The sequence below is a fragment of the Polyangium jinanense genome (genome assembly GCF_028435265.1).
Lineage (GTDB): Bacteria > Myxococcota_A > Polyangia > Polyangiales > Polyangiaceae > Polyangium > Polyangium jinanense.
In genome coordinates this window covers 1-57,671 of record NZ_JAGTJK010000024.1, presented here as the reverse complement: position 1 = coordinate 57,671, position 57,671 = coordinate 1, and the positions used below count along the sequence as shown (strand labels likewise).

The 57,671-nt window shown below is 68.6% G+C and carries 43 protein-coding genes (1 of these 43 running past the window's edge); 24 read left to right on the top strand and 19 right to left on the bottom strand.

Annotated features, from left to right (window positions below):
• The 5 genes from cphA to KEG38_RS32985 all read left to right on the top strand — a co-directional run.
• Nucleotides 1-950, top strand: partial view of a cyanophycin synthetase gene (cphA, locus tag KEG38_RS33005; RefSeq protein WP_272424057.1) — the final stretch only. 1,720 nt of this gene lie to the left of the window's left edge; the window shows 950 of its 2,670 coding nt (coding positions 1,721-2,670); its start codon lies off the left edge, out of view; its stop codon occupies nt 948-950.
• Between the two features lie 2 nt (nt 951-952).
• A complete protein-coding gene (locus KEG38_RS33000; protein ID WP_272424056.1) occupies nt 953-1,846 on the top strand; it encodes an isoaspartyl peptidase/L-asparaginase in 894 nt (297 codons plus the stop codon).
• A gap of 3 nt (nt 1,847-1,849) precedes the next feature.
• Nucleotides 1,850-2,737 (top strand): hypothetical protein, encoded by an 888-nt coding sequence (locus KEG38_RS32995; RefSeq protein ID WP_272424055.1) that lies wholly within the window; start codon nt 1,850-1,852, stop codon nt 2,735-2,737.
• A 63-nt stretch (nt 2,738-2,800) separates the two neighbouring features.
• A complete protein-coding gene (locus tag KEG38_RS32990; RefSeq protein WP_272424054.1) occupies nt 2,801-3,535 on the top strand; it encodes a hypothetical protein in 735 nt (244 codons plus the stop codon).
• A 303-nt stretch (nt 3,536-3,838) separates the two neighbouring features.
• A complete protein-coding gene (locus tag KEG38_RS32985) occupies nt 3,839-4,258 on the top strand; it encodes a hypothetical protein (protein ID WP_272424053.1) in 420 nt (139 codons plus the stop codon).
• A 241-nt stretch (nt 4,259-4,499) separates the two neighbouring features.
• Here the strand turns inward: KEG38_RS32985 and KEG38_RS32980 are convergent, their stop codons facing one another.
• Together KEG38_RS32980 and KEG38_RS32975 are read right to left on the bottom strand one after the other, a co-directional pair.
• The gene (locus KEG38_RS32980) at nt 4,500-5,681 is read right to left on the bottom strand and encodes a ferritin-like domain-containing protein (RefSeq protein ID WP_272424052.1); all 1,182 of its coding nucleotides are present in this window, start codon (nt 5,679-5,681) and stop codon (nt 4,500-4,502) included.
• A gap of 127 nt (nt 5,682-5,808) precedes the next feature.
• Nucleotides 5,809-7,101 (bottom strand): hypothetical protein, encoded by a 1,293-nt coding sequence (locus KEG38_RS32975; protein WP_272424051.1) that lies wholly within the window; start codon nt 7,099-7,101, stop codon nt 5,809-5,811.
• A gap of 163 nt (nt 7,102-7,264) precedes the next feature.
• Between KEG38_RS32975 and KEG38_RS32970 the strand changes: the two genes are divergently transcribed.
• Entirely contained in the window at nt 7,265-8,743 is a 1,479-nt protein-coding gene (locus tag KEG38_RS32970; protein WP_272424050.1) for a vWA domain-containing protein, read from the top strand.
• The gene (locus KEG38_RS32965; protein ID WP_272424049.1) at nt 8,740-9,003 is read left to right on the top strand and encodes a hypothetical protein; all 264 of its coding nucleotides are present in this window, start codon (nt 8,740-8,742) and stop codon (nt 9,001-9,003) included. The genes KEG38_RS32970 and KEG38_RS32965 overlap by 4 nt, the downstream gene beginning before the upstream one ends.
• A 1-nt stretch (nt 9,004) precedes the next feature.
• Here the strand turns inward: KEG38_RS32965 and KEG38_RS32960 are convergent, their stop codons facing one another.
• A complete protein-coding gene (locus tag KEG38_RS32960) occupies nt 9,005-10,321 on the bottom strand; it encodes an MFS transporter (RefSeq protein WP_272424048.1) in 1,317 nt (438 codons plus the stop codon).
• Nucleotides 10,322-10,414: 93 nt separating this feature from the next.
• Here KEG38_RS32960 and KEG38_RS32955 point away from each other — a divergent pair, with 93 nt between their 5' ends.
• Entirely contained in the window at nt 10,415-11,923 is a 1,509-nt protein-coding gene (locus KEG38_RS32955; protein ID WP_272424046.1) for a phytoene desaturase family protein, read from the top strand.
• A gap of 332 nt (nt 11,924-12,255) precedes the next feature.
• Here KEG38_RS32955 and KEG38_RS32950 read toward each other — a convergent pair whose 3' ends face one another.
• The 4 genes from KEG38_RS32950 to KEG38_RS32935 all read right to left on the bottom strand — a co-directional run bounded on the left by KEG38_RS32950 (nt 12,256) and on the right by KEG38_RS32935 (nt 19,636).
• Nucleotides 12,256-13,296 carry a hypothetical protein gene (locus KEG38_RS32950; protein WP_272424044.1) on the bottom strand — a complete coding sequence of 347 codons (1,041 nt, stop codon included), beginning with the start codon at nt 13,294-13,296 and terminating at the stop codon, nt 12,256-12,258.
• The gene (locus KEG38_RS32945; protein WP_272424041.1) at nt 13,265-14,518 is read right to left on the bottom strand and encodes a protein phosphatase 2C domain-containing protein; all 1,254 of its coding nucleotides are present in this window, start codon (nt 14,516-14,518) and stop codon (nt 13,265-13,267) included. Before KEG38_RS32945 ends, KEG38_RS32950 begins: the two co-directional genes overlap by 32 nt.
• A 109-nt stretch (nt 14,519-14,627) precedes the next feature.
• A complete protein-coding gene (locus KEG38_RS32940) occupies nt 14,628-18,704 on the bottom strand; it encodes a serine/threonine-protein kinase (RefSeq protein ID WP_272424039.1) in 4,077 nt (1,358 codons plus the stop codon).
• 89 nt (nt 18,705-18,793) lie between these two features.
• The gene (locus KEG38_RS32935; RefSeq protein ID WP_272424038.1) at nt 18,794-19,636 is read right to left on the bottom strand and encodes a hypothetical protein; all 843 of its coding nucleotides are present in this window, start codon (nt 19,634-19,636) and stop codon (nt 18,794-18,796) included.
• A gap of 317 nt (nt 19,637-19,953) precedes the next feature.
• On the opposite strand from KEG38_RS32935, the gene KEG38_RS32930 reads away from it, so the two are divergent.
• Both KEG38_RS32930 and KEG38_RS32925 read left to right on the top strand, forming a co-directional pair.
• Nucleotides 19,954-21,387 carry a serine/threonine protein kinase gene (locus tag KEG38_RS32930; RefSeq protein ID WP_272424036.1) on the top strand — a complete coding sequence of 478 codons (1,434 nt, stop codon included), beginning with the start codon at nt 19,954-19,956 and terminating at the stop codon, nt 21,385-21,387.
• 690 nt (nt 21,388-22,077) lie between these two features.
• Nucleotides 22,078-27,042 carry a metallophosphoesterase gene (locus tag KEG38_RS32925; RefSeq protein ID WP_272424035.1) on the top strand — a complete coding sequence of 1,655 codons (4,965 nt, stop codon included), beginning with the start codon at nt 22,078-22,080 and terminating at the stop codon, nt 27,040-27,042.
• On the opposite strand, the gene KEG38_RS32920 is transcribed toward KEG38_RS32925, so the two are convergent.
• Nucleotides 27,043-28,644: a right-handed parallel beta-helix repeat-containing protein gene (locus tag KEG38_RS32920; protein WP_272424034.1), complete on the bottom strand. Its 1,602-nt coding sequence runs from the start codon at nt 28,642-28,644 to the stop codon at nt 27,043-27,045.
• Nucleotides 28,645-28,795: 151 nt separating this feature from the next.
• On the opposite strand from KEG38_RS32920, the gene KEG38_RS32915 reads away from it, so the two are divergent.
• A complete protein-coding gene (locus KEG38_RS32915) occupies nt 28,796-30,052 on the top strand; it encodes a cytochrome P450 (RefSeq protein WP_272424033.1) in 1,257 nt (418 codons plus the stop codon).
• Between the two features lie 375 nt (nt 30,053-30,427).
• Here KEG38_RS32915 and KEG38_RS32910 read toward each other — a convergent pair whose 3' ends face one another.
• Entirely contained in the window at nt 30,428-31,327 is a 900-nt protein-coding gene (locus KEG38_RS32910) for a penicillin-binding transpeptidase domain-containing protein (RefSeq protein ID WP_272424032.1), read from the bottom strand.
• 105 nt (nt 31,328-31,432) lie between these two features.
• Between KEG38_RS32910 and KEG38_RS32905 the strand changes: the two genes are divergently transcribed.
• From KEG38_RS32905 to KEG38_RS32885, 5 genes are read left to right on the top strand one after another with little or no spacing between them, the layout of a single operon-like run.
• A complete protein-coding gene (locus KEG38_RS32905; protein ID WP_272424031.1) occupies nt 31,433-32,464 on the top strand; it encodes an FAD-dependent oxidoreductase in 1,032 nt (343 codons plus the stop codon).
• Nucleotides 32,442-32,639 carry a sulfur carrier protein ThiS gene (gene thiS, locus KEG38_RS32900; RefSeq protein WP_272424029.1) on the top strand — a complete coding sequence of 66 codons (198 nt, stop codon included), beginning with the start codon at nt 32,442-32,444 and terminating at the stop codon, nt 32,637-32,639. Before KEG38_RS32905 ends, thiS begins: the two co-directional genes overlap by 23 nt.
• Nucleotides 32,640-32,641: 2 nt before the next feature.
• The gene (locus tag KEG38_RS32895; protein ID WP_272424028.1) at nt 32,642-33,427 is read left to right on the top strand and encodes a thiazole synthase; all 786 of its coding nucleotides are present in this window, start codon (nt 32,642-32,644) and stop codon (nt 33,425-33,427) included.
• A 15-nt stretch (nt 33,428-33,442) separates the two neighbouring features.
• Entirely contained in the window at nt 33,443-34,060 is a 618-nt protein-coding gene (locus tag KEG38_RS32890) for a thiamine phosphate synthase (RefSeq protein WP_272424027.1), read from the top strand.
• 55 nt (nt 34,061-34,115) lie between these two features.
• A complete protein-coding gene (locus tag KEG38_RS32885; RefSeq protein ID WP_272424025.1) occupies nt 34,116-34,559 on the top strand; it encodes an AtaL-like protein in 444 nt (147 codons plus the stop codon).
• A gap of 3 nt (nt 34,560-34,562) precedes the next feature.
• Here KEG38_RS32885 and KEG38_RS32880 read toward each other — a convergent pair whose 3' ends face one another.
• Entirely contained in the window at nt 34,563-35,492 is a 930-nt protein-coding gene (locus tag KEG38_RS32880; RefSeq protein WP_272424024.1) for an MBL fold metallo-hydrolase, read from the bottom strand.
• A gap of 508 nt (nt 35,493-36,000) precedes the next feature.
• On the opposite strand from KEG38_RS32880, the gene KEG38_RS32875 reads away from it, so the two are divergent.
• Nucleotides 36,001-36,792 (top strand): VOC family protein, encoded by a 792-nt coding sequence (locus tag KEG38_RS32875; RefSeq protein WP_272424022.1) that lies wholly within the window; start codon nt 36,001-36,003, stop codon nt 36,790-36,792.
• 433 nt (nt 36,793-37,225) lie between these two features.
• Here the strand turns inward: KEG38_RS32875 and KEG38_RS32870 are convergent, their stop codons facing one another.
• The gene (locus KEG38_RS32870; RefSeq protein ID WP_272424021.1) at nt 37,226-38,428 is read right to left on the bottom strand and encodes a vWA domain-containing protein; all 1,203 of its coding nucleotides are present in this window, start codon (nt 38,426-38,428) and stop codon (nt 37,226-37,228) included.
• A gap of 59 nt (nt 38,429-38,487) precedes the next feature.
• Complete coding sequence (locus KEG38_RS32865) at nt 38,488-39,807, bottom strand: AAA family ATPase (RefSeq protein ID WP_272424019.1); 1,320 nt, start codon at nt 39,805-39,807, stop codon at nt 38,488-38,490.
• A gap of 161 nt (nt 39,808-39,968) precedes the next feature.
• On the opposite strand from KEG38_RS32865, the gene KEG38_RS32860 reads away from it, so the two are divergent.
• Nucleotides 39,969-41,399, top strand: a complete 1,431-nt coding sequence (locus KEG38_RS32860; RefSeq protein ID WP_272424017.1) for a carotenoid oxygenase family protein — start codon at nt 39,969-39,971, stop codon at nt 41,397-41,399.
• Nucleotides 41,400-41,766: 367 nt separating this feature from the next.
• Here KEG38_RS32860 and KEG38_RS32855 read toward each other — a convergent pair whose 3' ends face one another.
• From KEG38_RS32855 to KEG38_RS32845, 3 genes are read right to left on the bottom strand one after another with little or no spacing between them, the layout of a single operon-like run.
• The gene (locus tag KEG38_RS32855) at nt 41,767-42,831 is read right to left on the bottom strand and encodes a multiheme c-type cytochrome (RefSeq protein ID WP_272424015.1); all 1,065 of its coding nucleotides are present in this window, start codon (nt 42,829-42,831) and stop codon (nt 41,767-41,769) included.
• Nucleotides 42,828-44,657: a hypothetical protein gene (locus KEG38_RS32850; protein WP_272424013.1), complete on the bottom strand. Its 1,830-nt coding sequence runs from the start codon at nt 44,655-44,657 to the stop codon at nt 42,828-42,830. The genes KEG38_RS32855 and KEG38_RS32850 overlap by 4 nt, the downstream gene beginning before the upstream one ends.
• Nucleotides 44,658-44,687: 30 nt before the next feature.
• A complete protein-coding gene (locus tag KEG38_RS32845; RefSeq protein WP_272424012.1) occupies nt 44,688-46,424 on the bottom strand; it encodes a MopE-related protein in 1,737 nt (578 codons plus the stop codon).
• A gap of 205 nt (nt 46,425-46,629) precedes the next feature.
• Here KEG38_RS32845 and KEG38_RS32840 point away from each other — a divergent pair, with 205 nt between their 5' ends.
• The 3 genes from KEG38_RS32840 to KEG38_RS32830 all read left to right on the top strand — a co-directional run bounded on the left by KEG38_RS32840 (nt 46,630) and on the right by KEG38_RS32830 (nt 50,167).
• Nucleotides 46,630-48,114: a multicopper oxidase family protein gene (locus tag KEG38_RS32840; RefSeq protein ID WP_272424010.1), complete on the top strand. Its 1,485-nt coding sequence runs from the start codon at nt 46,630-46,632 to the stop codon at nt 48,112-48,114.
• Nucleotides 48,115-48,465: 351 nt separating this feature from the next.
• Nucleotides 48,466-49,059 carry a hypothetical protein gene (locus KEG38_RS32835; protein WP_272424008.1) on the top strand — a complete coding sequence of 198 codons (594 nt, stop codon included), beginning with the start codon at nt 48,466-48,468 and terminating at the stop codon, nt 49,057-49,059.
• A 121-nt stretch (nt 49,060-49,180) separates the two neighbouring features.
• A complete protein-coding gene (locus KEG38_RS32830; protein WP_272424006.1) occupies nt 49,181-50,167 on the top strand; it encodes a hypothetical protein in 987 nt (328 codons plus the stop codon).
• A gap of 25 nt (nt 50,168-50,192) precedes the next feature.
• On the opposite strand, the gene KEG38_RS32825 is transcribed toward KEG38_RS32830, so the two are convergent.
• The gene (locus tag KEG38_RS32825) at nt 50,193-51,134 is read right to left on the bottom strand and encodes a hypothetical protein (RefSeq protein WP_272424004.1); all 942 of its coding nucleotides are present in this window, start codon (nt 51,132-51,134) and stop codon (nt 50,193-50,195) included.
• Nucleotides 51,135-51,853: 719 nt separating this feature from the next.
• Here KEG38_RS32825 and KEG38_RS32820 point away from each other — a divergent pair.
• Nucleotides 51,854-52,369, top strand: coding sequence for a hypothetical protein (locus tag KEG38_RS32820; protein WP_272424002.1), 516 nt, complete (start codon nt 51,854-51,856; stop codon nt 52,367-52,369).
• 138 nt (nt 52,370-52,507) lie between these two features.
• Complete coding sequence (locus KEG38_RS32815; RefSeq protein ID WP_272424000.1) at nt 52,508-53,776, top strand: acetyl-CoA acetyltransferase; 1,269 nt, start codon at nt 52,508-52,510, stop codon at nt 53,774-53,776.
• Between the two features lie 4 nt (nt 53,777-53,780).
• Here the strand turns inward: KEG38_RS32815 and KEG38_RS32810 are convergent, their stop codons facing one another.
• Together KEG38_RS32810 and KEG38_RS32805 are read right to left on the bottom strand one after the other, a co-directional pair.
• Nucleotides 53,781-55,415 (bottom strand): hypothetical protein, encoded by a 1,635-nt coding sequence (locus KEG38_RS32810; protein WP_272423998.1) that lies wholly within the window; start codon nt 55,413-55,415, stop codon nt 53,781-53,783.
• Between the two features lie 63 nt (nt 55,416-55,478).
• The gene (locus tag KEG38_RS32805; protein ID WP_272423996.1) at nt 55,479-56,261 is read right to left on the bottom strand and encodes a peptidoglycan-binding protein; all 783 of its coding nucleotides are present in this window, start codon (nt 56,259-56,261) and stop codon (nt 55,479-55,481) included.
• 202 nt (nt 56,262-56,463) lie between these two features.
• Between KEG38_RS32805 and KEG38_RS32800 the strand changes: the two genes are divergently transcribed.
• The gene (locus KEG38_RS32800) at nt 56,464-57,015 is read left to right on the top strand and encodes a BP74-related protein (protein ID WP_272423994.1); all 552 of its coding nucleotides are present in this window, start codon (nt 56,464-56,466) and stop codon (nt 57,013-57,015) included.
• A gap of 10 nt (nt 57,016-57,025) precedes the next feature.
• Here the strand turns inward: KEG38_RS32800 and KEG38_RS32795 are convergent, their stop codons facing one another.
• The gene (locus tag KEG38_RS32795) at nt 57,026-57,505 is read right to left on the bottom strand and encodes a Mut7-C RNAse domain-containing protein (RefSeq protein WP_272423992.1); all 480 of its coding nucleotides are present in this window, start codon (nt 57,503-57,505) and stop codon (nt 57,026-57,028) included.
• Between the last annotated feature and the right edge of the window lie 166 nt (nt 57,506-57,671).

Genomic DNA, 57,671 nt, shown 5'->3' with positions numbered 1-57,671 from the left:
ACGTCGGCGCGGTGCTCAACGTCTCGGCGGATCACCTCGGCCTCGCGGGCATCGAGACCGTCGAGGATCTCGCGTTCGTGAAGCGGCTCGTGGTCGAGGTCGTGCGGGACGGCGGCACGAGCGTGCTCAACGCCGACGATGAGCTCGTGCGCGAGATGGCGGACAAGGCAGGCGGCCGCATCATGTGGTTCACGCGCTCGCCTTCGAACGAGACCGTCCGCAAGCACGTGCGCGCGGGCGGGCGCGCGGTCGTGCTCGAGCAGGGCGTCAACGGCGACATGATCACGATCTACGACGGCGACAGGCACGTCCCGGTCACGTGGACGCACCTCGTCCCGGCGACGTTCGAGGGCAAGGCGAAGTTCAACGTCGAGAACGCGCTCGCGGCCGCGGCGATCGCCTTCTCGATGGGCGTCTCGCTCGAGCACATCCGCCAGGGCCTGCGCACGTTCACGACCTCGTTCTTCCAGGCGCCCGGCCGCTGCAACGTCTTCGACGAGCACCCGTTCCGCGTGATCGTCGACTACGGCCACAACGCGGCGGCGATGGCGAAGATGGCCGAGCTCGTCCTGGGCCTCCGGCGCGAGCGCTCGATCGGCGTGCTCATGGCCGCGGGTGATCGGCGCGACGACGACATCCGCGCGGTCGGCCGCGAGGCGGCGCGCGCGTTCGACGTGGTCATCGCGAAGGAGGATGCGGCGCGCAGAGGCCGCAAGCCCGGCGAGATCGCGTCGCTCCTCGCGGAAGGCGCGCGGGAGGCGGGCAAGAGCGAGGAGCACATCCTGAAGAAGCTCGACGAGAAGGAGGCCGTGGAGACGGCGCTCTCGATGGCGCGGCCGGGCGATCTCGTGGTGGTGTTCGCGGACGACGTCACGGCCTGCTGGAAGCAGGTCATTTACTGGGGGAAGGAGCGCACGTCGCACCTGCCTTCCCTGCCGGACGAGGCCTGAACGTGAAATACGCCATTCTGACGCACGGGGGCGCGGCCTCGCCGCACGTCCATTCGGACGGCTGCGTGAAGGCCGCGGAGTCGGCGCGCTCGGTGCTGGAGCGCGGCGGTGACGCGCTCGAAGCGGCGCTCGCGGCGACGGTCATCCTGGAGGACGATCCGCGCTTCAATGCGGGGACGGGCTCGAACCTGCGTTTCGATGGGAACACCATTGAAATGGACGCGTCCGTGATGACGAGCGACGCGAGGTTTGGCGCGGTCGCCTGCATTCAGCGCGTGAAGAATCCGATCCTCGTCGCGGCGAAGGTGATGGAGACGCCGCATTTGCTGCTCGTGGGGGACGGTGCGACGCAGTTTGCCCGGGCGCATCGGTTCCCCGATTACGATCCGCTCACGGAGAAGGCGCAGGCCAAACATGCGCGGGCGATGGCGGAGCTCCGGGGCCAGGGCGACGGCGATTATGCGGCGGACGCGGCGCCGTGGCTTTCGATCGACTGGAAGTCGCTGTGGAACTTCGGCGCGGAGGCGCCTTTCCAGGACACCGTGGGCGCGGTCGTGCGGGACAGCCAGGGAAGGTTCGCGGCGACCGCGTCGACGGGCGGGACGGTGTACATGCTGAAGGGCCGCGTGGGCGATTCGCCCCTCATGGGCTGCGGCGTCTACGCGGGCCCGGCGGGCGCGGTGGCCGCGACGGGCGTGGGCGAGGAGATCGTGCGGCGGTTCCTGTCGAAGACGGTCTACGACTGGCTCGAAGAGGGCATTCCGGCCGCGCGCGCGGCCCAGCGGGGCATTGCGAAGTTCCCCGAGATCGTGGACGTGGGCTTGCTCGTGGCCTCGCGCGACGGGCAGGCGATTGCTTCCAATCGAAACATGGCGAGCGCTCTGCTCGTGGGATGAGCGATGCGCAATCAGCCTCCGTTCTCCTGTCCGCAATGCGGTGACACGGGCCTGGGCGGAGACAAGTGCCTCCGCTGCAAGCTCGAGCTCGTGGACAAGGCCGGCGTCCCGGCGCTCTCTCCGCCCGCGGTGTTCCTGGGGCACCCGACGTTCGCGGCATTCGTGGACCCGTGGGCGCGGTGGATCGCGATCATCGCGTTCGTGCTGACGTTCTTCACGTCGCACCAGTACGGGACCGGTAACGTCGAACTGGTCGTGCTCTTGATCGGCGTGCAGGTCGTGGTCTGGGGTGGGATTTACGCGGCGTATCGATCCTTCATCGGCGCGCGCATCAAGCGCCTTCGCGCGCGCCTCCGCGTCCTGCAAGCGCGCATTGCTTCTGCGCCCGCGGTGGCCCCGATCGGGTCGGCGAGCGGGGTGTGCCGGGTGCGGGGTCGGGTCCGGGTCCTCGAGCCCGTAAAGGGTCCGCTCGGCCAGCCGGTCGCGGCGTTCCTGGAGCGCCGTAAGCGGCAGACGGTTGGGCTCGTCTCGGCGAAGCGCGGGACGCAGGTCGAAGCGGTGACGGCCGTGACCGTGGAGGAACTGAGCGCGGCAGGCGTGTTCCTGGTCGAAGACGAGTCCGGCACGGCGCTCGTGGACGACGACGCATTCGTGGTCGCGCAGCTCGGCGGGACGGCGAAGGACTGGAACGAGCCGCTATCCATCGTGGTGAACGACGGCGACGAGATCGAGGTCTTCGGGCCAGCGGAGTGGAGGTCGGGGGCGGGGTTGCCGGGGCACGCGAGCCAGGGCGGGTATCGCGACGGGGGGAACGTGCTCGCGTTCGACGGGAAGCCGGCGGAGCGGGTGGTGATCCTGGCGAAGAGTGCGGCTGTGATCGTGAATGCTTGAGTTCGGCGATCGATCGTATTTCCCCTTGCCCTCCCCGTCCCTTCTTCCGTAACCTCCCACCCCATGCGAAAACTCAGCCGCGCCGCCTCCGGCGCCCGCCATGTCCGCTGGAGCAGCGAGATCCTCCGGACGATGATCGCTCATCTGGACGTCAACGATCGCCTCTCCGAGGTTCAAAAGAAGGCCCTCGCGGCGGAAATCGAGGTGCTCGGGCCGCGGGTCGAGGGGCTCGAAAGCGCCGTCGCTCCCTATCGCGCCTTCGTCGAGCACGCGCACCTCGACATTCGCGCGCGTCAGCGCGTCGCCAATTTTCTTTGCGACGAGGCCCAGCGCGCGGCCGATGGGGCCATGCGCCCGCATCGCAAGGACATCGACAGCATTCTGCCGGGCGGGTTCGGCGCCATTCTCGCGAAAACCTCCCTCTCGCGTGTCCTCCGCGCCGGTCACGCGAAGACCGTCGAGCACGCCGAACGCGCGGCCAGCGCGCTTCGCTCGCTCCCCGCGAAGATCCCGGGCACGGGGCCGCTCGCCGATACCCTCGATCAGGCCGCGAACCTGCTGCGCACCTTCAACAAGTCCGCCAACGCGCTCGAGGAGCAACGAACGCCCCTCCGCGCCGCCGTGAACAAGGGCATCTTCGACCTGCGCGAGACGCTCGATCAAATCGATGGCCGCCTCCGCACGCACTTCTCGCAGGACTTCATCGACAGCCTGTATCCGGAGCTCAACAAGTCGGGCTCGGCCGTCGCCGATGAGGACGACGAGGACGACGACGCCTCCGCGCCCCCCGAGGGCTGACCCGCCGCGAGGCCCGCCCGTCCAAGCGGACGGAGGCCCCGCTCCCACCCCGCGCTCCACCCGTCCAAACGGAACGCGTGATCTGCGCCACCCCGCGCTCCACCCGTCCGAACGGAACGCGTGATCTGCGCCACCACAAGATCCACCCGTCCGAACGGACGGGCGCCCCTCGCGGCCTCGCAGATCAGCCCGTCACACCGGACGAGCGCTCCGCCGACGCGCGCGCATGCCACGGTCAGCTTTGCCAGTCGATACCCTGCTCCCCGTCGCGACGCTCCCCTACCCCGGATACAGTGCTCCTGCATGGGCGCCACGGACGACGACGCGAGCGGTCGGCGGAGCATCGGTCCGCACCTCGCCTGGGTCGAGCCACCCGACGTGCTGCACACGCGCATCGACGGGGACATCACGCGCGAGCACGTGGAGGAACTCCTCGACGCGCTCGCCACCTTCCCGCCCGCTTGGCGCATCTACATCCTCCGCGACGCGCGGGGGGGCGGGGCGCCCACGCGTGAGGCCCGCGAGGCCCTCGTCAAGGGCCTGCCCCTCGACCAAATCGCCGCCGTAGTCAGCTACGGCGCCTCGTTCCAGACCCGCACGCTCCTCACGATGCTCAACCACGCCATGCGTGTCCTTCGTCCGGGTAAAACGCGTTTCATATTCGTCGAAACCGAGGCCGAAGCGCGCGCGTTCCTCGAAGCCGACCGCGCGCGGCGGGCGTGACCCCGGGGCGGCCGCCGCGCCGGGGCGCTGCCCCGGACCCCGCGGGGGCTGTCCGCCCCTCGACCCGGACCAGCGCACGCGCTGGACCTTTTGTGGAAGAACTGCGCTTCGCGCAGTTCTTCCAGCGGCCGGTGGCAAGACCAGGAATGACGTTGCCAGTTGAAATGACAGCGCCGCTGTCTTGCTTGGCAGGGGTCGTTCCTCGGCCTGTTCGATGAACTGCGCATCGCGCAGTTCATCGTCACGAGTCCAGCGCTTGCGCTGGTCCGGGTGCAGGGGCGGATAGCCCCTGCTCGGGTCCGGGGTGAAACCCCGGCGCTACGCTCTGGAACAACACACCCGCCGCGGGCCCCACGACCTCCTCCAGCGCCCGCGCCGTCGCCTCCGAGAGCGCCGCCCCCGCGAGCCGCCCGTGCGCTGCGAGCCGCGGATCCTCCGCGCCGCCCGCATCCAGCACGGCTCCCTGCCCCAGGCCCACGAAGACCTCCTCCACCGCTGCCCGCACACGCTCGCCTCCCACGCGGATCGCCCACGCCACCGTGCGCCATGCGAGCTCCGCGTGCCGCGCCTCGTCCGCCGCGATGCCGGCGAGCACCTCGGCGACCGCGGGATCCTCGGCCCTCGCGCATTGCTCCGCCGCGATCACGGCTGCGATCGTCTCGTTGATGCATCCCTCCTTCGCGGTGCGCGCTGCAATCGACGCGAGATCCGCCACCACCTCCGCAGCGCCTCCGAAGGGGAACGCCCCCGGCGCCACCGGCTCGCCTGCGTAAGCGCTCGCCAGGGCGAAGCAGAGACGCGCGTGCCGCACTTCATCGAGCGCTGCCCGGTGCGCCTCTTCCACGAGCTCGGCTGGCGCGCCCACGGCGAGCAGCTCCAGCGCGAAGCGCCCGAATGAGGCCACCGATGCGTGCTCGAAGAGCGCGTCGCGCGTCCATTCTGCTGCGAGCGCTGCCCGGAGGTCGGGCTCGATGGCCGAAACATCGGGTCCGCTCGAGGCCTGCGCGCCCCACCCGCCATCCCCGCGGCCGCGGATCGCGGGCGCCGTGCGGGCCACTTCGCCGACGAGGTACGGCCGCCCCTCGCAGTAGGGAATGAATTCGGTGGCATAGCAGCATTGGCCGTTCTTCAGCGTCCCGTCGCTCTTGACCGTGTGAGACGCAAAGAACTGATCATTGAGCCGAGTCACCGCTTCGTCCCGCGACGGGCATACGAGCGGATCGACGCTCCCACCGCCGCCGCCGCCTGCGCCTGCGTCCTCCGGCGGCCAGGTGAAGCATCGCTCGGCGGCGATGGGCTCGTCATTGTCGGGGCAACTCGTGCCGATGAAGCATCCGGAGACGACGGCGCCCGCGGCTGGAAGCGCGAGCAGGGCGAAAAGACGATGGGCGAGCGAACGGCGGAAGACATGCGCAGGATTCATCGAGGCCTCCGTGGGGGGTTGTCCCGGTGGTGCCGGGCCCGAATGCACGGCGCATGCCTTCCGCAGGGGTGCTTGAATTCGAGGCGCCGCCGTCGGCGGACCCCTGACAATCACGTCACGGACAGGCTCAAAGCAACCCCTCCGCGGTGTTCCGCGCCAAACGCAGCGTCTTCTCCCACGACGCGTCGATCTCGGCCTGCCCGATCCTTCCATGGGCGCGCCACGCTGCCGGCTCCGCCTCCGGCACCTCCTCCCGCGCCGGCCCCTCCGGCGACGCCGCCACGGCCTCCCCCAAAGAGTCCCGCACCGGCTTCCCGCCCTCGGACAGGCACCATTCTACGACCCGCCATCCGAGCTCCGCGTGCCGCGCCTCGTCCTCCGCAATCGCCCCGAGCGCCGCGCCCATGCCCGGATCCTTCGCTCCCCTCGCCTGCCTCCGCGCCCGCTCCGCCGCGGCGCCCTCGCCGAGGCAGCCGTCTTCCCAGGACTCGACGCACAGACGCGAAAGCTCCCGCCTTCGATCGAGCCCCGAGCGCCGCGGCGCCGGCAAGAGCTCCGGCGCGAGCGTCATCGACGCGAGATCCCCTGCAATCGAGGCACAAAGCTCCGTGTGCCGCACCTCGTCGGCCGCCGCGACGAGCGCCCGGTCCACGAGATCCCGCGGCGCACCCACCGCTGCGAGATCCCGCGCCAGGGCGAGAAATGCCGGAATCGAGGCGCACTCCGCGCGCGCGTCGTCCTGGAAGGCCTGCGCGAGCGCGGCCCGCGTGGTCTCGTCAATCCTTGCCCGGCGCGCGCTCCCGCGGCGCGGTTTCCCGGCGATGCCCGGCAACACGTATCGGCCGTTCATGCGCAAAGGCCGCCCGACGATACACATGCCCGGTTCTCCGTACATGGGCGGGAAATGGGCGCCCAAGGCGACCGTGAACTCGGGTTTCCTCTCGTCGCCCGGCCAGGGAATCGTGCCGCGGAAGGCCAGGTCGACGATCTCGGCGCCGATGCCTCCGAGGCCCACGTGGATCCCGTGACCGCCCGGGTGCTGGTCCGAGAGCGCCGTGCGATATGTCCAGCCGACCTCGGCGTTCGCGCCGAACGGAGTCTCCCGGAGGCCAACGCCGCCATGAATGCCCGCGGCGAACCGACCCGCGGACGAGAAGTTGAGCCAGGACGCCTGCGCGAATGCGCCGATAGCACCACGGGGGCCGGAGAAGCAGCCGGTATCCCCGACGAAGAGAAGCGAATACCGGGCGTCGAGGCCGAGGCCGAAGTTGATCTTGTCGCCGAAGCTCAGCGAGAGCATGAGCCCGGGCGAGAACCAGTGAATGTCGTCGTCCGCGCGCGCCTCGCCGGGGGCCATGAGGACGGCGGCCGCGCCGAGCGCGCAAAGCGTGGGACCGAGACGAGAAGACAAGGACACCATGAAGACCTCCAAGGGCTCATGGTAACGGAGGCGGCCTACCTTTCCCAGTTGACGGCGGAGGCCCCCTTGACGCCGCCCGGAACGCGCGATTTCATCGAGGGTCTCGACGCCGGGGTGGGATGCCCCTGCGTCGAGAAAACCCTTGCCTTGGATTGGAATCGACATGCATCGACGAACATCGTTTGCGGGAAAGCTCCGTCCCTCGTTTCGTCCCCTCGCCTTCGTGCTCGCCCTTGCCGCGCCTGCGGGGTGCGGTGGCGGGTATTCGGCTGGGGGCGATTTTCTCGGGGCCACGCCCGGCGGCGCCCAGGACATCGGGCTCGCGCGCAGCATCATCGAATCGGGCGGCGTCCCCACGCTCGACGATTTCACCCCGGAGGGCCTCTACTCCGAGCACGACCTCGCCCTCGCGGCCCCCACGCTCTGCGCAAAACCCCTTTGCATCGACACGGCGGCGGGGCTCGACGTGGGCCTCGACGACGACGCGCGCGACATCTTCGTCCAGCTCGGCATGCAATCGAACATCCGCGAGGATGAATTCGTCCGCAAGCCCTTGAACCTCGGCATCGTGATCGACACGAGCGGCTCGATGGAGGGCAACCTCCCGCACGTGCGGGACGCGCTGCACGCGCTCGTCGACCACCTCCGGCCCGATGATCGCGTGGCCATCGTGGAGTTCGCTTCGAGCGCGAACACGATCCAGGAATCGACGCCCGTCTCCGACAAGGAATCGCTGCACGCCGCGGTCGACGAGATCACGACCGGCGGCTCGACCTCGATGGAGGAGGGCATGATGCTCGGGTATGCCGTGATCGACGAGCACGTGCAGCGCGACACGCTCTCGCGGCTGATGGTGTTCACCGACGCGATGCCGAACGTCGGCGCGACCGACGCCGCGAGCTTCCAGTCGATGGTCACTGCGGCCTCGGCCCTCGACATCGGTTTTACGTTCTTTGGCTTCGGCTCGGACTTCGACGCCTCGTTCGTCGACCAGATCGCCCACCTGCGCGGCGGAAACTATCGATTCGTGGGCGCCGAGGACGTGAAACCGATCTTCGAGGAGGAGCTCGATTTCCTGGTGACGCCCATTGCGTATGATCTCAAGGTCTCCACGGCGGCGGCCGAGGGGACCGAGGTCTCCGACGTCTACGGCGTGCCGCAGATCGGCGAGCACGGCAGCGGCAAGCTCTTCGACGTGAGCACGGTGTTCCTGAGCAAACGCAAAGGAGGGATCGTGCTCCGGCTCGATGGGTCGAACCTCGAGCCGCTCGTCTCCGGCGAGGCGATCGAGGCGGGCTCGGTGACGATCGAATACGAGACGCCCGAGGGCGTTCTCGAAAAGGACACGCTCTCGATGCGCTTGCCCTTCCAGACGCTGCCGGGGCCGACGGACGCGCTCTTGCCGACCCCGCACATCGCGCGGACGCTCGCCGTGACGAACGAATACCTCGTGCTGAAGCGGCTCTGCGGCGATTACCACACGGGGAGCCTCGACGCCGAGGACGCGGCCGCGCGGCTCGAAGGAGCGATCGCGCGGCTCACGAGCGCCGACGCGGCCCTGTCCGACGAGAACCTGAAGCGGGAGATCACGCTGCTCCAGAAGCTCGGGCAAAACCTCGGCCTCGTCGTGGAGACGCCATGAGCGGGCGCGTTTTTCGGGGGCTCTTTGGCGCGCTCGTGCTCGCGTGTCTGGCGGCGGCGGGCTGCTCCGACGAGGGGCAAAGGTCCTGCCCGAGCGATTTCACCTGCGCGGATCTCGTGACGAACACGTGCGGCGAGAGCGGCGCTTGCGCGAGCTCGCAGAGCTGCGTGGCCGCGAAGAAGCTCGAGCAGGGCGGCGATCAAGCCTCCTGCGAGGCCGCCTGGTGCTCGCTCGGCGAGTCGTACAAGGAATGCGAGTGACTCACGCCTTCCGCGGACGGAACGTCGGGATCAGGCAGACCGCCGAGAACACCGCCAGGGCGACGAAGACGTAAAACAGTTTGTCCCACCCGTAGCGCTCGCTCACGCCCCGCGTGACGTACTCCTGAAGAATCGCCCCGATCGAGCCGACGCCATTCACCACGCCCAATGCGGTGGCGGCCGCGTACGCCCCACCCGCGTCCTGCGCCGCGGCGCCGCTGATGAGCGAATCCGGCCCGAAGAGGAGCGCGCCGACGAGCGCCATCATCACGAAATTGGCGACGGTGCCCGTGGCGCCGAGCTGCGCGTAGAGGAAAATCGCGCCGGCGAGGAGCACGAGCCACGCCGCGGCGAAGACCGAGCGCGAGATATGACGATATCGATCGGACATCGCCCCCATGGTGATCGTGCCGAGCACGCCGCCGACCTCGAACGAAATGGACATGTACCCGGCGCCCGTCTTCGAATAATGCAGCGCCGTCGTGAGGTAAAACGGCAGCCAGAACAGGATGCTGTACCGGATGAGCTTCATCCCGAAGTACGAGGCGCCGTAAAACCACACCGTGGGGCTCCGGAGCACGCGGTTCCGCTCCTCCCGCTGGAGCGCTCGGATCGAGGCTTCATCCATCTTGCCGAAATCGACGATCGTCGTCACGTCGCGCCCGGGCACGACCGCCACCGCCCTCGGGCCCGGCTTCAGAAACAGGAGCACGAGCACGCCGACGAGCGCGACCCCGACCGCCGGGCCCCAGAAGCACGCGCGCCAGCCGTAGAGGCTCAGCATGAACGTGGCGAACCACGTCGCGATGATGCCGCCGGCCTGATAACACGTCGCCCACACGCCCATCACGCGGCCGCGATTCTCGGGCGTGGTCCACTCGGCCATCGCCTTCGCGTTGCCCGGCCAGCCCGACGATTGCGCGAAGCCGTTCACCAGGAACGCGACGAGAAACGCGATCCCCACGCTCGACGCCCCGAACGCGAGGCACGCGCCCGCCGAGACGAGCATGCCGACGCCCACGAGCCTCCGTGCGCCGACGCGATCGCCGAGCATGCCGTTCACGTACTGCCCGACCATGTACGCCGCGAGGTACGCCGTCTCGACGTTGCGGAGCACGTCCTTGCCGAGGCTCTCCATGATCGGCGCCTTCGCGACGCTGATCCCTTTGCGCCCCAAGTAATACGTCGCGTACGAGACCCACGTGAGCACCCACGCGGTCCACCGTCCGCGACGCGTCCTTGCGTCCTCGACGAGGGCAGAAGGCTCGCCTCGCTCGATCGGAAGGGACGTGGAGGACGCACCAGGGCCTTGGTTCATCGTTCGCCGAGGGTACGCGTTGTGGCGCCCCGGCCGCTACGGGAACACGACCGGACGAACACCGGCGCTTCTCACCGTGCTACACAAAACTCCATGATCACCCCCGACGCGATCGTGATCGGCGCAGGTCCGAACGGGCTCGTGGCCGCCAACTACCTCGCCCAGGCCGGGTGGTCCGTGCTCGTGCTGGAGGCCCAGCGCCGGCCCGGTGGCGCCGTCTGGACCGAGGAGAGCACCCTGCCCGGCTTCCTCCACGACGTGGGCGCCGCCTTCTTCCCCTTCGGCCCCACGAGCCCCGCCCTGCTCCCCCTCGACCTGCACGACGCCGGCCTCGTCTGGCGCCACGCGCCCCTCGACAGCGCCCACCCCGCCAAGGACGGCACGTGCGCCGCCATCGGGCGCGACCTCGACGCGAGCAAGCAGAGCCTCGGCGAGGACGGACCCGCCTGGGAGAAGCTCGCGCGCTGGCACGCGCAGACGCGGGACGGGCTGCTCGATGCGCTGCTCTCCACGCTGCCCGCCGCGGGGCAGATGCTCCGCTTCGGCCCGGCAAACCTGCTCCGGCTCGCGGCCGTGGCCGCGTCGAGCGGGCGCGGCTACGCGGAGAGGACGTTCCGGACCGAACCCGCGCGCCGCATCATTCCAGCGCTCGCGCTGCACACCGACGTCGGGCCGGACGATCCCTTCGGGGCGATCGTGGGCTTCATGCTGGCCATGCTCGCGTCGAGCGGCGGCTTCGCGATTCCCGAGGGCGGCGCGATCTCGATCACGCGGGCGTTGATCAAGCGGCTCGAACAGCTCGGCGGCGTGGTGAGGACGGGCGCGCGCGTCAAACGTATCGTGGTGCGCGAGGGCCGCGCCGCGGCCGTCGTGACCGAGCAAGGCGAGGAGATCGAGGCCGATCGCGCGATCATCGCCGACACGTCGGCGCCCGCGCTGTACCTGCGATTGCTCGATCCGGACCTCGTGCCGACGCCGCTCGCGGAGTCGATGCGAAACTTCAAGCACGGCTTCGGCACGTTCAAGATGGACTGGGCGCTCTCGGGCCCGGTGCCCTGGTCGTGCGAGGACGCGGCGCGCTCGGCCGTCGTGCACACGGGCGACAGCCTCGACGATCTCGCGCGCTTCACGGCCGAGGTGCGCCGCGGCGAGCTGCCCGAGGATCCGTACCTCGTCATCGGCCAGCAAACGCTCGCGGATCCGACACGCGCGCCCGCCGGCAAACACACGCTTTGGGCCTACTCGCGCGTTCCTCCCACGGTGCCCGGCGGCTGGGAGGCGGTTAAACAATCGTTCGCCGATCGAATCGAGACGCGCATCGAGGAGCTCGCGCCGGGCTTCAAGAAGCGCGTTCTCGCGCGCGTGATCGTCACGCCGCCGGACCTCGAAGCGATGGACGAAAACCTCCTCGGCGGCGATCTCGGCGGCGGCTCGGCGCAGATCCAGCACCAGCTCTTCTTCCGCCCCGTGTTCCCGTACTTCCGTTATCGAACGCCGATCCGCGCGCTCTACCTCGGCTCCTCGTACACGCACCCGGGCGCCGGCGTGCACGGCGCCTGCGGCAGGAATGCGGCAGAGGCGGCGCTGCGGGACGAGGGGTAAACCCTCAACATGGGGCCGCCGCGCCGGGGCTCTGCCCCGGGCCCCGCGGGGGCTGTTCGCCCCTCGACCCAAACCCGGGCAAGCCCTGGACTCGGGTTGGAAGAACCGCGCGATGCGCGGTTCTTCCACGAGCCGGTGGGACGGCGTTGCCGCTTGAAGCGTCAGCGCCGCTGTCTTGATTGGCAAGGTCGTCGCTGGTCTTGCCTCGGCCTGTTCGCTGAACTGCGCATCGCGCAGTTCAGCGACCCCGGGTCCAGCGCTTGCGCTGGTCCAGGTCCAGGGGCGGATAGCCCCTGGTCGGGTCCGGGGTGAAACCCCGGCGCAGCGGCTCCCTACCGGCGCTTCCAATACTCGACGAGCGAAGGGAGCACCGTCGACGACATCTGCGCGAGGTGCGCGATGTGGTCGTCCTCCTTGAACCCGCGATACCCCGCGATACGCAGTTCGCCGCGCCGCGCCTCGCTGCGTTGCTCGAGCCAGCGCTCGGTCGACATGACGGCGCGCCCCAGGGGAAAACTCGGGCGATCGGGCCAGCCGATCGTGCGGGATCGTTCGATGCCGATCACGCGGAGGATCGCGTCCGAGGTCTCGGTCGTGGTCGCATAACGGAACTCGCCGATCTCCGAGTGCGTCATCACGAAAAGCTTCTCGCCGGCTGCGGCTTTCTCGGCGAAACGCACGAACGGCGCGATACGCTCCATGTCGACCTCGCGGCTGCCCTTGTCCACGAAGTTCGAGTGGAGCGCGTCGCAAAGCAGCACCGCCGACACCCGCGAAAACGCCTCGTCCCGCGCGAGGATACGCCCGATCGCCCCGTAGCCGGCGCTCCACGCCGCGAGCGCGAGCCGCCCGAGTCGCGCCCCGCGGAGCCCACGCGCGGCCGCCGTCTCGACGACCCGCGCCACATCGAAATCGAGCATCGCGGGCGCCGCATACCGCGTGTCGTACGCGCCCGAGCCCACGCCGACGTTCACCACGAGCACGAGCGCGGAGAGCCCCGCCGCGGCCACGCTCTCCGCGACGAGCTCGGCGTTGCCGTGGAAATGAATCAGCAGATCGAACGTGCCATCGGCCGACGCGAACGACGACGGGACGAAAAGCGCGCCCGCGGAGACGAGCGTGTAGCCTTCGCGCGAGATATTGCGATCCGCTCGCTCTTGCGGCTCCCGAGCCGCCTCCGGCGCGGCGTTGGGCGGCTCCGGGGGCCGGGCCGAGGGGAGCGCGGGGAGATGCGCCGCGGCCGTGATCGCAGGCGCGCTGAAATCGCGGAGGACCACGAACGACATCGCCCCGATGGAGAGCGCGCCCAACGCGGCGAGTGCAAAACGGCCGACGATCGTCTCAGCTCGCTTGTTCAGCTGTCGGCGCTTCACGCAGGGATCGAATGTACTCCGCCGGCGACTTCACGCAGACCAGGATCGCCGTGATGTTGTCGTGCCCGCCCTTCTCGTTGGCGCGGGCGATCAGCTTGTCGATGGCCTCTTGCGGATGCTTGGTTTCGACCAGGATCTGCCGCAGTTCCTCGTCGGGCACCATCTTCGAAAGCCCATCCGAGCAGAGCAGGTAGGCATCGTCGGGGCGCGGGCGCCCGATGATGAGATCGATCTCCACGGACGGCTGCGTGCCCACCGCGCGGTTCAGGCGATGTGCAAAAGCGGGGCCGGTGAAGCCGAGCGCGGCCATCGTGTGATCCGTGGTGATCTGCTCGAGTTTCCCCTCACGCAGCCGATAGCAGCGGCTGTCACCCACGTGCCCAAGGTAGAGGCGTTGCTTGTTCAGTGAGAAGCGCGCGGCCACCACCGTCGTGCCCATGCCCTTCAGCATCGGGTCCCCGGCGGCCTTCTCGAAAACGGCCTTGTTCGCCATCTGGATGCTGCGCGCGAGCTCCTGGCCCCGGCGCGGCACGTTCTCGTAGGCCGGGCCCTCGAATTTCTGCGTCTTGAACGCCTTCTCGATCACCTCGACCGTGAGTGCGCTCGCGATCTCGCCGCCCGCATACCCGCCCATGCCGTCGGCCACCACGAACAGGCCGTGCTCGTCGACGACGACGTAACTGTCCTCGTTGTTCTTGCGCTTCTGCCCCTTGTCCGTCTGCCCCGCGGCGCTCACGAGGATGAACGGCGAGGCGCGCGTCGGTTCGTCCGCGGCCGCGTCGTCGTCCACGACGATGGCCTTCGCCGGCGCGTCCGGGTGCTCCTCGACCTCGCGCTCGTCGTCGTTCGAGAGGTCCGAGAGGCGCGGCATTTTCGGGCTCAACGTGATGACCGTGAGCTCGCTGTCGTCCTCGTCCTCGTTCGGCTCGGCGATCTTCGGCAGGAGTCTGTCCGACGACGTACGCTCGGGCGCGGGCCTGCTCGAACGCTCGGGCGCGGGCTTGCTCGAACGCTCCGGCGCGGGCTTGCTCGTTCGCTCCGGCGCGGGCTTGCTCGCACGTGTACTCGCGGGGACTTCGGGCGCGTCGTCCGCCTTGCCCCCTTCCCCTTTGCGTTCTCCTTTGCCGCCCGAAGGCAGGGCTTTCGGCCGCGCGAGCTGGAAACCGGCGGCTCCGACGAGGACGACACCGAGGGCGAGTGCGATCGCGGTCCAAAGCTGCATGGGCGGAGATCCCCGGGCGGCGCGCGACGTACGGAACGCCCCCTCGGTTTTTCTACTACGAACCGTCCGCCGCTTGTGGAAAAACCGGCCCGACCCCGCGATCGCGGCGCTAGTCGCGCATGGCCTCGGCAAGGTGCCGCGCCAGCCGCTTGCCGATCACGTTCGGGATCTGCCGCGACAGGGCGAGCGCGCGTTCGAGGTGACGCGCCGCCTCGCGACGCCTCCCCCGCCGCAATGCGGACAGGCCTCGCGTCTCGACCACCTCGATGCGCTCCTGCCCGATCGAGTACCGCTCCGAGCGAGCCTCGAGCGCCTCCCACGCCTCGTCGCCCGCGTCCTCGGTCGCGAGCTCGATCATCGAGCAAAGCACGTCGTCCGAAGGCACCGTCAGCGGCGCGGACGTCCCGCCGCGGGCCCGCGAGGCGAGCGCGCGCGCGTTCTCGATGTCGCCGCGATAGAGCAGCATCCGCGCCTGGAGCAGGATGCTCGCCAGGCGCGGCTCGCCGCCCACGGGCCGCTCGTCGATGGCGCGCGCCTGGGCCACGTGCGGCTCGGCCGCTTCGAGCTCGGCCATCAGGTAGAGGCATTCGCCCAAGTTGAAGTGGCCGGTCCACTCGATGTAGTCCTGCCCGAGCTCGCGGCCGAGCGAGATGACCCGCTCGAGGTCCGAGATCATCCGCTGCCGATCCCCCTGGAACCCGCGGAGCACGCCGCGCGTGTTGATCGACGCCGCGAGGTGCAGCGCGTCGCCGTGGGCGTCGCACAAGGTCACGGCCCGATCGAGCGCGCGCTCGGCCTCCGCGTGCCGGCCGATGCCCTGCTCCAGGTAGCCCAGCATGAGCAGCGCGATCACCTGCGTCTCGTAGCCCGCCTCGCCGAGCGCCGCCGCCTCGGACGCCGCGCGCGTGAGCGCGTCGAGCGCCTCTTCCTTGAGCGAGAAGCGATAAAGCGAACGCCCGATCCCGAGCAGAATGCGCGCCGAGAGCAGCGGCGTCGCCCGGCCCGCGACGAGCGCCTGCGCCTCCTGCACCTTGTCGCGCGAGGCCCCGTGCTCGCCCATCCAGTCGAGCGCCGTCGCCTCGTCGAGCAGGATCTCGACGATCTCCATCTCATCGCCCGCCGCGCTCGCCGCCGCGCGCGCCTCGGCGAAATCCGCGAGCGCGTCGTGATAGCGGCCCACGCGATATCGCATGAGCCCGCGGCCGCGGTACGCGTTGCCACGCCACATCCCCGTGCTCGCCTGCTGCTCCAGGGCCAGCGTGTAGAAACGTTCGGCATCGACGTACGCGTGCCTCGCCCGCGCCGCCTCGGCGAGCGCCATGTAGGCCGCCTCCGCCACGTCGAAGAGCCCCGCGCAGGCCGCGTGGTATGCGAGCTGCGGCAGCCGTTGCTCCTCGGGCGGCCCCTCCGGCGGCCCCGGCGCGTCGCGGTAGTACTCGGCGCACGTGAGGTGAATCTTGCGGCGGAGCGCCTCGGGCACGCCGCGGGCGATCGCCTCGCGGACGAGCGCGTGCCGGAAGCCGACGCGGCCGTGACGCTGCCGGCGAAGCACGCCCGTGTTGAGCAATCGCTCGATGCCGATCCGCGCGTCGAGCGGGAACTCGCTCGACTCGCCGCTCTGATCGAGGCGGCGCAAGATCCCCCGCAGGATGCCGGAAATCTCCTCCGGCGTGACCTCGGCCCCGACGGTCGCCACGAGCCTCGCGTGCGCCCGTTCCGCCGGCGACAGCGCGTCGATCTCGCGGTGCGCGAGCCACTCGATGAGCGGCAGATCGGGCACCCGATCGAGCTCGTCCGTCGCCACGTAAAACCCGCGGCCGCCCTCGTGCCGGCGCACGATTCCGGCGCCCTTGAGCCCACGCACGAGCTCGACGAGCAAGAGCGGAATGCCCTGCGTCCGCTCCACGAGCCTGCGCACCGCGAGCTCTGGCACGTTCTCCGCCGGCGCGAGCAGCGCGCGCACCAGCGAGGCCGCGCTCTGCGGATCGAGCGGGCCGAGATCGAAGACGTCCCGGTGCGCGGCGCGCTCGGCCCAGGACGGGTGGTTTTCCCGGAACACGGGCCGGCCGAGAGCGCACACGAAGATCGGCGCCCGCGCCTCCGCGAGCGTCGCGTGCTCCAGGATGCCGAGCGTTGCTTCGTCCGCGAACTGCGCGTCGTCGAGCACCACGCAGAGCGGCGTCCGTTCCGCGCGCCTCCGCAGCGCCTCGCCGCCAGCCACGCGCAGGGTCGCGCCGAGCGCGAAGGGCGCGGCCTCGAGGGCGCGCAGGCCCGGGAAGTCCGTGGTCTCGTCGCCGCGCGGCGGCCCCACCCAGCCGAGCGCGAGCGCGAGCGCCGCCTCCGCCTCGGGGCTACTCGCCGGCCCGAGGCGCTCGCGCAGCGCGGCCTTGCGCCCCTCCACGGGCATCGACGCGGGCAGACCAAGCGCCGCAGAAAGCAAGTCGCGCACGCTGTCGCCGCCGCCGACGATCGGCTCCGGCGCGCGAAGATCCACCGCCGCTCCGAGCGGCACGAGCGTGCGCAGACGCTCGACCAAGAGCCTGCGCAAATGGCTCTTGCCATGCCCCGGATCCCCGACGATCACCGCGACCGACGGCACGCCTTCGCGGACCGACCGCAGCGCCGAGAGCGTGAGCGTCTCCAGCAGATCGTCCCGACCGACGAGCGGCGGCCCCACGTGCCCGAGCCGCGTTGTCGGATCTTCCGCCCCCGAAAGCTCGCTCTCCTCGACGGTCTTCGCCCCGAACAACGAGAGCAGCTCCGAGAGATCGGCCTCCGTCAGCACCGCGCGCGCCGTCGGCGAGAGCAGGATCGGCGCGGTCGACGCCGGCAGCGGCGCTTGCCCGATCCGCGCGAGGTGCGGCGAAAGCAGCCGCTTCGACCCGTCGGGCCGCGTCGTCACGGACACGTTCGCGAGATCGATCCACACCCGCTCGCAGATCCCGCGCGCGACGAGATCCTGCGCGGCGCGAATCGCCAGGCGCACCGGGTTCTCGTCCGCCTCGTGCCCGAACGCCACCACGTACCGGCCGCTCGAGGCGCGCATCACGTGCCCGCCGATCGGCTCGATGCGTCCCTGCAGTGCGATCGGATCGAGCTGCGACGTGAAGTGCAGCAAGGCCACCGTGCGCCGCTCGGACGCCGACGCATCGGACGACCTCGTTCGAGCATCGGCCGACACGCCCCGATCCGGGGGCTGGGTTTTTCCCACCCCGTTCGTCGCGGGATCCCCGGCGACATCCGGGATTCTCTGCACCTCGGCCTCCGTCCCGAGAGCGATCGCCGCGAGCGCCTCGTCGAGCGCCGTCGCGTTCGTGTATCGCGCGGCCGGATCCTTCTCCAGGCACCGAAGCACGATGTCTTCCAGCGCCGCCGGGACCGGCGTCCCGGCCGCACGTTCGAGCCGCGCGGGCCTGCGGGAGAGATGCCCCTCTCGCACCGCCGCCGGTGGCCCCCAGAACGGCGGATGCCCGGCGAGCATCTCGTACAGGATCACGCCCACCGCGTACACGTCGGCGCGCGCATCGAGCTCCGCGCGACCCTCGCATTGCTCGGGCGCCATGTACTCGATCGTGCCGACCATCGCGCCCTCCTCGGGCGGGGTCACGCGCGCCGGCATCACGCCTTCGCGCCGCGCGAGCCCCAGGTCGAGCACCGTCGCGCGGCCCGGCGGCTCCGTCACGAGGACGTTTTCCGGCTTGATGTCGCGGTGAACCAGCCCCTCGTCGTGCACGGCGCGCAGCGATCCGAGCAAGGCGCGGGTGATCGCGCAGGCCTCGGCCGGGGGCAGAGGCCCGCCGTGGGCGACGAGGATCTCCGCGAGCGTCCTCGCCTCGATGAGCTCCATCACGATGTAGGGTGAACCCGCGGCGAGCACGCCTGCGTCGAGCACCTCGGGCACGTGCGGCGGGCCCACGAGGCGCAGCGCCACGAGCTCGTGCGCGAGCCGTTGCGCGGCGCCGGCCCGATCGTCCCGGGCCAGCTTGATGGCCACGCGGCGCCCGGCGTTTGGCAGCGGCGCTGTCGACACGGCCGCGTACACCATGCCAAACCCGCCCCGGCCGAGCATTCGTTCGGTGCGGTAGCCGCGGAACTCGGGCAGCGGCGCCTCGGGCTCGGATACGAGCTCGGGCGCCGTGTCCCCTTCGAGTGGACGACCATGCTCCGGACACCCGGAGGCCCCCACCCGCCTCCCGCACGAAGCACAACGCGATACTTTCCGTCCTTGACGGATGGTTGCGTCGTGCTCCGGCGGCGGCAGTGGTGCGATCATCTTTACGGCAGGAAAACGGTGATCACATACTCCGTTTTCCCTCCGGAAGGAACCCCAGATTGGGGTGCGGTGCAGCCTGCATGGTACAGGCCTTCGCCGAGCGCTTCGCATTGGCTCGCGCAAGGTCCCATGATCTCCATGATACCGCAGTCCTCGTCGCCCGCGCCCGCGAGACCTGCCGCGCAATCACGCGACTTGTTCCGGGCCTGCTCGACGTTCGCCGGGTTGTAACAGGTACGCAGATAGGGCTCGGGCAAGAAGACGTTTCCCCAGAACGCCCCCTCCTCGTAGGGGAATCCCTTGATCTCGGCGTCATGCACCTCCGCAAGCACATCGGCGGAGCCATGCATCGAGATCTCCACGGCCCTGCCGTAACGATTCGTGCGCGCGCCGAGGCACGCCGACACCCACTGCTGGCCCACCTCGTCGAGCGGCGCTTGCTCCCACGATGGGGCGAGCCCTGCGATGCCCTGGTACACTTCTCTGTGGACATCGCCGTGCAGGTCCGTCCAGGAGTACGAGAGCTCCTGGTCCGGTCCGAGGGCGCAGCCCACGGCATAACGGAGGAACATCCGCGCGAGCCTCCCCTGCTCCGAGGAGTCCTCGATAGCCGCGCGCGCCTCCGGCACCATCGCGTCCACCGAAAGAGGCGCCTTGGCGAAGTCCCCACCCGCCGTCAGCGCCTCGGGAACGAGCGCGTTCAGAATGTTGATGCCGAGGGCCGCCTCGCCCACGACCTCGTTGCTGTCCTCCTCGTCGAGATCCGGCCCCCCCACGCAACCGATGACCGGCATGACCGCTACGAGCACGAACGGAAAAAACGCGACCATTGATTTCCGAGACATGTACCCCCCCCGTCTCAGAGATTCCCCTCACGATAGCGCGAAACACGGAGCCGGCACAGGACACGACGAACTTGGAGTACGGGCGTCCTGCGAACGGGTGACCCTCGACGAGTGCATCGGGAATTGCCCTGATGCCGCGCTAGGGTCGGGGGGATCGGGAGCGGCCCCATCAGGCCCGTGCGTACCCTGATTCCATCGCGCGTCGCGGCGATCATTGGGCTTCGCGACAAGCACGGATACCGCGGAAATCGGTTGCCGACGCGGCGCATTTCGGGTCATACCCGTGGCGTAGGATCGCGATCGCACCGGGGGAGGGCATGATGGGTCGATCTGGGCTTCTTGGCGGAGGCGGGATGGGCGGCGGCGAGGATCACGACGTCCCCCTTGCTGTCGGGACGTCCGTTGGTGGTTACGTCATTGACCGGCTCGTCGCGCGCGGCGGGTGTGGCTCGGTGTACCGCGCGCATCCCGCGGGCCGCGCGGAGCCTGTGGCGATCAAGGTCCTGCATCCGACGCTCGCGCCGCTGCCGAAGATGATCGAACGGTTTGTCCGGGAGGTCGAGCTCCTCCGGCGCATCCGCCACCCGAACATCGTCGAGATCAAGGAAGTCGGCGCGCTCTCCTGCGGAACGCCGTTTTTCGTGATGGAGTATCTCCCCGGCGTCACGCTCGACGTCTTGCTCTCGATGCGTGGTCGCCTCGGCCCGGAGGAGGCGCTCGAGATCCTCGAGCCCGTGTGTGCGGCGCTTGGCGCGGCGCACGCGGCGGGCATCGTCCATCGCGACGTGAAGGCGAGCAACGTGATGGCGACGGGCGGGCTCGGCGGCGTGAAGCTCCTCGATTTCGGCATCGCGAAGCTCGTCGATCCGGGCACGTCGAGCGCGGGCCTGACCTCGGTGAACCGGCAGATCGGCACGCTCACGATCATGGCGCCCGAGCAGCTCCTCTGCGCGCCGGTCGACGCGCGCACCGACGTCTACGCGCTCGGCGCGCTCCTCTATCGCCTGCTCACGGGCCGTTTGCCGTTCGAGTCCTCGTTCCCCGGCGAGCTTGTGCGCAAGCACCTGGAGGAGCCTGCGCCGCGCCCGAGCGAGCGCGTCCCCGTCTCGCGCGAGATCGACGCGGTGGTCTTGAAGTGCCTGGAAAAACGGCCCGAGCGCCGTTACGAGTCGGTGCACGCGCTCGTGCGGGCGCTGCGCCACGCGACCTCGGCGGGCACGTTGCGCTCGTCCTCGCACCAGCTCCCGCGCTTCGCGGTGGGCATCTTCATCGAGATCCGGCTGCGCGCCGACGCCGAGGACGCGCCGGATCTTTTCGCGGCCGAGATCGAGCGGATCCTGGCGAGCGCCGAGGATCGGATGCGGAGCGCGGGCTACACGTTGTGTACGAGCACGAGCGCGGAGGTGCTCGGCCTCCGGCTGCTGCCGCGGGATCCTGTGAGCTGGCAGGACGAGCGGCAGGTGGCGCTCGATTTCGCGCTCGACCTGCACACGGCGCTCGCGTCGCGTTCTGGATCGGATCCACGCGTGCACGTGAACGTCTCGGCGCACGCGGGCGAGGTGGTGGTGCGCGAGCGAATCGACGCGGATCCGGAGATTGTCGGCGGCCCGCTCGCGCGCACGGGCGATTGGGCGTCGTCGGAGGAAACGCCCAATCTCTGCGCGACGTGGGAGCTACTCGACGGCCTCGGCGGCTTCGAGGCGGCGCCCGGCCCGGATCCGCTCGTTCTCGTGAGCCGCAGCGCGGCCTGAAAAAGCAATCCGAGGGGCGCCCTGCCCCTCGTTGATTCGATTTTCCGACATTTCATTCCCGCCTATCGCGACCATCGAGCGCCGACTTGGCGCAATGGCCGCGCACATTATTTCATTCAACTACAATTTATTTTCGCGACAAACCAATAAATATCACAAGCAACACGAACCAAAGTTTTACAAGAAACACGTTTTACTAGACAATCTAATTTATAGATTATTGATCATAATACACAACAACGCAACGCGTCAAAATCCAGGTGGGTTCATGACGCAAAAACCGACAAAAATGGCCCGAAAACACCCGGAAGACCGGAAAAAGCTCCGGAGGACCCCCGAGCGCCCCGCGCAGGCCCCTCGCCGATAAGGAAAAACGGCCCCAAAGTACTGGTAGCAAGATGTTTGGGTGACAACAATCAACAAATTCCACTACGGGCAAAAATCCACAGCACCAGACCGTGGCCCAAACTTCAGTTTATCTGGACAAACATGCCCGAAAGGACTGGTAGCAACATGTTTCAAACCAAACACAACATGAACAAAGAAACATTCACAACATTCGTATAGGTACGTGGTTTACCCATCAGTTCATCAAGACAAACCAACCCACGCCCCCCCCGCCGTCGTTGCCGGACGCGAGGGCCGGGGGATACGATGGGCGCCGGTCGACACCCCCCGGGAGCCCCCTACATGGCCGGACTCGGCTGGCTGCACCTCACGGACCTGCACGTCCGAACCCACGGCACGCTGTGGCAAAGGCCCCGCTTCCGCGAGGAGATCGAGCGGGACCTTGCGCAGCTCCACGCCCGCGCAGGCTCCCTCGACCTCATCCTCGTCACCGGCGACCTCGCGACGAGTGGCACGGAGAGCGAGTACGACCTCGTCACGGAGGGGCTCGCCTCGCTTCAAGACTTTCTCGCCCGGCTCGGCGCACGCCCTGCCCTGCTCGCGGTGCCCGGCAACCACGACCTCGTCCGCATCGCCAGGGGCGCCGCCCCGGAGCCGGAAAGCTGGGAAGGAGCGACACGCGAGGCGTTCTTCGACGACGCCGATCACCCGATGCGGCACGCGGTGGAGGCTGCATTCGCCCCGTTCAAGCAATGGATGAAGGCCTTCCACCACGAGCGCCCCGGCGACATCGAACTCCACCTCCGCCCGGGTCTTCTTCCCGGCGATTTTGCGGCCACGGTCACGAAAGACGGCCACCGTTACGGAATCGCCGGCCTCAACACCGCCTTCCTCGAGCTCTCCGCGTCGAGCGCCTATGGGCGTCTCGACATCGATCCGCGTCAGATCGAGGCGGCAGCGGGCGACCTTCCTGCCTGGTCCGAGCGCCACGACGCTTGTATCTTGCTCACGCACCACCCGCCTTCCGGACTCTCGCCCCGTGCTCGCGACCGGCTGGCACGGATGGCCCCGCCTGGCCGCTTTGCCGTCCACTTGGCTGGGAGCAGCCGCGGAAAAGCCCCCATTTTGTTGGACGAGCCCCATGCGCCGCTTTGCACGGCCCCTTTCTTCGGCGGCTGGATCACGCCCGATTCCATGGATGGATACGTGGTCGGTCGGCTCACGTTCGCAGACGCATTCGGCGAGGGGGTTCTCTCGTTATGGCCTCGAACCCTGGCCTCCTCGCCGCAAAACGAGGCCATGCTCGTCCCCGTCCCCACGCTGCTTCCCCTCGGCGTGGACGAATCGCTCCGACGGACGTTCGTCCACGGGCGCACAGCCCTTCCCGCAAAGGCCGACGATTTCGCGGAAGACGAAGCCCTCGAATTGCCGATCGCCGCAGAATTCGCCCCGCAGGCCGCAGCAAAACCCGTCCTATCGCCCGCGCCCGAGCCGCTCGAATCGAAGAAGGAGGCCGCTCCCCCGCCGCCCCCTCGCCCGCCGCCCATCGCCCCCTCCGTCGCCGCATTCGCTCCCTCCCCCGTCCCCGCGCGCGCCCCCGGAGCCACGCGCGGCCTCGCTCTCGGTCCCGCTTCCGCGCACGCCTCCGCCTCCGCTTCCGCACGCGCTCCCGCGCCCGCATCCGCTCCCGCTTCCGCGGATGTCCCCTCCGAATTCACCCTCCTGCGCTCCTTGCCCATCGACCGCGGCCCGCTCGCCCGCGTCCGGTTCTCGCCCCTCGGCGACACGCTCGCCGCCATTTCATTCTGGGGCAAGATCCACGTCTGGGACGCGGACACGCAATCGAATCGCTGGCTCGCGCGCGCCGGCTCCGACGCGATGGACCTCTGCTACGCCCCCGACGGGCGTCGCATGGCCACGCGTGCCGGGACGAACCTTTCCATCTGGGATGCCTCGAACGGCGAATGCCTCCGCACGCTGCACGAGATCTCCGGCACGAGCCTCGCCTGGTCGCCCGAGAACGTCCTCGCCGCGGGCATGCCCGACGGCAAGATTCTTTTCCTCGATGCCGACGGGCTCCTCCCCATCGGCTACCTCGATCACGGCTTTTGCCCCGATGGAATCCTCGCCCTCGCCTTCTCGCCCGACGGCGAGTTCCTCCTCTCCGGCGGCAAGGGCGATGGATTCGTCGCCATTTCCACGATCCCGGCGGGCACCTTGCCGCAAAATGGCTTCACCCGCGCCGCCCATTTCCACCGCGGCTCCGTCCTCGATTTCGCGTTCCGGCCCCGCACGCCCCACGTCGCCTCCGCCGCCGACGACGGCACCATCGCGGTCTGGAGCCTCCAGGATGGCGCCTTCCTCGCCAAGCTCGAAGGCCATTCCGCTGCCGTCACGAGCCTCTCCTTCTCGCACGACGGCCGCCTCCTCGCCTCCCGCTCCCGCGACGGCCTCGTCCTGCTCTGGCGCACGGATACCTGGGAGCCGGTCGCGCGATTGCGATCCGCCACGAATTACCTCGCAGGCGCCATCTTCTCCCCCACCGAGCCCACGCTCACCATTCCCTCGCCGACCGGCGCCCTCGCCCTCTTCAACGTCGATATCGACGCGCTCCGTGGCCGCGCCCCCTCCTCCACCACGCTCCACACCACCACGGCCAAGGTCGTCCTCCTCGGCGAGGGCCGCGCCGGAAAAAGCTGCCTCGCCCTCCGCCTCGCCGAGGATCGTTACGAGGAGCAACCTTCCACGCATGGAATGCGCTTCTGGCCCATTCGCGACGCGCGCCTCCCGCGCGACATGCCTGTCCCGAAAAACCATCGCCGCGAGCTCGTCGTCTGGGATCTCGGCGGCCAGGACGAATACCGCCTCGTCCATCCCCTCTTCTTGCGGGACACCTCCCTCGCCTTGCTCGTCTTCGAGCCCGGCCGCGGCAAGGCCGCCGAGAATGAAATCGCCTCGTGGAACGATCACCTCGGCGACGGAGGCGAGCACGACGACGCGCCTCGCCGATTGCTCGTCGGTACAAAACTCGACGACGCCGAGCGCGCCCCCGAGGATCGCTCCGGGAGCGAGCGCCTCCGCACCCACGTCGGCGCCCTCGCGTACGTGCCCACGAGCGCCCGCACGGGCCGCGGCATCTCCGAATTGAAGAGCACGATCCTTGGCGCCATCGATTGGTCCTCGCTCGGCCCGACGAGCCGCCCCGTCCTCTTCGAGCGCATTCGCGCGCATGTCGAGCGCGCCCGCAAGGCCGGCCGCGCCGTGCTCACGCTGCTCGAGCTCGAGGCCAGCGTGGCCCAGGACGAGACCGACGCCGAGCTTGCGGTCGCGATCCCCGCCGTCGCCTCGCAGCTTGCCCGCCAGGGCCTCGTCGCGGACATACGTTTGTCCGATGGAACCCGCGCCCTCGTCCTCGAAGTCGAGCAGATCGCCCGGTATGCCGGCTCCTTGATCCTGCTCGCCCGCGACAACCCCCACGGCGTCCCCGCGCTCGACATCGCCACGCTGCTCGGCCCCGCCGCGCGATTCCCGCGCATCCCGCCCGGCGAGCGATTACGCAAGGATCAGGAGCTCGGCGTCCTCGATGGCGTCATCGCGCTCCTGCTCGAACAAGGCACGTGTTTCCTCCACGAGGGATTGCTCGTTTTCCCCGCCCTCTTCCCGGCCCCCGCGCCCGCCGCCGATCCGGCCGATCCCGTCGCCGCCGCTTTGCCGGCCGCCATTCGGTACGAAATGAGCCGCCCCGCCTCGGAGGTGTATGCCTCCGCCGTCACGGCCCTCGCCCTCGGCCGGCGCTTCGGCCCCGCGCGCCTCGGCCCCGGCCGCGCCGATTTTGGCCTCCCGGGCGAAGGTCTGTCGCGGCTATCCATGACCCGAGCCCCGGGCGGAAAGGCGCGCGGGGGCCTCGAAGTCGCCTTTTCGCCGGACACGCCCGACGAGGTCCGGCGGCTTTTCGCGGGGTTTCTGGAGGATCACCTCAAGCAGCGCGGCGTCCATTTCGTCGAGCGCGCCTCCGTGCGCTGCGCGTGCGGGTACGTCTTGCCCGAGGACACCGTCAAGAGCCGCCTCGTCGGCGGCCATTCCGACATCGGCTGCCCCGAATGTGACGCCCGCACCCCGCTCGTCCCACGGGTCGAAGGGAAAGACGCGCTCGCCGCCCCGATCTTCGCCTTGCGGCGCGAGGCCGAGCGCCGGCGCGAGGAGAGCGTCGAGGCCGCGCGGATGGCCATGGCCGTCGCGCGCGTCACCTCGGACAAACCCCCCGCGCCCATTCGAATCCTCCACCTCAGCGACCTGCACCTCCACGAGGGCGACGACCCCGAGACCCTGCTCCAGCCCTTGCTCACGGACTTGCGCGACCGCGTGGAGGGGCTCGCCCTGGAAAAGCTCGATTTCGTGGTCGTCTCCGGCGACCTCTCGAACCGCGCGAGCCCCGGCGAGCTCGAGGCCGCGCGCCATTTCCTCTCGCGCCTTGCCGAGGCGATGAACCTCACCGCCGAGCGCTGCATCGTCGTGCCCGGCAACCACGATCTCGACTGGGACACCGAGGTCTACGATTTCAAGAAGCGGCGCGCCGTCGACCCGAAGCGCCTCGCGCCCGGCAGCTTCGTCGAGCAGGAGAGCGGCTACCTCGTGCGCGACGAAACGCGATATCCCGATCGATTCCGCAATTTTTCCCGCCACCTCTACCACCCGCTTTGCCTGCGCGAGTATCCGCTCACACCTGAGGAGCAAGGGATCGCCCTGCTCTTCCCGGCCGAGCGGGTCCAGTTCGTCGCGCTGAACTCGGCCTTCGAGATCGACGAATACCACCGCGGCCGCTCGGCCATTCACCCGGGCGCGCTCTCCCGTGCCCTCGCCGAGGCCGAGCGGCAGATCGAGGAGGCGCAGCGGCGCGGGGACCTCGACGCGAACGCCGCCGTCCTGCGGCTCGCCGTCTTCCACCACCCGGTGACGGGCAATGAAAAGATGACGGACGACGCTTTCCTTGAACGATTGCGCCGCGCTGACGTCCGGGCCGTCCTGCATGGGCACGTCCACGAGGACCGCGCCGATCTCGTAGGATACCTGCATCCCGCGCGGCGGATCCACGTCGTCGGCGCGGGCAGCTTCGGGGCGCCCGCTGACCATCGCCCCGCGTCCGTGCCGCGTCTCTACAACCTGATCACGATTCCGCGGGATCTCGGGCGAATGCGCGTCGACACGCGCTCGCTGCGCAAGGACGAGGGCATCTGGGAGCCCTGGTGCACGTGGCCGGGCGACAAACCTGGCGAGCGCCGCGCCCATTACGAGGTGCGGTGGGGCTGATCAGAGCTCGTCCGCGCCGATGTCGACCGGACCGTTTTTCCTGTTCTCCCCGTCGATGTCCATCGCGCCCACGTCGACCGCGCCGCTCCCCTTGTCTTTCGCGGGAGAGTCGGGCGAGAGGTGCAGATCACCGTTCAGCGGATTCACGAGCTTCGGGTCTACAGTGAGCGAATTCGCGCCGCCCGAAGCGCCGTCGAGGCCCCCGTTGAAGTAGATGTTGAAATCGAACACGTTCCCCGTGTTGCCGCTGCCCGCGATGACGACCGCGCTCGTGCCCATCGTCGCGACCACGATGTTGTTCTGAACCACGTTGCCCTCGTTGCGGTTCTGCAAGAGGATCGCCGCGTCCGCCCAGCCGTCGCGCGAGCAATTGAACAGCGTGTTGTTGACGATCACGTTGTTCTTCGCGGCCCCGCCCCCACCGCCGTTCCCGCTGCTGTACCCGCCGGTCACGATGCAGGTGACGTCGTTGTCGTGCAGAAAATTGTTCCGCACCACGATGGCGCGTGTCGACTTGCCGAACCACTCGCTCGCGAGCTCCACGCCGAGATCACAATCGTGGGCGGTGTTCCGCTCGATCATGAGATCCGCCCCGCCGTCCACGTAGAAGCAGCCCGCGGCCTTCTCGTTGCCATAGGCGGGATTGCCGGCGCTCGTGACGTCGTGCGCCAGGTTGCCCACGATGAGGCCTTTGCGGACGCGGTTCACGTCGGGCGCGTCGATCACGTCGTCCTGAGAGCAGGAGCCGCAGACATCGCCCTCGAACCCGATGAAATCGAACGCGATGTTGTTCACGTGGTGGACGTGGTTGTCGCGCACCTCGAAATCACGCACGTTCCCGTTCACCACGAGCGCCTCGCTCCAGCCGAGGACGAGATCGTGGAGCTCGTTGCCGAGGATCGAGATTCGCTCGGCCGGCGTGGTCTCCGTCCCGTACACCGCGATGCCGTGCGCGCCCGTGCCGTCGCCTCCGTTCTCGGCCAGGATGTCGTGAATGACGTTGTCGCGAATCACGATATCGTGCGCGGCGCCGCGGACCCAGACGCCCGCGGGGAAATTGCCATTTACGCCCGTGAGGTTGCGAATCTCGAACCCCTCGACGACGATGTGCGCCTGATCGACGATGTTGAACATCCCCACCTCGCCCATACCGATGAGGTTCGTTCCATCGAGGATCGGCCGCGCGCCGCAGGCCGCGCGCACCGTGATCGGCGCCCCGGGCGCGCCCGAGCGCGGGAACGTGATGCGCTCGTCGTACGTGCCCTGGCGGACGACCACGGTGTCCCCCGGCTGGGCGGCCTCCAGGGCGACGGCGATGTGCCGGAACGGCTCGGCCGACGTGCCCGGACCGTCGTCGTTGCCCGTATTCTCGACGAAATAGGTCCCCGCCGCCGGATCACAAGCGCCGCCGCTGCTCCCGCCGCCGCCGCCGCTTCCGCCGCCGCTTCCGCCCCCGCCGCCGCTCCCGCCTCCGCTTCCGCCGCCGCTTCCGCCGCCGCTTCCGCCGCCGCTTCCGCCGCCGCCTCCGCTTCCGCTCGCGCTTCCGCTCACGCCCGTTTCATTCGACGAGCACGCGAGGAGCCCGATCCCGAGGAGCGCCACCAAGAAACCTCGATGCATCACACCGCCCTGCCTTTCCGCATTACGCAGGCCGCAGCATACGCATTTTGTGGACGCGCGTCGCTCCCTCGTGGTTCAGTACATCCCCGTACAACGAGCGCGCGGCGCCACGTCGCGCGCCACGGAGGCATTCATGTCCGAATCCCGTGTGACGAGCCGAGGAGGGTCCGCTTGCGGCCGGGAGCACTTCCCGCTCGCCTCGCCCATGCTCGACGATCCGCGGCCCTTTTATGCCCGCGCGCGCCGCGACGAGCCCGTCTTCTGGAGTGATTCGCTCGGACTCTGGGTCGTGACCCGGTACGAGGACGTCTGCGCGGTCGCGAAAGACGCTTCGCGGTTCTCGTCGCTCGATTCGATCACGCCCAAGGCCGCCACAGCGCCTCCCCCGCCGGAGCTCCTCGCCGAGCTCATGAAGGGGTATCCGCTCCTCCCGAGCCTCGTCGACAGCGATCCCCCGATCCACACGCGCGGGCGCGCCCTCGTCACGAAGGCCCTCTCGCTCCGCCGTCTCGCCGCATTCGAGCCGATCCTCCGCGACATCGCCGAAAGGCTCGTCGACGATTTCCTCACGAAAGGCCACGTCGAGCTCGTGCACGCCTTCGCGATCGCATTGCCGGGAAACTTCATCGTCGACCTGCTCGGGCTGCCCCGCGAGCACCTCGATCAGGTCGATCGCTGGACCACGAACAGCACCGCAATCTTCGCCGGACAGGATCCGCTCCCGTCGCTCCTCGAGCATGCGAAGGGGTTCGTCGCCTTCCAGCATTACCTGGCCGACGCGATCGAGGACCGTCGGAAAAACCCCCGCGACGACGCACTCTCCGATATCGTCACCGGCGCCGCGGCCCTGGATCCGCCGTTCGGCGTGGCCGAGCTCGTCAACATGCTCCTGCAGATTCTCTTCGCCGGCTACGAGACCACAGCCGGCCTCATCGCGGCCGCGGCGCTCGAGCTCGCACGTGATCCAGAGCTCTTCGCCGCGGCACGGAAGGACCCGGGCATCATCCCCTCCATCGTTGAGGAGGTCCTGCGCACGGCCTCCCCCATTCACGCGATGTACCGCACCGCGCTCGAGGACGTAGAGATCGGCGGCGCGCACATCAAAAAAGGCGAGCGCCTGCAGATCGCGTACATCTCGGCGAACCACGACGAAGCGCGCTTCGAGGAACCGCTCCGGTTCGACCTCCGCCGAACGGCGCCGAACCTCGCATTCGGACACGGAATTCATTATTGCATCGGCGCGCCGCTCGCGCGCCTGGAAGGCCGCATCGCGCTGGAGGTCTTGACCCAGCGCCTGCCAGGCCTGCGCCTCGTCCCGGGCCAGAAGCTCACCTATTTCCCGAGCGCCACCGCCCGCCGCCTCGAATCGCTGGAGCTCGCCTGGGACTGAGCATTGGTCTCATCGCGAGGCGTCGCGCCGGGGCGCTGCCCCGGACCCCGCGGGGGCTGTTCGCCCCTCGACCCGAACCAGGGCAAGCCCTGGACCATTTGGGGAAGAACTGCGCGATGCGCAGTTCTTCCCACAGGCCGGTGGCAAGACCATGAAGGTGCGTTCCATGCTGGCGACGGGGACGTTGCCGTTGAATCGTCAGCGCTGCTGTCTTGCCTGGCCTGTTCGATGAACTGCGCATCGCGCAGTTCATCGACCCCGGGTCCAGCGCTTGCGCTGGTCCAGGTCCAGGGGCGGATAGCCCCGGTGGGGCCTGGGGCAAAGCCCCAGCGCAGCGCCTCCCACATGAGACCCATTCCCGGATGACCGCGTTCGTCAGAGCATCCCTTCGCCCTTCAGGATGTCGTAGGTGATCTTCGCGGCCTCGGGGCCGATCTTCGTCTCGTCGTTTGATCGAATGCGGCACGCGAACACCCAGGTGCGACCTTCCTTCTCCAGCGCGCCGACGAACCACCCGACCATGGAGAGCGGCCCTCGCTGGCCCTCCGGCACTGCGCTGCCCGTCTTCCCGCTGAACACCACGCTCGCAGGAATCTGATCGATGAACGGAAGCCGGTCGCGCACGTGCTCTACGGCGTCGCCGCGCAATTCGAGGGTCTTCTTCACGACGGTCGTGGCGCGTGGCGAGACGGGCAGCTTGTTTTCGTAGAGAGCGGCGAGGAAACGGCGTTCTTCGCGGGGCGAGATCGTGAGCGTGTCGTTCAACCAGAACATGGTCACGTCGCCCGAGGGATCGGCATTGCCGTATCGAAACGCCGAGAGATAGGCGCGATATCGCGGCTCGCCGACCTGCTCGGCGATGCGCTGGAAATACCAGACCGTCGAGTGCCACATCGCGGTGGCGAGCGAATGATCGCGGTTCCACGTGGCGCGCCATCGCTCCTTGCCGTCCCAGCGAAACACCGTGGTCTCGTCCTGCACCACGCCCGTGTCGACCGCGATGAGCGCGTTCGGGATCTTGAACGTCGAGGCGGGCGTCGTGCGCACGTCGCACTCGTCGCCGCCGTACTCGACCGTCGCGCCCGTGCCGACCTCGACCATGGTGAAGCAGCCGACGAGCCCGGAAAACCGGGACGCGGCCGCCTTGGGGGTCCGGGGCACGCCGGGGTCCGGGATCGTGGCCGCCGCGCCCTGCGTGCAGCCCGCGGCGAGGAGGAGCAAAGGCGCGGCGAGGAGGCGCGCGGCGGTGGCGAGGGGACGCATGCGTGTGGTCATGACGCGCGAACGCCCCCGCCGACCGACGCATTTCCGGCCGGGGCACTTTTCGCGGCGCGCATCGATGGTTGACACGAAGCGACCGTCGCGGCTAGGAGAAGCCCGATGGTCGATTCCGGACGGCTCGACGTCGCCGTGCTGGGCGCCGGCGTGATGGGGCTCGTCGCCGCCGTCACGCTCGTGCGCGCAGGGCTCCGGGTCGTGGTCCACGAGCGCGCCGCCGATATCACGGCGAGCGCCGCGTGGCGCTCCGGCGGCATGCTCGCGCCCGACTGCGAGGCAGAGATCGCCGAGCCGCTCGTGGTCGCCCTCGGCCGGCGGTCGCTCGCGCTCTGGCCGTCGCTCGTCCCGGGCGTCGAGACGAACGGAACCCTGGTCGTTGCCCCCCCTCGCGAACCGGGCGTGCTCACCCGATTCGAGCGGCTGACCCACAATCACCGGAGCCTCGACGAAGAGGCTCTCGGCGCGCTCGAGCCCGCCCTCGCCGGCCGCTACCGGCGCGGGCTCTTTTTCCCGCACGAAGGGCACCTCGACCCGCGGCGCACGCTTCGAGCGCTGCAGACGTGGCTCCGCGAGGCCGGCGTGCCGATCGAATTCGGTTTCTCCGGAGATCCCGATTCCTTGAACGCCGACCGTATCGTCGACGCGCGGGGCCTCGGCGCCCGCGACAGGTTTCCCACGTTGCGCGGCGTCAAAGGGGAAATGGCCCTCGTCCGGAGCCGGGACGTTTCGCTCGCGCGGCCCGTGCGCCTGCTCCACCACCGCCATCCGCTGTACGTGGTGCCGCGTGAGGGCGGCGTCTTCATGATCGGGGCGACGACGATCGAATCGGAATCGCCCGATCCGAGCGCGGAGACACGCGTCACGTTGCGCTCGGCCGGCGAGCTCCTCACGCAGGCGTATGCGCTCCACCCCGCGTTCGCCGAGGCGGAGATCCTGGAGCTCAACGCGGGGCTCCGGCCCGCCTTCCCCGACAACGCGCCGCGGATCGAGATCTCCGGGCGCACGATCGCCGTGAATGGATTGTATCGCCACGGCTGGCTCCTCGCGCCGGCGCTCGCCGCGCGGATCGTCGACGTTCTCCTCGGAAAGGTCCCCACGAACGAGGTCATGCATGCGGATCCGGCTGAATGGTGAACAGATCGATACGACGACGAAGGATCTCGCTGCGCTGATCGAGGACCGAGGGTTCGACGTCTCGGTGGTCGCGACCGCGCTCAATGGCGAGTTCGTGCCGCGCGCCCTCCGGGCCGAGACGAAGCTCGCCGAGGGCGACGCCGTCGAGGTGCTCCGGCCCATGCAGGGAGGATGAGCATGGTCGATTTTTATGGGCGCACGTTCGAAAGCAGGCTCCTCCTCGGGACGGCGCGATATCCCTCGCCCGAGGCGCTCGGCCAGGCGGTGGCGCGCTCGGGCACGCAGATCGTGACCGTGTCTTTGCGGCGTGAATCCGCGGCCGGCGCGAAGGCGGGTCAGGCCTTCTGGGAGCTCGTGAAGGCGCTCTCCGTGACGGTCTTACCGAACACGGCCGGCTGCCATTCCGTGCGGGAAGCCGTGACCACGGCGCGGATGGCGCGCGAGGTCTTCGGGACGCCGTGGATCAAGCTCGAGGTCATCGGCGACGACGTGACGCTCCAGCCCGATCCCTTCGCGCTCGTGGAGGCGACACGCGCGCTCGTCGCGGAGGGCTTCGAGGTTTTTCCTTACATGACGGATGATCTCGTGCTCGCCGAGAAACTCGTCGAGGCGGGCTGCCGCGTGCTCATGCCGTGGGGCGCGCCGATCGGGACGGGCCGGGGGCTCAACAATCCCTACGCGCTCCGGCTGCTCCGAAAACATTTCCCGGGGATCACGCTGGTCGTGGACGCGGGCATCGGCGCGCCGAGCCACGCGGCGGCGGCGATGGAAATGGGATACGACGCCATTCTGATCAACACGGCCGTCGCGACCGCGGGAGATCCGTCGGCCATGGCGGAGGCGTTCGCCGAGGCCATTCGCGCGGGGCGAAGGGCGCACGAGGCGGGGCTCATGGAGCCCACGGACCTCGCCACCGCGTCGACGCCGACGTTCGGCGCGCCGTTTTCACCTTTCGCAGGCTGATTCGAGGAGCGGACGATGCTCGTGCTGGATCGATTTTACCTGATCGTCGACAGCGCCCGGTGGCTCGATCGCCTGCTCCCGCTGGGTTTGCAATTCGTACAGCTCCGCATGAAGGGGCTCGAACCAGCAGCGCGGCGGGCGGAGATCGCGGCGTCCATCGAAAAGTGCCGGGCGCGCGGGGCGACGCTCGTGGTGAACGATTTCTGGCAGGACGCGATCGATCTCGGCGCGGAATGGGTGCACCTCGGGCAGGAGGATCTCGCGGAGGCCGACGTCGCGGCGATCCGGCGGGCGGGCCTCAAGCTCGGCGTCTCGACGCACAGCCACGAGGAGCTCGATACAGCGCTCGCGCCCGATCCCGATTACGTGGCCCTCGGCCCGGTGTATCCGACGACACTCAAGGTGATGCCCTGGGCCCCGCAAGGGCTCGATCGGATCGGCGAATGGAAGCGCATCGCGCGGCGGCCGCTCGTCGCGATCGGAGGAATCACGCTGGAGCGCGCCGAGGGCGTGGCGCGGGCGGGCGCGGATTCGATCGCGGTCATCTCGGACGTCCTTTCGAATCCGGATCCCGAGGCCCGCTGCAAGGCCTGGCTCGACGCGCGGGCGACGTGGCCACGCGCCCCGGAATGACGGACGTTCTCCACGACGCGGCTCCGCGCTACGCTGGCGGCAAGAGGAGCCGATCATGAAGAAGCTGGGTTACGAGGTCACGGTGAACGGGCCGGGCGCGCTTCCGCTTTCGCGGGCCGAGGTGTGGCGGGGGCTCGAAATGAAGGCGGAGAACGCGCTGCCGTTCGTGCCGGGAATGACACGATGCGACGTCCTGGAGAAGGGCGACGGCTGGCTTCTGCGCGAGATCGAATTCGGCGGTCAGCCCATCCGAGAGCGCGTGACATTCGAGCCCGAGACGCGCGTGCATTTCGAGCGGGTCGCCGGGGCGCCGGGGTGGGTCGACAACGTGATCGACGAGCAGCCCGACGGCTCGCTCGTGCTCCGCTTCGTGTTCGGCGTGCCCGACGAGGACGAGGCCAAAGCGCGGGAGCTCGAGCCCGTGTATCGGAAAGCCGTGGCGGCGACGCTCGCGACGGTGCGGCGGATGGTCTCCGAAGGGACGATTCCGCGGCGCTGAGGTTCACCCGCGCCGCTTCGACGCGACGTACGCGAGCCCCTGCGCGTTGAGCGCCAGATCCAGCTCCAGATGCGCGCGGTCCTCGGCGTCGAGCGAGAGCCCCGCCTCCTCGGCCGCGCGCTCCATTTCCTTGTCGAGCGCCCCACGAATCATGGCCTCGGCCTCGGTCGGCGCGAGCGACACGGCCGCATCGACGAGCGAAGCGGAGAGGTCAATCCACCGATGAAGCTGCGCGGCCACCACGTCGAGGTCCTCGATCTCGCCAAAATGCGTGAGCGCCACGCGCCGCGCCCCCGACGTCCGGACCACCTCGATGCTCGCGTGCGCCGTCTCCGCGTCGAAATCGGTCGGGCTCGTGGACGGGAAAGCGAGGCGGCGGCCGCGCTGGAGCCGCGGATAAACGAGGCCAAACGTATCCCCGGTGAACACGGTCTCCCGGGCCGGATCGAGCACGACGAAATGGTGGTTCGCATGCCCGCGCGTATGCACGAACGTGAGCGTCGCACCGCCAAGCGGGGCGGTCTCGCGGTCCTCGAGCGACCGCACGCGCGCCGCATCGATCGGCAAGATCGTCCCGTAAAGCTCGGCAAACCGCGCAGCGCCGTAAACAGCCTCGGCGCTCTTGACGAGCTTCGACGGATCGACGAGGTGGCGCGCCGCCCGCGGATGCGCGAGCACAGTCGCATTCGGCAGCGCAGCGAGCAACGCCGAAGCGCCCCCAGCATGGTCGAGGTGGACGTGCGTGACGATGACCCACCGCACAGCCTCCCGCGCAATCCCCTCACGATCGAGCGCCGCAAGCAGCCGGGGAACCGCATGCGTGGTGTTCGTCTCCACGAACGCCGCTTCGTCGCCCTCCACACGGAGATACGCGGCGGCGATGTCGGGCCCTAGGTAATCGCAGTCGATCGTGACGAGGCGCGAGGAGCTCATGTGTCGAGCTTAGCAGACCTGGGCCGCTGCGCTGGGGCGTTGCCCCAGACCCCACCAGGGGCTATCCGCCCCTGGACCCGGACCAGCGCAAGCGCTGGACCCAGGGTCGATGAACTGCGCGATGCGCAGTTCATCGAACAGGTCGAGGCAAGACCAGGTACGACCCTGCCAACCAAGACCGCCATGACTGGCAACGCTGTCCCTGGTCTTGCCACCGGCCTGCGGGAAGAACTGCGCATCGCGCAGTTCTTCCCCCTGAGGTCCAGGGCTTGCCCTGGTTCGGGTCGAGGGGCGAATAGCCCCCGCGGGGTCCGGGGCAGCGCCCCGGCACAGCGCCCCGGCCAACTGGCACAGTGCCAACGGAATGACTCCGACAAACCCTCGGGCAAACACGCGCTGCTTTCTCGTTGACGCGTCCCGGACGGCTCGTGTAAGGCATACCCTGGTGCGCGCGGGGGTGGGTCTTCCGTCCTCGAACACGAAAACGCAGGTAGGGAGGAAAGAGACGATGAGCAACGTCGACGGACACGACGCTGGTACACCCACGTGGTTCGACCTCATGACGCCGGACCTCGCGGGGGCGCAGAAGTTTTACGGGGAGCTCTTCGGATGGACGTTCATCCAGGGCAAGCCCGAGATGGGCTATTATACGATGTGCCAGAAGAACGGCCGTAATGCCGCCGGCATGGGCAAGCGTCCCGAAGACGCGCCCTACCCCACGGCGTGGAGCGTCTATTTCGACAGCACGGACGTCGACGCCACGGCCGCCAAGATCCGCGAGTTCGGCGGCCAGCTGGTGATGCCGCCGATGGACGTGATGGATCAGGGCCGGATGTGCGTTTGCGTCGACCCGACGGGCGCGACCTTTGGCTTCTGGCAGGGCCGCTTGCACAAGGGCGCGCAGGTCATCGACGAGCACGGCGCGATGACCTGGTGCGAGGTCGCCACGCGCGAGAGCGAGAAGGCCGCGGCGTTCTACAGCAAGGTACTCGACGTCGAGGCCCGGAAGATGCCGATGGAGATGCCCGGCATGACGTACTACACGCTCCACAAGGGCGAGAAGGCCGTCTCCGGTATCATGCAAATGAACGAGCAGTGGGATGCCTCGATCCCGCCGCACTGGATGCCCTACTTCGCCGTAGATAGCGCCGAGGACGCGTGTAAGAAGATCGAGGCGCTCGGCGGCAAGGTGATGCACGGGCCCTTCGATTCGCCCTACGGCCGCATCGCCGTGGTCGCGGACCCCTACGGCGCAACCTTCTCCATCATCAAGCTCTCCGCCGCCGCAATGGCCGCCTGATTCCATTTGAGGCCGCTTCGCTGGGGCGTTGCCCCAGGCCCCACCCGGGGCTATCCGCCCCGGGACCCGGACCAGCGCAAGCGCTGGACCCTTGGTCGATGAACTGCGCGATGCGCAGTTCATCGAATGGGCCAGGTCAAGACCAGCGACGACCCTGCCCACCAAGACCGCGGCGCTGACGATTCAACTGGCAACGTGCCCGTCGCCAGCGTGCAACGCACCTTCCTGGTCTTGCCACCGGCCTGTTGGAAGAACTGCGCATCGCGCAGTTCTTCCACCCCGAGTCCAGGGCTTGCCCTGGTTCGGGTCGAGGGGCGAACAGCCCCCGCGGGGCCCGGGGCAGCGCCCCGGCGCAGCGGTTTGCATTCATGACGCACGCAGGGCAAGACACCCTTGCGAGGACTTCGTCGAAGGCTCCCATGTCGGCACCCTGTCAGCGCGCGCGACGGCGCTCCAGGATTGCGCGTTCGCCCCAGGGGCACGCAAAATTCTGCGGCTTCGTGAGGATCCAGAGCGTGGGGATGGGCGGCGGCTCCTCGGGGAACGGGCCTTCGCCGTCGGTGAAATACACGATTCCGTCGGGCGTGTGTGTGCGCCAAAAACTCTCGGCGAAAACCTTTCGGAGATCCGTACCGCCGCGACCCTGCACGTCGGTGAGCACGCCGGTGAACGGGTAGACGCGCTGGATCTCGCAATCGCATTCGACCACCGTGATCCGGGCCTCCTCGGCGAGCAGCGCGAGCTGTTTTCCGATCTCGGCGAGCTCGGCGTCCGTCATGCTCATCGACGTATCGATCGTCACGAGTACGCGCGGCCGCGCCATGGCCCGCGGCGACCACGCGCGCCCCGGGACCTCGCCGATTCGCGTGGGAAAACGCCGGCTCGGCCGCGCGAATGTGCCCACGGGCGTGCGCCTTCGCGACGTGAACATGCGCAGTGCCGTTTTCCAGTCGACGTAACATTCGGGCGGCCCGAGCACGCCGTCGAGCTCCGCGAGCAGCCGCCCCGGCTCCTTTCCCGCGAGCAGCCTGCGCTCGGGCGGCCCCTCCGGCCCCACGTCTCCCGCGGTGTCCATCGCCCGCGCCACGAGCATCCGGGCTTGTTCCACCGAGCCGGGCGCGCCTGCCGCGCGCCGGAGCAGCTTGTGCTCGTCGACCGTCTCGCCGCCCGGCGCGTGCTTGGCCGTGAATTTACCAGCCCGCGCCGCTTCGAGCAGTTTTTCGTAGCGCTCCAGGCTGCTCTGGCCCGCACGAATGCCGAACGACGTGTATTTTTGCCACGTGATCGGGTCGGGCAACGGCTCCTCGATGAACTCGTTCGCGCTCATTTCGAGCGCGAGATCGAGGAGCTCCGGCTCGGCGGGATCCGCGAATTTGGGGTGCGAGAGGTGCCCGAGGACCACGTGATGCACCTCGTGCAGGAGCACCCCGCGCAGCCATTGCGGCTCGCGCAGGAACGAGTCCACGTTCACGTGCAGGAAAAACCGACCTTCGTGGAGCGAGACGGCCATCCGCTTCACCGACGGATCGGCGACGGGCACCATTTTCGCGAGGACGGCCGCGTAATATGGGTATCGCCGCGCGAAATCGCTCGTCCGTACGAAATCGTCGAGGAAGGCGCGGACGGGATCGACCATGACGGGGGGTTTGGGGGCGGAGCTCGGCTCGTCCGAGCGTAGCCACCATCGTTTGAACGTCAACCGGGGCGGATGGGGGTGATGCCGAGGCGTTTGCACGTCGCCACGAGATCGAGCGCCCAGCGCTCGGGCAGCTCTGCGAGCAGCACGCCGAGGCTCGCGCGGACGACGTTGCTGCGCTTGACCTCCGCGAGCTTGGTTTGTCGTTCGAGGTGCGACGAGAGCGCCGTCACGGAGAGCCCCACGCGGTGCTGCTTCAAAGGATCGGCAGCCCAGCCCTGGAGCTTGCGTTGCGCGGGGCTATTCGCGTAACGCTCGCAGAGCTCCTCGGGGCGCACGTCGATGAGCGAGGTCGCCGTGGGGTTTCGCCCGAGCGCCTCCACGAGTTTGTCCCGCTGATCGCCGGGCAGATCCGCGAGCAGCGCCTCGAACGAGGCGAGCGTGATTTGACGCTCGCCGGCGAGCACGCCGGCTTCGGGCCCTTCGAGCAGGCGCACGAGGCGCGTCGTGATCTCGTCGAGCCGATCGGTTTGTCCGGCCTCCGCAAAACCCCGCACGGCGCGCGAGAGATCGGCGCGGCGATCGTAGTCGGCGAGCAGCGCGCGCACGTCGAAGGGCAGGCGGCTCGACCACACGCCGCGGCTCGAAACGACGAGCTCGAGCCACGACGTCGGCAAATACCCCGAGAGCGCGTCGCGCAGGAGGCCCACGTTCTCGATTTCCTCGGGGCGCAGCGTCTTGAGCAGGTGCGAGACGTACGTCCAGGTCCGCGGCGGCACGTCGTCGAGCACGCGCTCGTGCGCCTGCGCGATCGCGATGACGCCGGGGTGCACGTCGTTCACCTGCGCCCACGCGAGCCAGCTCGGGCGATCGGCGCGCACGGGCAGGCTCAGAAAGCGGGCCCGGAGCGCCTTGTCGAGCGGCGTCACGTGATAGCCTTCGCTTTCGGGGTTGACGGCGGCGAAGCAGGCCCAGCCCGGAGGCAGCTCGTATCCGTGCAGGCGCCGCGCGCTGAGGAGCTGCAGCGCCGGCTGCTGGATGTAACGCTCGGCGCGGTTCAGCTCCTCGAGCATCAGGATGCCTGCGCCGTCTTGCGGCAGGATGTCGGGCACGGCGTAACGCGTGCGGCCGTCCTGAATGACGGGCAGGCCCACGAGGTCCGGCGGCTCGAGCAGTGACAGGTCGAGCACCACGTGGGCGATACCGAGGCGATCGGCGAGCTTCTTGACGATGTCGCTCTTGCCGATGCCGGTCGGCCCTTCGAGCAGCACGGGGCGGCGCGCTCGATAGGCGAGCTCGAGCACGGCTTCGAGCCGGGGGCCGACGGGGATGTGCGCGGTGCGGCTTTCGAGGACGGGAGTGGGAGAAGGCTTGGCCACGGGATGCTTTCGGCTAGCACGTGCGCGGGCCGCCGCCACGTCCCTTGCGAGAGCTCGTTTCCCTGGGACATCGGCCCTTGCGCACCGAAACGTGGTTCCTTATCCTCCCGGGCTCGCGCACGGGGGGCGCGCGAGCCGCCCCGTCCACGCCGGAGAGAGCCATGACGATGTCCATGACTTCGAGCGCCGAGAGCCCCGCGCCGCCTTATCTTTCGGGCAACTATGCGCCCATCGATCGCGAGATCACGACGCACGATCTGCCCGTGATCGGCGAGATTCCGAAAGACCTCGCGGGCGTGTTCGTGCGCAACGGCTCGAACCCGCGATTCCGGCAGAAGGGGCGTTATCACTGGTTCGACGGCGACGGCATGATCCACGCGCTCCAGTTCGAGGATGGGCGCGCGAGGTATGCGAACCGCTGGGTGCGCACATGGGCGTTCCTCGAAGAAGAGAAGGCGGGCGCGTCGCTCTGGACGGGCGTCACCGAGCGGCCCGATTTCACGAATCCACGCGGGCCCTTCAAGGACACCTCGAACACCGACCTCGTGTTTCACGGGGGCCGGCTGTATTCGCTCTGGTGGCTTGGAGGCGCGGCCTATGTCGTGAATCCGCTTTCGCTCGAGACCTGCGGCACCGAGACGTGGGGCGACAGGATGCCGACGATCTCGGCGCACCCGAAGGTCGACGCGGTCACGGGCGAGATGATGCTGTTCGATTACAAGCCGTACCCGCCGTACCTCACGTACGCCGTCGTCTCGCCCTCGGGCGCGCTCGTGCACAGGACTGAGATCGATCTGCCCGGCCCGCGCCTCCAGCACGATCTCGCGATCACCGAGCGTTTCACCCTCTTCTTCGACATGTCGATGCAATGGGACCCGGCGCTCCTCGCCGTCGGCAAGACGAAGGTCAAATATTTTCGTGACAAACCGGCGCGGATCGGCTTGCTCCCGCGCCATGCGCCGGGGTCGCAGATTCGCTGGTTCGAGACCGAGCCGTTTTACATGTACCACACCATCAATGCATGGGAGGAGGGAGATCGGATCGTGCTCGTCGGGTGCAAGATCGACGCGCCCGTCGTCGGGGATCCGCAAAATCCCGCGCGCGAGGTGCCGACGATCGGGTTCTTGCGGCTCGAGCCGAACCTGTATCGATGGGAGCTCGATACGAAGACGGGGGGCGTGAAGGAGTCGCGCCTCGACGACGTGCTCACCGAGTTCCCGCGGATGGATAACCGCGCGCTCGGCCGGAAGACGCGATATAGCTACAACCCGCGGCTCCACGCGTCTTCGCCGACGCTGCTCTTCGACGGCGTGGTCAAGTACGATTACGAGGCGGGGACGAGCGCCGCGCATTCGTATCCGGCGGGCCGCTTCGGCAGCGAGGTCGTGTTCGCGCCGCGCGTGGGCTCGGTCGGCGAGGACGACGGTTATCTCGTGACGTTCGTCGTCGACGAGGCGAGTGGCGAGAGCGAGGCGTATGTACTCGACGCGAAGGACGTCACGAGGGCGCCTCTCGCGCGGGTAAAACTCCCGCAACGCGTACCGACCGGGTATCACGCGTGGTGGGTGCCCGGATCGGAGATTCGAGCGTAACGCCGCGGGGCTTTGCCCCGCACCCCAGCAGGGGGCTGTCCGCCCCCTGCACCCCGGACCAGGCACGGCCTGGACCGAGGGCCGAGAAACCGCGCGATGCGCGGTTTCTCGGACAGGTCCGGGGCAAGGCCACGGACCACGTTGCCAACCAAGACGGCAGCGCTGCCCCAGCCTCCAGCAGACACGTCGGCGCTGCGGTTTTGACTGGCAAGGTCGTCGCCAGTCTTCCCCCGGCCCGGTCTTAGCCCGGGGGGGTCCGCAGTAAATCGACCACGAGTCCAGCGCTTGCGCTGGTCCGGGTGCAGGGGCGGATAGCCCCTGCTCGGGTCCGGGGTGAAACCCCGGCGCTACGCTGTCGAGCACCACCTCAGGGCGGCACGAGCGTCCCTTCGGCGAGAACGACTTCGCCTTCCACGACGGCCTGATCCGAGTCCTCTTCAATCGGGTGCTCCACCCGCTCGTAGGCGACTTGCCAGAGGATCGGCGCGCCTTCCGCTTTTTCGCCGAGCGACAGCGTGACGACGGTTGGCGCGCCGGGCATCACGCGGTCGTCGCCGGTGAGCACCTTGATGGAGCGGCCGTCGCGGCCTTTGCCGCGGCCGAAGCGCCGCGAGAGGTATCGGACGTTCTCGGAAAGCACGCTTTGCTCCGGGCCCACGGCCTCGGCGCGGATGGCGAGGCGCCGGAAGAGGTCGCCGGTGGGGAATGCGTGCCCGAGGGCGAGGGGCTCGATACGCACGACGACCGCGCCCGTGCCTCCGCGCGAGGCCGTGATGCGGGCCGAGGCGCGGAGGAGCGCGGGATCGCGTGAGGCCGGGAAACGATGGCTGCGGTGCTTCGACGCGCCCTCGCCGACGAGGGGCATGTGGCATTCGGCGCAGCTTTGGCCGGCGAACGGCGAGGCGCGATGCTCGCTCGCCGTCGATTGCATGAAGAGCGGCGCGAAGCGGCGATCGGGATCGGGGAAGGAGAATTCGTGGCAATGGGCGCACGCGGAGGCCGAGGCAAAGGCGGCGTCGCGCGCGACCGGATGCAGCGCACTTCGCGGCGTCTCCCGCGGGGCGGCGAGCACGTGCGCGAGGTCGCCGTGGCACGAGGTGCACGCGACGCCGAGGGAGCCGAGCTCGGGCGGCGGATCGCGCATCGGATCGGCCTCCGGCGCGTGGCAGCCGCGGCAAAAGGGCAGGGGCTCGATGGCGAGGGCCCGTTGATATGCCGGATCGTCGTGGGCCTTCTTGTGCAGCGAGGCGCGCCATTCCGCTGCGATATCCGCGTGGCAACCCTCGCAGCGGGTGTTCTCCTCGGCCGCGTGGGCGCGGCGTGGCACGGGCGCGGGCCCCGGCATTCTCGGTGGCTCGGCTGATTGCGCGGCGGCGAGCCCGAAGAGCCCCGAGGCGAGCGTGGCGAGGAGGACGATCCTTCCGGAGATCATGGGTTCGCCTTGACAATCTCCCCGGTGCGCAGGTCGATGCGGATATCGCGGTTCGTCCGGGCGGGTTTGCCGCAGAGGAGCTGCGGCGTCGAGTTTTTTACACCTTCCTGCACGGTCTTCACGAGCTTCTGGCCGATGGAAAAACTCGGCACGAAGGCCACGAAATAGCGGCGCCCCGCGTCCTCGGTCTCGGCGAATTTCACGCTCGAAAGCTCGGTGTGGCCCTTCAGCGCGGCGCGGGTCAGAGGAAAATCGTAATCGGGCGGGGCCACCTTCGCGAGCTTGTAGAGCACGACGAAGAGCTCCTTGCAGCCCGGTGTCCCGGGCGTGATGCGGGAGAAGGCGTGGAGCTCGGTCTTGGGTGCTGGGCGCGGCGGCGGCGCGCCTTCCGCGGGCTCGTCCGGGGCGTCGAGATCCAGCACCTTCGTGGGCTTTTTCGTGGAGAGCACCGTCACCTGGCCGCCGGCGCGCGCCGGGACGAGGATCTCGTCGCCGCGGAAGAGGATGTCGATCGGCGTGCCTTCCTCCCGGGGATCGAGCTCCGGCAGCGGGATCACGCGGAAGCCGTCCTTTTCGAGGGTCAAGAGCTCCTCGGAGCGGCCGGCCCAGATCTTGTCGTCCGGGCCGACCTTTGCCCATTCGATCGTGTTGTGTATGCCGCCGGGCGTGAAGGTCGTCCATTTCCCGGACGTGTATCGATCGAGCCCCTTCTCGCGCAGGAGCCAGAGCGAGCCGTCTTTCGTGCGGAAGGCGTCGTTCACGCTCTCGCTGCCGCCGGGCGAGATGTCGCTCCAGCTCTTGCCATTCCAGTGCGCCGCGTAGGCTGCCCCGCGGTCGCCGGGCAGGGCCACGGCGAGGACGTCGTTCGGGCCGAGCACGTAAAAACGCGAGCCGGGGCGGAGCGAGGTCACGACGTCGGAGCCCGGCAGCACATCGATCACCGACGTGCGTGATCCCTTGGGCCAGCGCTCCACGGCGAGCGGTCCCGCGCCCGATTGCCCGTAAAACGAGGGCTGGTCTCCCTCACGGCACTCCTTCCCGAAGCCGATCAGGTCCCCCGAAGGTAATGCCCTGAGGTCTGCATGCCCGAGCAGCTTCGTCTTGCAGCGCCCCGTGCCCTTGGCGATTTCGGGCACGGGCGGGCTGCTTCCGCCGGGGCCGAGCACGAAGATGGGCTTGGCTTCGTCGAGGTTGGGATCGTTGATCTCGTAAAGCGCCCGATCGCCCCAGGGCGCGCTCGAATAGATCCCGCCCATATAATACGCGGACGAGACCGCGGGTGGCATGGGTTTGTCCGGGTCGCGGGCCCAGGCCGAGCCCTTCCACGAGTAAAAGACGTCCTCGCCGCCGCGCTCGCCGGGCAGGTTGAGCCCGAGCTTGCCGTGCTTTGGCAGATCCCCCGTGATCCACATGACGTAAAATGCATTTTGCTCGCCGAGGCCCTTGAGCCCGGCGTAGAGGCTTCCATCGACCCGGGCGCCGTTTCCGTCGATGCGAATGGGCGTCGAGAGGTAATCACCGCTGATCGCAGCGATGAACGAGGGGAGCACGAACATCCGGAAGCTCGGCTGCCCGTGCACGATCAGGGGGTAAAAGGGGCTCGGCGGCCGCGCGGGTTTTTCGGGGGCGGGGCTCGGCGTTTCGTTCGTGGCGGGCGCGGCTTCGGGCGGCGGCGCCGTGCTCGCGAGCGGGGCCGGGGATTCCGCGGGCTTCGGGGCGTTCGCGTCGACCTTTGCCGGGGTTTGCGGCGCGCCGCATCCGAGCGGGAGGGCGGCGAGGAGCGCGGCGAGGGCAGGGGAGGGCGAGCGACGGGCGCGGGAGACCATGCCCGACGATAACGCGACTCGCGCGGAGGCTCAACAGCCGCAGCCGACGAGCTCCAGGGAGAGGTTGTCGATCCAGAGCGCGTTCTGCCCCGTGCCGTGGTCGAAGCGGATGTAGACGCCCTTCGAGCTGCCGAACGGGATCGTGATCTGCGTCTGCACCGTGCAGGCCTGGAGCGCGTTATGGCCGGTGACGCTGGTGAAGCTGCCCGATTTCTCGCAGGATTCGATCGTGTCGTTGCTCTGCTGGTAGGAAACGTTCACGTTCGCGAGCGCGAACTGGTAGTAGGTGTAATTCAAGCGCACGGAGGTGCAGCTCGCGTCACCCTTGTAGACCCAGATCGTGGGATCGATCGTGGATTCGTTCGTCCGGAGGGTGCGGCCCGTCATGCAGAGCGGCGTGTTCGAGGCGAGCGGAATGTAATCGTCGCACCACTCGACCTTGTAGACGCCCGCGCTGAGCGGGCTCGCGGTGCCGTCGTCGAAGTTCTCCTGGTAGACCGCGCAGGTCTGTCCGGCGCAACCCTCGTTGGTTTGTCCGTCGCAATCGTCGTCGGCTGCCGTCATGCAGCTCTCGGGCTGCGGCTGGACCTCGCCCGTGCAGGCGCCGTATCCGGTGCCTTGCGCATTGCAGCTCCGCGTGCCGGCCTTGCAGGCGCCGACGCCCGCCGTGCCCGCGGGGCCGCTGTAGCAGCTCTGGGTCGTCCCCGGGACGCAGACGCAGCCCTCGTTGGTTTGTCCGTCGCAATCGTCGTCGCCGGTCGTGGCGCAGGACTCGGCCGCGGGCGTGACCTGGCCCATGCAGGGGCCGAGCGAGGTGCCGAGCACGTCGCACATCGCGGTCCCCGCCTGGCAAAGGCCGACGCCGAGTGTGCCCGCCGGTCCGGTGTAACAAGGGAGGACGGCGTTCGGGGGGCAGACGCAATCGGCGCCTTCCTCGTTGGTTTGTCCGTCGCAATCGTCGTCGGTGGCCGTCGCGCAGGTCTCGGCCGCGGGCGTGATCTCGCCGGCGCAGGGGCCGTAGGCCGTGCCGAGATCATTGCAGAGCTGCGTTCCCGCCATGCAGATGCCGACGCCGTCGGTGCCCATGGGCCCGGTATAACAAGGGATGGACGTGCCGGGGGCGCAGACGCAGTCGACGCCTTCCTCGTTGGTTTGTCCGTCGCAATCGTCGTCCTCGGCCGTCGCGCAGACCTCTGCGGAGGGGGGCACTTCGCCAGTGCAGGGGCCGTAGGCCATTCCATCCGGATTGCAGGTCCTTGTTCCCGCCTTGCAAGCGCCGACGTTTTGCGTGCCGCGCGGGCCCGTGTAGCAGGGCTCGACCGAGCCGGGGACGCAAAGGGGAGGGGCGCCGCCCATGCCGCCCGAGCCGCCCATTCCACCGCTACCGCTCATGCCGCCGCTTCCCATGCCGCCGGAGCCGCCCATTCCGCCGCTGCCCATGCCGCCGGAGCCGCCCATTCCGCCGCTTCCCATGCCGCCGGAGCCGCCCATTCCGCCGCTGCCCATGCCGCCGCTTCCGGCACCGCCAGCGCCGCCGCTTCCGCCCGCGCCACCGCTTCCGCCGCCACCGCTCCCGCCGGCGCCGCCCATGCCCCCGAGACCGCCCATTCCCCCGGATCCCACGGTCGCGCTGCCGCCCATTCCTCCGCGGCCTCCGGATCCGACCGAGCTCGAGCCTGAGCCGGCGGTCTCTCCGATCTCGCCGGAGTCACCACAGCCGAGGACGATCACACCAAAACAGAGCGGAAGGACGAGCGAAGTGCGCATGGCCCGACGGGACACGAATACGCGCGGGACGTCAAGAGGGAGGCTGCAAGAGCGCTGATTCGCGGCTCGATGTTTTCGCAGGACAAACCACGTGGGGTGGAGGGTAGGGCGCAACTTGTTGTGGCTCAGGTCACATGGTTCGGCCTGTGAAGATGAGAACGATTTTCATTTTCATCTTTGCCAGGGACTGGTAGCTTCACGTTCCATGAGTCGTTACACGATGGGCGCGTTTGCCCTTGTCGGGATCCTCGTGGGTTGCGGGAGCGATGCGCCCGCGCCGAGCACGACCGTCGGAGAGGTCGTTCATCCCGCGTTGCCGCCGCTTCCCGAGGTATCGGGGCTCACGCCCCTGCCGGACCTGAACCCGGACCCCCACATCCTGGAGGTCGATCTCGTCGCGCGGTCCCACGCCGTGCAGCTCCTCCCGGGGGAACCGACGCAGCTCTTCAATTACAATGATCAATTCCCGGGGCCGCTGCTCCACGCGCGGGTCGGCGATCGAGTCATCGTCCATTTCAAGAACGAGCTCGCCGAGGAGACAGTGGTGCACTGGCACGGGCTCCGGATCTCGGATCAAATGGACGGCTCGCCCGTGATTCAGAATCCGGTGCAGCCCGGTGCGTCTTTCACGTACGATTTCGTCGTCCCCGACGCTGGCACGTTCTGGTATCACACGCACCTGCACCAGATCCAGCAGCTCGAATACGGGCTCTATGGCGCCATCGTGGTCCACGAGCGAGAGTTTCCCGTGTTCTCGACCGAGCGGATCTTCGTCGGCGACGACATCCGGCTCCGGACCACGAACAACCAGGTCTCGGGTTTTCTCACGAGCGGACCCGATATCGGCGCGGGGCGCGTCGGCAATCGGCTCCTCTCCAATGGCAGGATCATCAACGGCGAGGGCGGCGAGGGGCCCGTGACGTTCACGATGCCACGCGGCTCGATCGAGCGCTGGCGCTTCGTACTCGCGACGAACGCGCTCTCGTACGGGCTGCGGATCCGGGGCGCCGACGTGCGCGTGATCTCCACCGACGGCGGGCTCCTGCCCGAGCCCTTCGCGCTCGAACGCGTCGAGATCGCGCCGGGACAACGGTACGATTTCGAGGTGCGCCCGAAGCCGGACGCCACCGAGGTCGTGCTGGAGGCGCTCGTCCTGGTGCTCGACGAGAACGACAACGTGGTCGAGGCCCCCTTCGAGCTCGCGCGTGGCACGATCGAAGGCGAAACCGTGACGGCGGAGCCCATCTACCCGAAGGTGTCGTTGCCCGCGACGTCCGTGGAGGCGGCGTCGCACGAATGGAAGCTCTCGGGCGGGGTCGTGGACGGTCAGGTGCAATTCACCATCAATGGCGTGCCGTCCTACGTCGGGGAGGGACACGAGCACGTGCTGCTCGAGACATTCGAGCCGAACGTGCCCGTGAAGATCACGTTGTCGAGCAACGTGAGCCCGCGGCACCCGTTCCATATCCACGGGCAGTTCTTTCAGATCCTCGAGCGCGGCGGAAAACCCGTCTTCGAGCCCGGGCTGCGCGACACCGTCGAGGTGCGCGGCAACGAGACCGCCACGATTCTCACGTACTTCGAGAACCACGGGCGCTGGATGGTGCACTGTCACATCTCGGAGCACAGCGAGAACGGGATGATGGCCGATATTCAGGTCGGCACGCCCGTTCAGGCGCATTCGCATTGAGGCTGAGGCGGCCTTCGTAGGGCCCCGCACGACGTCCCCGGCTACACCCTTCTGCCGCCCGGACCTTACGACGTCCCGGGTCTTCCCCCACCTGGTCCTCCAGGATGGCGCATGCGCCGCCGGCGGGGAGCCCAACGCCCGCCGCGCCTGGGCGGGGCATACCCACGGAGCAATTTGCGCCCCCTGACGACCCCGTCCGAGGCAAGGCAATCCTGGCCTGTCCGGAGGAGCGCGGGCCTCCACATCACGTTCGTCCGGGTTTGCCCGCGGCAGAACGATTGCATCGCGGACGCTGCGCGTGGGGGGGCTCTCGAGGTGCGGGCGCCCTCTCCACGCAAACCGGAGGAAGCCATGTTGAAGCGCATTTTCGCCATCGGTCTGACTGCCGTCGCATTCGGTTCTCTCGCATTCGTGGACGCGACCACCTCGGAGGCCCTCGCCGGACAGGAAGGCTATCGGCCCGTCGAGTCCGACGCCACCTGCGCCAAGCATTTCAGTTTCGAGGAAATCCAAAACAGGTGCGGGGACCCGCGATCCATGGGCTGGCAGAGGGAGCCGAAGTGGTTCAGCATCTCGTGCACGCGCACGGATCTCACATGGAAGCAGAGGGAGTTCCTCGTGCCGATCGAGCTCGGGGTGAGCAGCTCGACCTACGCCGAGATGAGCTGCGAAAAGGCCTGCGTCAGCGACACGGGCAACAAGGAGCACGGGAAGACCATCGTGGTCCAGGCTCCTTGTCGCGAGTTCACCGAAATGGAGACCACGTTCAAGCGTGACGTGACCGTCTCCGACTGCAGGGAGCTCTTGTCGTTCAGCAGCGTCGCCGAGCTGTGCGATGCCAAGCTGAAGGAAGCCCAGGGAGCGTGGTCCTTCGTGAATGCGAGGGAGACCGGCAATGTCGTGAACACCTGCGGTGAGGCTGCTACGCAGACGCCGCAGCGGTAGAAGGAGCCGTCTCACGCCGGGAAGGCGGACCGCCGAGCGGTCAGCCTTTCCGGCTCTTCCCGTCTGTAGCCTTTGGAGTCCAAAACGCGACAATCGCTCGTTTGCACAGAGGAGTTCCACCATGGCGTCTCGTGTCCATCATGCTGCCCTCTTGCTGATGTTGTTCGGTACGCTCGCTGGGTGCGGCGATGTCGCACCGGAAGAAGACAGCGATGTCGAGATTTCCGTGGAGGAAGTCACCGAGAGACGTGGGAGCACCCGGAAAAACCTCGTGGTATCGGAGGGGGAGTTTTCCGCCGAAGCAACGACCAAGCCCTGGTCCTCGTGGTGGTTCCCGACCGCGGAGGATTTCCTCTTCGCGGAGAAGAACGGAGAGCTCTCGCCTCTCCAAAAGTACGACCTCTACAACAGCACGTTCCAGCGCAAGACGACGAAGGCCGCGGCCTACGAGCGCGATAAGCTGTACGACGCGCGGGCCGATACATGGTCGGGTCTATGCTTTGCGTGGGCGCTCGCCTCGATCATGGAGCCCGAGCCGAACAAGCCGATGGTCCACGGTTCGCTGCGCTTCAAAGTGGGTGACCTCAAGGCGCTTCTTCTCAAGACGTACGAGGCCGTGACCGACACGCCCACCATCGGCGATCGCAATGACGGCGAGTGGGACGATGTCTACGCGGACATCTTGCCGCATACGTTCCATCGAGTCCTCGTCGTCGAGCTCTTCAAGAATCGGCGTCCGTTCATCATCGACAGGGACGCCGGGCACGAGGTCTGGAACCTGCCGGTGTACAAGGCCATCACGAAGATCACGCGTGACGCGAGGGCGCGCGACGTCGTGCACGTCCGTACCGTCCTGTTCGTGTCCACCCCCGACGTGAAGACATACGATTACGTGGGTATGGATGTGACGACCCGCGAGTATACCTACGACCTCCACGGCGCGTGGGAGGGGCGTCGTTTCATCGTGCGCGGAGGCGCGTGGACCGAGAACTCGCGCGCCGATCACCCCGATTTCGTGGTGTTGCGCCCCAACAAAGTAGAAAGAGCGAGCTTCAACCCCGAGATCGACGTCGAGACCGTGGACGCGATCCTGGGCCGGGGCCGTTAGCAGTTCGGCTCGCCAGGTCCGCCGATCAGGGGAGCGCGATCCGCAGAATGGACGACCCCGAGATCCAGTAAAGGTGCGTCGCGTCCACCGCGATGTCCACGATCACCTCTTGCCCGCTCGCGAGCACACGTGCGACGTCCGCGCCAACCTTCGTCTTGCGCCGGAGCGCCGAGCCGCCGCCGCTCTCCGGATCCATGCTGAAATAGATGGCCTCGTCGTCGGTGACGACCTTCGGAAGCGAGAACGGTATGACCTTTTCTCCTTGAAAGACGCTCGTCGCGCCGACGCCCGCGTGGTCGGAGACCCAGAGCTTCGTGCCGGTCGCCTCGACGCTCATCCAGTAGACGCCGCTCTTGTCGACGGCGATCGTCCCGAGCATGCCAGGGCCGGGCGCGAGGACGTCCGGAATGCCGCCTGCCACAGGCACGCGCGCGGCACGCCCGCCGAGATACTCGCTGAAATACACCATCCCCTCGTGATGCGCGATGCCTACCGTTTGCGAGAGCATGCCGTACCAATCCACGTCGGTTACGAGGTCCGAGATCGGCCCGCCCGTGACCGGCGCGCGGAGCAAGAGATCGGGGGTGGCGATGAAGAACGTCACACCATCGGTGGCCAATCGCCGCGGCGAGTCGATGTCGAGGGCCTTTTGCCCGACGCCGCCGGGCGGATCGTCGAGCTTGGCCGTGCCGATCGAGTTGCCTTCGGTATTGCACCAGAAGAGGACCCCATCGCGCTCGAGGAGCTCGCTCGGAGCCTGTTGCCCCTTCACGAAAGGCGCGGGCACGGAGCCGGCCTTGGATTGGCGCATGACCTCACCGCCCGTGTTGTTGGTCCACAGGACCTCGTCCGCCGTGAGCGCAAGCGAGCTCGGGTAATTCTGCCCCGACGCGAATAGCTCGGGCTGCACGCACGCGCCGCCACCGCAATACCCGGGGGCGCATTCGCCATCGTCGGTGCATTGCATGCCGCTGCTTGACGAGCCTCCGCCGCCCGCGGACGACGAAGAAGAAGCCGGTGCGCCGCCCGCACCGCCCGCGCCGCCACCTCCTCCTGCGCTCCCGGCGGAGTATTCTCGCGATTCTGGAGCGCATCCAGCGGCGAGGAGAAAATACGCGGCGGCGGAGATGCGAATGGAATGAGCGAGGTGCATATCTTGTCTTCGCATCGAATGCAGGCATTCGTCAAGGTGCGCTTTGCGTGACGGGAGAAGGGGCAGCACGCGTCGAAGCGGCGGTCGCCTCCGGGACGCGCGCCGGCTCCTCCAACATGAACGAAGGAGCCCGCTGCGACAGGCATGAGCCCCGAGAGGACTGCAATGGCCTGCAAGGTATTCGTCACCGGTATGAGGAACGCCCAGAGCGCGAAGCGCGAAGACGGCGAGGACGGCATGGCCCTGAAAAGGCCGAGCACGACGGTACGATCTCCGTCCCCGGGCGGGATCCCGAGATCCCCGCTCCCGTTTCCGTCCCGCTGAAGCTCCCGCCTTCGCGCGGGCAGCGCGCATTCCTGTCGTCTGTTTTTCCTTCTTGAATGGGCGTGGCCCAGACGACTGGACATCCCAGCGAATGGCCCGAAGGAAATGGGCACCTGGCCGACCTGCGCACGAGGCGAGCATCGTGAAGCGGCCTCGTCGGAGAGGTCCAGGAAGCCAAGAGAAACGGGAGGTCACCCGCTATGCATTCCATGTCGAAGGTCGGGACGCTGCTGCTCGCGCTGTCTGCCTCGATGGCCATGCTTTGCACGGGCTGCGCTACGGAGATGTCCGAAGCCGACACCGAGAACGATATCGCCGCCGAAGGGGCCATCGTTGCGGACGAAAGCGCCGATGCTGCGGACGACACCCTGGCCGCGCCGGACGAGAACGCCGCCGTTGCGGACGCAAACGACGAGGCCACGGCGGAAGATGCTGCGGCCCTCTCGACCTGGGGGTGGGGGGCGGGCCGATACTATGGCCGCCGATTCCTCGGCGGCCTCTGTGGCGCACCGTGCGGCGGCCCGATCGGGGGCTGGGGCGGCGGCTGTGTCGGCGGCTTCTATGGGGGCGACTGCGGCATCGGCATCTGGGGCGGTGGCCCCTGCGACGACCCCTTCGAAGTGAACTGCGGTCCCATCGGCATCGCCCCCCCCTGCGGCCCCTGCGGCGGCGTCGGCATCGCCCCCCCCTGCGGCCCCTGCGGCGGACCCGGCGCATTCTGGTGATGCGCGAGCACCATCGCGCGCGTCGTGCCAAACACGCGCGGGGATGATGGCCGATATCCAGGTCGGCGCGCCGGTCCCGGGGCACGCACATGGACGCCCTTGCCGCCGGGGCCGCGCGCGCCGTAGAGTCGTCTCACCATGACGACTTCCCCCCGCGTCGCGCCGCGTGATCGCGCGCTGCCCCCGGTCTTCGTCCTCGGCGGCCACCAGACCGATTTCGCTCGAAATGTCACGCGTGAGGGCAAAGGCCTGGTCGACCTCATCGGTGAGGCGACGACGCTCGCGCTCGCACATACAGGCGTTCTGGCGCGCGAGGTCGAGGTGGGGCACGTGGGCAGCTTCATCCCCGAGCTTTACACGGGCCAGAGCCATCTCGGCGGGCTCGTCGCCGAGGTGCATCCCGACCTTGCGGGAATTCCCATCACGCGGCACGAGGCCGCTTGCGCCTCGGGCGGCGTCGCCGTGCTCGCGGCGATGGCGGATCTGCAGGCCGGGCGATACGACGTCGCGCTCGTCGTCGGCGTGGAGCTCATGCGCGTGCTGCCGGGCTTCGAATCGCAGCAGAAGCTCGGCGCGGCCGCCTGGGTGCCGCGCGAGACGGAAGGCGTGGCGTATCCATGGCCGGAGCTCTTCAGCCACGTGGCCGAGGAATACGATCGCCGCTACGGGCTTCGGCGCGAGCACCTCGCGGCGCTGGCGCGGAACAATTACGAGAACGCCCTGAAGAACCCGAACGCGCAGACCCGCAAGTGGACGCTCTCGGAAGCGGCGCTCGCCGAGGACGACAAGGAAAACCCGGTGATCGCCGGCCGCACGCGCCGTTACGACGCGAGCCCCGTGACCGACGGCGCCGCTTGCGTGGTGCTCGCGTCGGCGGAGTACGCGGCCGAATGGGCGCGGCGGCGCGGCGTGCCTTTCGAGGGCCTCGGGCGTATCGAGGGGTACGGGCATCGGACGGCACGAATGAGCATGAAGGACAAACTCGAGGGGAGCCGTGGCGAGCCGTACGTGTTCCCCCATGTGCGCGGCGCGGTGCTCGACGCGTTCTCCCGGGCGCGGATCGAAGGCCCGAGCGCGCTCTCGGCCGTCGAGGTCCACGACTGCTTCACGATCTCGCATTACATGGGCATCGACCATTTCGGCATCGCGCCGGCGGGCGAGCCGTTCCGGGTCATCGAGGACGGCACGGTGCTCCGCGGCGGGAAGCTACCGGTGAATCCCGGCGGCGGGCTCATGGGCATCGGCCACCCCGTGGGCGCGACGGGCGTGCGGATGCTGCTCGACGCGCAGAAGCAGGTGACGGGCGAAGCGGGAGAGAATCAGGTGCCGGGGGCGAAGCGCGTGGCGACGCTGAACATCGGCGGGAGCGCGACGACGGCGGTGGTGCTCGTCGTCGGGCGGGCGTGACGTTTCACTTCTCGTACATCTTGCCGAACTCGCTCGTGATCATCGGCGCCGCCTGGTAACCCGACGAGTTCTCCTCGCCGTACTCGTTGTCGTTGTCGCCGTAATCGTAGGGCGGCAGCACGTCCCATTGCGGGAGCGGGATGATGTAGCCGACCGCGTCGTTCGCGTTGTTCACCATCACCTTCATGGAGTCCTTCGGCAGGACGGCCTGGATCGGCGTCTCGGGGACCGCGTCCGGGTAATCGGCGCCCTCGGGTTGTTCGATGTACGAGCTCCCGTCCGGCTTCTGGAGCCAGAGCTCGGTGTAAAGCTCGCCGGGCACCGTCGCGATCGCCACCGGGCCGATGTGAATGCCGTTCACCTCGGTCGCGATGACCACGTCGCCATTCAGCAAGAGCCCGACGCCGATGCCCGGGCGCTCCTCTTCCACCACGCGTTTGCCATCGGACCAGTAGATTTCGCGCGGCATGAGCCCCGAGAGGACCGCAATGGCGAGCGAGGTGTTCGTCGCCGGCATGAGGAAGGACCGGCGGTGCACTTCCAGCGAGGGCGCCTCGTCCTTCGTCGTATTCGCGCCTTCGAGCGCCGCGATCGCCGCCTCCGCCGCGCCCTTGCCGACGTATTCCGCGCGCTCCCACGTCCCTTGCTTGCACGTCTCCATCCCGCTGAAATCCGGGCAGCCGACGATCCCGATCGTCGTCGTCAGGCCGCCCAGCGGGCCATTGAAGAAGACCGTCGGCGCCCCCGGCCATTTCGCCTCCATCGTCTCGCGGAGGAAATGCGGGTAATCCGAGGTGACGAGGGTGTTGTCCGATCCGAGCGCCTCAGGATGATTGCCCCAGAACACCACGTTCGTGAGGACCGCGTCGCTCTCGTCCCGGAACTGCAGCGTCGTGATGTTCTGATCGATCACGAAAGGCCTTCGCGTATCGTTCACGAGCTCCGGCGCCTCGGCCTGCGCGGCCACGAGCTTCGCCTTTTTCTGGCCCGCCTTCGCTTCCTTCAGCGCGAGGACGGCTTGCTTGACGATGTGATCCATGTAGGCCGGATCGATGCCCGTGGTGCTCGGGTCGCGGCCCCACATGCCCATCGTGTCGCGCGCCTCGTGCACGTGCGTGGAGGCGACGAGGATGTGATCGAAATCGAGCCCCTCCGCCGACGCGGCCCTGCGGATGTCGAGCACGTATTGCTGGAAATACCCCACGAGGTCGAGCGAGACCATGCCCACGGAGACGTCGCCTTGCTCGAGGACGACCGCGCGCGCCCAGACGTCGTCGTGCACGCCCGTCGCGGCGCGGCCATTGCTGAAGCCCGCGAGCCAGATGCCGTCCCACTTGCCATTGCCATTCGCGTCCTCGTACGCCTCGCCCTCGTCCCGCTGGCCATTTTCGTTCGTGTCCGTCCAGGTCTCGATCGTGGGCGTGATTTTCTGCGCCGAGGCGCCGACGAAGAGGTCGCCCTCGGCCTTTTCACACCCGGCGGCCCCGGGGCACGAGAGGTTCGTCGCTTTGCCTTGATCGTCGGCGATCGGCGTGCGCGCGGGGCCCTCGGGCGGCGATTCATCTCCGCCGCAGCCAGCGAGCGTGGGGGCGAGGAGCGACGCGAAGAGGAAGGCGAAGGACGGGCGGAGCGGGCGCATGGAACGTTGGTACAGCGAATCCAGAGCGCTTGGCAAGCAGCGCGTCCGCCCCGCGGATCCGCGTCAATCGTGCGGCAAATTGCTCGCCCAGCGGTGCAGGTGCTGGGTCGGATCCATGAGGTCCGCGCGGCGCTGGAAGGCCGCGCCGTCCGCCGTTTTCGCTCCGCCCGAGCGTTGCGTGAGGGCGCCGGAGAGGTTGCCCTTGTACATCTCGAGGTGGAGCATGTCGCTCGGGACCTTGATGCCGACGAGGTGCCCGACCTTGGCGATCCGTTGCCCGGCCTTGACCTTGTCGCCTGCCTTCACGGTCGTGAACCGCTGGATCTCGCCGTAGCGGATGAGGAACGAGCCGTGGTGCACCTCGAGCGCGTACGTCTCGCAGTAGAACGGGTACGGGCCCTGGATCACCTCGCCGTCGGCGATGGCGTGGATCCACGTCCCGAGCGAGGCGTAAAGGTCGCAGCCCGCATGCGCACGCGTGCCGCCGCTCCGGCGTGATCCGAACGATCGCGGCGAGCTCGTCCAGTTCACCGTGGGGAGCTTGCTGAGCGGGAAGCACTCGCTGCCCGTGATGATGGGCGTGTCGCGCACCGACGTGCCGACGGGCGTGGCCTTCTTCTGCAGCAAGGCCTCCCAGGTCCTCGGCCCCACGATGCCGTCGTCCGGGACCAACCCCTGGCGCCGTTGAAAGGAGCGGACGGCCCGCTCCGTACCGGGGCCGAACTGCCCGTCGGGCGTCACGTCGAACCCCCAGCCCACGAGCGCGCGCTGGAGGATCTTCACCTCGTCCCGCAGGTGCGGGGATTTGTCGGCGTAACCTGCCGAGAGCCGAAGCGTGGGGTGCATGGGCGCATTCTAAACGAAAACCCCGCCCGCACCGCAAGACGTCGAAGCCCTCGTTCCGGCCCAGGTTGTGCCAGGTACGGCGCCGAGGCCAGACGCGGTGCGGCGAAGGTGTGTCGAGAATCGATTTTTCCGCTGGCACAGAGCGTGCTGAAGGGAGGGCATGAAACAGATTCGTTCGCTTGCAATGGTACTTTCGCTTGCCGTGACCACCGCGTTCCTCCAGGGCTGCGAGGAGGCGCAAACGTGCGACATCCAGTGCGGCGCGGGCGGCGATGGCGGCGCCGGAGGGCAGGGCGGCGCGGGCGGTGAAGGCGGCGCCGGAGGTCAGGGCGGTCAAGGCGGCTCCGGCGGTCAAGGCGGCGCCGGAGGGCAGGGCGGTCAAGGCGGCGGCGGCAGCGCGCTCTGCGCGGATCGGACGGGCGGCGCGCTCGTGACGTTCGATGTCGTGGGGCAGTCGCTCACGGTCTGGATCACGAACCAGGCCTTCATCGACGAGGCGATCCAGTTGAAGGAGCAGGGCACGACGCGCATCCCGAACTTCGCAGAGGTCATCGACGGGCAGGACTGCGATCCGAAGTGGACCTTCCACGTCGACCCCGAGAAGGCCACGTTCGTGGACGCCACGATCGAGCTCTGCGACGGGACGCCCGAGTACGTCGAGGAGCACACGGCGGAGTGGATCGACCAGGTCAAGCAATACTGCCCGTGGAACACGAAGGTCACGAACGTCGAGGTTCGTCCAGGCACGCCCTGAGCACGCCGCATCAGCGCACGCGCGCGGCCGCCTCCGCCTCGGCGAGCACGCGCGCGATGCGCTCCCAGTGCGAGCCTCGCCAGAGCAGCTTGCCGCAGCCCGCGCAGCGGTAAAACGTCTCGATCCTCGAAAGCGTCCTCGGCGGCGCCTCGGCGCGCGCCTCATCCTTCGTGAGCTCGACGAGCGCACCGCCGCAGGTCATGCACCGCGGCGGAAGGAGCGGGAGCGAGAACGCGCCGAGGACAAACCGGAGCTCCCCGGACAAACCCAGCGCGCGCGGCACGAAGAGCGAGCGGACGTGCCCTTCCCGGACGGCCGTGCGCTCGAAGATGCCTCCGTCGGAGCTCAAAAGGATGCGCCCGGTCTCCCCGGCCCGCGCAACGAGGACCCCGTCGTCGATCCCTTGCTCGAACGCGGCATCGTAGCCCGCGGCGCGTAGCCACCGCGCAAGCCCTCCCAGCATCGCGTCGCAAAAGAATCGCGGCTCCACGAGGCCGGATTGTATGCCGCAGAGGGCCGAGCGAAAGGTCACCCGTCTGAGAGGCGCTGCGCTGGGGCGTTGCCCCAGGCCCCACCAGGGGCTGTCCGCCCCTGGACCCGGACCAGCGCAAGCGCTGGACTCGGGGTCGATGAACTGCGCGATGCGCAGTTCATCG

What these genes read in the sequence shown, in the direction of transcription:
- KEG38_RS32995 (WP_272424055.1), top strand. Translation starts at nt 1,850, where the DNA reads ATGCGCAATCAGCCTCCGTTCTCCTGTCCGCAATGCGGTGACACGGGC.
- KEG38_RS32990 (WP_272424054.1), top strand. Translation starts at nt 2,801, where the DNA reads ATGCGAAAACTCAGCCGCGCCGCCTCCGGCGCCCGCCATGTCCGCTGG.
- KEG38_RS32985 (WP_272424053.1), top strand. Translation starts at nt 3,839, where the DNA reads ATGGGCGCCACGGACGACGACGCGAGCGGTCGGCGGAGCATCGGTCCG.
- KEG38_RS32980 (WP_272424052.1), bottom strand. Translation starts at nt 5,681, where the DNA reads ATGAATCCTGCGCATGTCTTCCGCCGTTCGCTCGCCCATCGTCTTTTC.
- KEG38_RS32975 (WP_272424051.1), bottom strand. Translation starts at nt 7,101, where the DNA reads ATGGTGTCCTTGTCTTCTCGTCTCGGTCCCACGCTTTGCGCGCTCGGC.
- KEG38_RS32970 (WP_272424050.1), top strand. Translation starts at nt 7,265, where the DNA reads ATGCATCGACGAACATCGTTTGCGGGAAAGCTCCGTCCCTCGTTTCGT.
- KEG38_RS32965 (WP_272424049.1), top strand. Translation starts at nt 8,740, where the DNA reads ATGAGCGGGCGCGTTTTTCGGGGGCTCTTTGGCGCGCTCGTGCTCGCG.
- KEG38_RS32960 (WP_272424048.1), bottom strand. Translation starts at nt 10,321, where the DNA reads ATGAACCAAGGCCCTGGTGCGTCCTCCACGTCCCTTCCGATCGAGCGA.
- KEG38_RS32955 (WP_272424046.1), top strand. Translation starts at nt 10,415, where the DNA reads ATGATCACCCCCGACGCGATCGTGATCGGCGCAGGTCCGAACGGGCTC.
- KEG38_RS32945 (WP_272424041.1), bottom strand. Translation starts at nt 14,518, where the DNA reads ATGCAGCTTTGGACCGCGATCGCACTCGCCCTCGGTGTCGTCCTCGTC.
- KEG38_RS32935 (WP_272424038.1), bottom strand. Translation starts at nt 19,636, where the DNA reads ATGTCTCGGAAATCAATGGTCGCGTTTTTTCCGTTCGTGCTCGTAGCG.
- KEG38_RS32930 (WP_272424036.1), top strand. Translation starts at nt 19,954, where the DNA reads ATGATGGGTCGATCTGGGCTTCTTGGCGGAGGCGGGATGGGCGGCGGC.
- KEG38_RS32925 (WP_272424035.1), top strand. Translation starts at nt 22,078, where the DNA reads ATGGCCGGACTCGGCTGGCTGCACCTCACGGACCTGCACGTCCGAACC.
- KEG38_RS32915 (WP_272424033.1), top strand. Translation starts at nt 28,796, where the DNA reads ATGTCCGAATCCCGTGTGACGAGCCGAGGAGGGTCCGCTTGCGGCCGG.
- KEG38_RS32910 (WP_272424032.1), bottom strand. Translation starts at nt 31,327, where the DNA reads ATGACCACACGCATGCGTCCCCTCGCCACCGCCGCGCGCCTCCTCGCC.
- KEG38_RS32905 (WP_272424031.1), top strand. Translation starts at nt 31,433, where the DNA reads ATGGTCGATTCCGGACGGCTCGACGTCGCCGTGCTGGGCGCCGGCGTG.
- thiS (WP_272424029.1), top strand. Translation starts at nt 32,442, where the DNA reads ATGCGGATCCGGCTGAATGGTGAACAGATCGATACGACGACGAAGGAT.
- KEG38_RS32895 (WP_272424028.1), top strand. Translation starts at nt 32,642, where the DNA reads ATGGTCGATTTTTATGGGCGCACGTTCGAAAGCAGGCTCCTCCTCGGG.
- KEG38_RS32890 (WP_272424027.1), top strand. Translation starts at nt 33,443, where the DNA reads ATGCTCGTGCTGGATCGATTTTACCTGATCGTCGACAGCGCCCGGTGG.
- KEG38_RS32885 (WP_272424025.1), top strand. Translation starts at nt 34,116, where the DNA reads ATGAAGAAGCTGGGTTACGAGGTCACGGTGAACGGGCCGGGCGCGCTT.
- KEG38_RS32880 (WP_272424024.1), bottom strand. Translation starts at nt 35,492, where the DNA reads ATGAGCTCCTCGCGCCTCGTCACGATCGACTGCGATTACCTAGGGCCC.
- KEG38_RS32875 (WP_272424022.1), top strand. Translation starts at nt 36,001, where the DNA reads ATGAGCAACGTCGACGGACACGACGCTGGTACACCCACGTGGTTCGAC.
- KEG38_RS32870 (WP_272424021.1), bottom strand. Translation starts at nt 38,428, where the DNA reads ATGGTCGATCCCGTCCGCGCCTTCCTCGACGATTTCGTACGGACGAGC.
- KEG38_RS32860 (WP_272424017.1), top strand. Translation starts at nt 39,969, where the DNA reads ATGACGATGTCCATGACTTCGAGCGCCGAGAGCCCCGCGCCGCCTTAT.
- KEG38_RS32855 (WP_272424015.1), bottom strand. Translation starts at nt 42,831, where the DNA reads ATGATCTCCGGAAGGATCGTCCTCCTCGCCACGCTCGCCTCGGGGCTC.
- KEG38_RS32850 (WP_272424013.1), bottom strand. Translation starts at nt 44,657, where the DNA reads ATGGTCTCCCGCGCCCGTCGCTCGCCCTCCCCTGCCCTCGCCGCGCTC.
- KEG38_RS32845 (WP_272424012.1), bottom strand. Translation starts at nt 46,424, where the DNA reads ATGCGCACTTCGCTCGTCCTTCCGCTCTGTTTTGGTGTGATCGTCCTC.
- KEG38_RS32840 (WP_272424010.1), top strand. Translation starts at nt 46,630, where the DNA reads ATGAGTCGTTACACGATGGGCGCGTTTGCCCTTGTCGGGATCCTCGTG.
- KEG38_RS32835 (WP_272424008.1), top strand. Translation starts at nt 48,466, where the DNA reads ATGTTGAAGCGCATTTTCGCCATCGGTCTGACTGCCGTCGCATTCGGT.
- KEG38_RS32830 (WP_272424006.1), top strand. Translation starts at nt 49,181, where the DNA reads ATGGCGTCTCGTGTCCATCATGCTGCCCTCTTGCTGATGTTGTTCGGT.
- KEG38_RS32825 (WP_272424004.1), bottom strand. Translation starts at nt 51,134, where the DNA reads ATGCAATGCACCGACGATGGCGAATGCGCCCCCGGGTATTGCGGTGGC.
- KEG38_RS32820 (WP_272424002.1), top strand. Translation starts at nt 51,854, where the DNA reads ATGTCGAAGGTCGGGACGCTGCTGCTCGCGCTGTCTGCCTCGATGGCC.
- KEG38_RS32815 (WP_272424000.1), top strand. Translation starts at nt 52,508, where the DNA reads ATGACGACTTCCCCCCGCGTCGCGCCGCGTGATCGCGCGCTGCCCCCG.
- KEG38_RS32810 (WP_272423998.1), bottom strand. Translation starts at nt 55,415, where the DNA reads ATGCGCCCGCTCCGCCCGTCCTTCGCCTTCCTCTTCGCGTCGCTCCTC.
- KEG38_RS32805 (WP_272423996.1), bottom strand. Translation starts at nt 56,261, where the DNA reads ATGCACCCCACGCTTCGGCTCTCGGCAGGTTACGCCGACAAATCCCCG.